This is a genomic window from Kribbella lupini (genome assembly GCF_039529595.1).
In the GTDB taxonomy this organism is placed as follows: Bacteria; Actinomycetota; Actinomycetes; order Propionibacteriales; family Kribbellaceae; genus Kribbella; species Kribbella lupini.
Map to the genome: position 1 here is coordinate 446,650 of NZ_BAAANC010000002.1, position 56,927 is coordinate 503,576.

The following is a 56,927-nucleotide window of genomic DNA, read 5'->3' on the forward strand; positions in this document are numbered from 1 at the left end:
CACGTGCGTCTCCAGCAGCTTCCACATCAGCAGATAGCTGCGCCACGCCTTCTGCTCGTCGTCCCCGAGCCACGGTTCTTTCGCCACGTCAACCATCCTACCTTGCCGGGTTGATCCATCAACCAAACGCGCTATCCTGACCTTGGTTGACACATCAACCCAGACTTTCAGGAGATGGAACGATGACGGAGCAGAAGCTGATCGCCGTAGTGGGCGCCACCGGAAAGCAGGGTGGCGGGCTGGTCAGGGCGATTCTCGGCGACCCCGACCGCGAGTTCGCCGTACGGGCGCTGACCCGCAACCCGGACTCGGCGGCCGCGCAGGAGCTGGCGGCGGCAGGCGCCGAGGTGGTCGCGGCGAACCTCGACGACGAGGCGAGCCTGCGGAAGGCGTTCGAGGGCGCGTACGGCGCGTACGTGGTCACTGATTACTGGGTCCAGCGCACTCCCGAGGAGGAGGCGACGCGGACGCGCGCCGAGATGGAGCTCGAGCAGGCGGAGAACGCCGTGCGGGCGGCCCGGGACGCGCAGGTGCGGCACGTGGTCTGGTCGACCCTCGAGGACACCCGGAAGCACTTCGGTGACGACGACCGCGTGCCGAGCCTGGACGACGGCCGCTACACGGTCCCGCACTTCGACGCGAAGGGCGAGGCCGACGAACTGTTCGAGAAGTACGGCGTACCGACGACGTTCCTGCGCACGACGTTCTTCTACGAGGCCTTCACCGTGGGCCTGTGGCCGCAGCGCAACCCCGACGGCCGGCTCGAACTGACCCTCCCGATGGCCGACCAGCCGCTGTCCGGCATCGCGGCGGAGGACATCGGCCGCACGACGCTGGGAATCTTCAAGCGCGGCGACGAGTTCGTCGGCCGCACTGTCGGCATCGCCGGCGACCACCTCACCGGCACCGAGTACGCGGCGGTCCTGTCGAAGGTCCTGGGCGAGCCGGTCACCTACCGGCCGCTGACGTGGGACGAGTTCCGCGCGCTGGGCTTCCCAGCGGCGGTGGAGTTCGCGAACATGTTCCAGTTCTACGCGGAGGACTCGGAGCGGTTCACCGGGGAGCGGGATCTGGAGCTGGTGCGTGAGCTGAACCCGCAGCTGCAGTCGTTCGAGACGTGGGCCGAGGAGAACAGGGACAAGATCTCGCAGTAGATCGGCTGTCATCAGCTCGACTGTTGGGATTTTCCCAACAGTCGAGCTAGCCTTGGTTCATGGCAGCCTCCACGATCGGTGATCGCGTCCGGGCGTCGATTCCGATGCACCTGAGCCAGCGGCGGCTCGCGCCGCAGATCGGGATGACGCACGACGCCCTGTCGCGCGCCATCAACGGTCAGCGGCATTTCTCCGCGCTCGAGATCGCCCAGCTCGCGGAGCGGCTCGACGTCGACACGCACTGGCTCATCACCGGGCAGACGGATCCGTTCAAGGTCCGGCTTGCGGCTCGGCACCCGTGGGGGCGGAGCTCGGCGGAGCAGGAGGAGAACGACAGCGAGATCATCGCCCGCGTGGTCGACGCCTACCGTTCGGCGTACGCCGCACTGGGCCGGGTCCCGACCTCGCCGACCCCGCTGCCACCCGATCCCAGCGAGTTGCGAGGACTGCTGCCACCGGCAGGCGTTCGCCATCTGGCCGCGCAGGTCGAAGGCGTGCTGGGCGTCGACGTCGTCAGGGATCCCGGGCTGCAGACCGACTACTCGTTCCGGATCGGCGACCACGCGGTGATGCTGCTCAAGAGCACCATCTACTGGTTCCGGGCGAACTGGTCGATCGCGCACGAGCTCGGCCACTTCGCACTGGGCCATCACGTGCACGAGCGCGCGACCGCCGTGCAGGAAGGGCCAGCCGACACCTTCGCCAGTGAGTTCCTGCTGCCCGAGGAGCAGATGCGCGCGACGAACTGGCGGAAGCTGACGGTTCCTGAGCTGGCGCTCTGGATCTGGAACGCGGGGGTCTCCACGACCGCCGTCGCCCGCCGTCTCAACGCCTTGGAGATCAAGCCCTCCGACGAGATCCGGGCCGCCCTCGAGGGCAGTACGCCGAAACTGCTGCGCGTGCACGTCGACCTCATCAGGTCGACGTCGCCGTCGTACGGCGATCCGATCTGGGAACGCGAGAACGCGACCACCGGTCGGCAGTTCCCCGAGCGGGTCGTTGCCGCGCTCACCGAACGCGTCGAGGCGGGCGACGCGGACCCCTACGTGCTTGCGTGGGTCCGCGAGGTCCCGGTCGACGAACTCACCTGGCCGGAACCGGATCTCGACGCTGCTTCGCCTGAGTACCAGGCGCTGGATGAGACGCGGGACTCCGACTGGTTCGACCTGTTCGACGCGCAGTGAGCGCCGGCCGCTGTCTGGACTGGCAGCCTGTCGAGGACAAGAAGACCGCAGCGGTCCGCTTCCAGCAGTTCCGGTGCACACAGCCGTGGCCGACCACTGCGGGCGGCCGTCGGCTTCCCAAGCATCCGCGCCCTTGGGAATGGGATGCGCAGCGCCACGTGAAGAACCTGTGCCAGCTGATGCGCGACGGAGATCGTGTGCTGGTTGGCGTCGACGGGTCCGGGCCCGAGCCGGTTGATGCTGCCGTTCTTCATCTGCGGTATCTGGTCGAGCGGCCGAGGTTCGTGGCGCAGCTCGAGGTAGGCGCTGTCGCGATGAGCCATCGGAGCCCGGAGCCGCCGTATCGCGGGGACGAGATCCTGCGGGTGGCGCTGGCCGAGGCTCGCTCGACGATGGCGGACCGCTTGTGCAGCAGCGGATTGCTGGCCGGATTCATCCATGTCGAGAACAAGGCGAGTATGCGGATGGCGAGGCGGAACGAGTGGGAGCCGCTCGGTGATCCGGGTGCGGGTGGGTATGTGCGGTGGGGGCGGGCGGTGGGGTGATTTGCGGGGGGGGTGGTGTTCGCGGTCGTGCTGCGGGTTTGCTTGTTTTCGAAGGAGCGGGCGACAGCACGCGCACTTGGCGGCGGTAGCCGCGCACGCTTGCAAAGGGGTGGGTGGGAGCACGCCACGGAGGGAGCGCCAGCGACCGGAGGGGCGCGCGTGGGGGCTCTTGCTCGGCGTACGGCTACTTGCTGAGGAACGTGAGGTGGACGGCCGAGCCGTGGATGGTCAGGGTGCCGCCGGCGGCTTCGGTGGCTCGGCGGGCTATGTCTAGGCCCAGGCCTGTGGAGCCTCGGTCGCTGTGGCCTCGGGTGCCGGCGCCGAGCGGGATGCCGGGGCCTTCGTCGGCGACGACGATGCGGATGCCGGGGGCTGCGGCTACGCGTTCGCGGGAGAGGGTGATGCGGGCGGCGGTGCCGTCGGGGGTGTGGGCTACGACGTTCTCGACGAGGGCGTCGAGGGCGGCGGCGAGGTCTTCGGCGGCCAGGCGGATCTCGGCGGGTGGCGTGGGGAGGTCGAGGGTGAGGCGGCGGCCCTGGTCCTCGAAGAGGGGGGCCCAGAAGGCGGCTCGGGTGCGGACGATCTCGACGGCGTCGCAGTGCGGGACGCGGCCTTCGCGTTGGGGGCGGCGGGCGGCGCGGATGACGGCGGTGAGGGTGCGTTCGAGGGAGGTGACCTGGGTGTTGAGCTCCTCGGCGCGTTCGCGGTCGGGCAGGGCTTCGACCTGGAGGCGGAGCGCGGTGAGCGGCGTGCGGAGGCGGTGGGACAGGTCGGCGACGGCTTCGCGTTCGACGGCGATGACCTCGTCGATGCGGTCGGCGAGGCCGTTGAGGGCGGCGCCGACCTGGGCGACCTCGGCGGGGCCGGTGGTCGGGGCGCGGGCGTCGGTGTCGCCGCGGGCCAGGCGTTCCGCCGTACGGGCGGTTTCCTCGAGCGGGCGGGCCAGGCGGCGGGAGACGAGTTCGGCGCCGGCGATGCTGAGCAGGAGGACGAGCAGGCTGCCGCCGATCAGGAACCCGATCTGCAGGGCGAGGCCGTCGTACAGCTCCTGCGTGGTGAGGAACAGGCAGACGCCCGCCGGGCCGTACGGCGTACCGACGTCGATCTCGGTCACCTTGCCGCCGTCGACGTCGCGGAAGGTCGCGGGCGACACCTTCGGCGGGCCCTTCTTGCCTGAGTCGTAGCCGCCGGGGACGGATTCGGGCTTGTCGATGCCGCCGGGCGGGCTGTCGCCGAGGACGGTGCCGTCGGCGAGCTGGACGGAGATCCGGCCGGGGCCGTCGTCGGTGAGGGCTTCGATGTACGCCGAGATGTCGTCGGTCGTGTGGTTCTTGTCGCCGACGTAGTACGCGACGTTCTGGGCGCGGATCTCGGCCTTCTCCAGCGCGTCCTCGACGGCGGCGGCACGCATCAGCAGGATCAGCGGTACGGCGAACGCGAGTACGACGAGCGTCGTCATCCCGACCGACAGCAGCATGATCCGGCGGCGCATCGTCAGCCGCCTGCCTCAGGGGCCGCGAGTTTGATGCCGACGCCGCGCACCGAGTGCAGGAACCTCGGCTGGGCGGCTGTTTCGCCGAGTTTGCGGCGGAGCCAGGAGAGGTGGACGTCGACGGTACGGTCGCCGCCGCCCCACGGGAGGCCCCAGACCTCGGCGAGCAGTTCGCGTTTGGTGACGACGGCGCCGGGGCGGCGGGACAGGGCGAGCAGTAGGTCGAACTCCTTGCGCGTCAGGTCTACCGGACTGCCGTCGACGGTGACCTCGCGGCTGCGCGGATCGATCGACAGGGCACCGAGCTGGAGGGCCTCGGATTGTTGCTCTGGGCCACGACGTCGGAGGACGGCGCGGATGCGGGCGTCGATCTGGGCCGAGCTGAACGGCTTGATCACGTAGTCGTCCGCGCCGGCGTCGAGCAGGGCGACCACGCTGGCGTCGTCGTCTCGTGCCGTGGCGACGATGACCGGTACGTCGCTGACGGAGCGGACCATGGCGAGTACGTCGCGGCCGTCGAGGTCGGGGAGGCCCAGGTCGAGGAGGAGGACGTCGGGCTTGTCGCGGGCCACTGCCGCGACGCCGTCTGCTCCGCCGGCCAAGGCGGTCACCACGTGGCCGGCTGCCGTCAGCGCTGTGCTGAGGGACGTGCGGATCGCGTCGTCGTCCTCAACCAGTAACACCCGAGCCATGCCCCGAGGGTAGACGGGCGGGCCAGGTCTGCTGGTTTGGTGGCTGCTCGTACGGCGTGCTGTGGCTGAGGTTTGCGGGGATGCGGCCGGGAAGGTCGGCTGTGGCTGAGGCGGCTGCGGCCGGAGGGAAGACGAGAAGTGTGTCGCAGCGGACGAGGCGGGGCGGTGGTGCCCGGGGGTGAACGCGAGCAGGTGGTGCCCGGGGGTGAACGCGAGCAGGTGGTGCCCGCGGGTGAACGCGAGCAGGTGATGCCCGTGGGGGTGAACGCGAGCAGGTGATGCCCGTGGGGGTGGACGCGAGCAGGTGATGCCCGTGGACGAGTGAACGTGAGCAGCAGGTACCCGGCGGAAGTGAACTCGGGCAAGCGCAGCCCGAGACGGGGTGAGCCCAGCAGATGCAGAGCGGGAGCGGTGCTGGCTACTCCGTGAGTTCTGGGTCCGTGGGGGGTGGTGGGGTGAGTTGCTTGGGGGCCCGGAGGCCGGTGGAGCGGAGTTCCAGGTCGGCCAGTTGGGCGATGACCGTGGTGTCTCGGTCTCGCCAGGCGGTGACGGGGTCGTTGCTGATCTTCGCGAGTTTGTGCATGGGCTGGTTGGCCATGGCGCGGAGGGCGAAGAGGTCGAGGTCGGCGGCGTTGTCGATGAACTTCTGGGCGGCGGTGGCGCGGCGGGAGAAGCGGATGCGGCGTGGCAGCCAGATCAGGAGGGCGAAGAGGACGGGGAGGGTGATGGTGACCGCGGCCAGGAGGTACGCGAGTTGTTCTACGGCGTGGGCCTGTTCGCGGCCGGCGTCGGCGAGGCGGACGGCGGCGCCGGCGGCGCCGTCGACCGGCGCACGGAGCTCGTCGCCGACGACGGGGACCCGGCCGACGGGGCCGGAGAGTTTGCGGAGGTCTTCGGCCAGGCCGTCGCCGGCGGACGCGGCCTTGCGGCCTGGGTAGCCGAGGGCGTTGGTGATGCGGAAGACGGCCAGGCCCAGCGCCGTACAGAAGGCGATCCAGCCGACGAGCATCAGGTCGCCGAGGACCTGCCAGAACCGCTGGGTTCGCACTGCGGAGTAGAGCTTCACGTGCCGCCTCCCGGGAGCCAGTTAAGGGCGTGACACTACTGGCTCAACGGGGGCCGGCGAAGCGGTACGAGGACTAGAGCGACGTCCGCAGGTGCCAGAGGTGCGGGTAGTAGCGCAGGTCGAGCCGGGAGCGCAGGTAGCCGGCTCCTGATGAGCCGCCCGTGCCGGGCTTGGTGCCGATCATCCGCTCGACCATCACCACGTGCCGGGCGCGCCAGGCGGCGGCCAGCTCGTCGTGCTGGAGGAGGGCCTCGGCCAGCTCCCAGATGGCGCCGTACTTGCCGCGGTCGCGGGCGACAGCCGACAGACCGATCCGCAGCTCGTCCTCGGTCGCCGTACCGAACCCAGCAGACTCCAGTACGACGAGGAACGCGTCCCACAGCGTCGGCTCCTCGAGCCGCTGCTCCAGCCGGGCCCGCTCGACGTCGCTCAGCCCGCGGAACCGCTTCACGAACGACGGGTCCTTGGCGCCGGACAGGAACTCGATTTCGCGGAACTGCACCGACTGGAACCCGCTGGCCGGCGACAGCCGGTGCCGGAACTCGCCGAAGTCCTGCGGTGTCATCGTCTCCAGGATGTCGACCTGCTGGGTCAGCGTCCGCTCGATCGTGTGGACCCGGCGCAGGAGGTGCTGCGCCAGCCAGAGCTCACCGGACAGCATGGCGTCGCGGGAGGCGGTCATCTCGTGCAGGACCTGCTTGAACCACAGCTCGTACACCTGGTGGATGGTGATGAACAGCAGCTCGTCGTGCGCGGGCGGGTCCGACTCCAGCCGCTGCTGGTCGAGCAGCTGGGGCAGCCGCAGGTAGCTGCCGTAGGTGAGGCGGCCACCCTCCTCACCGAAGTTCACGTCGACCCCGTCCCAGCGGCCGGTCACCGCGTCCGCGCTGGGACGTCCCTCGTCGTTCTTGTCGCTCTGGCTGCTCACGGCCTGAGGATAACCGCCGCTACCGCCGGTGACCGGGTCCGTACGTGATGGGCGGATGGTTTGTCGTGACCTGATCGTGCGGTGGGTGTGACGTGACGTGTGGTCGTTCGTTGGAAGTGGTGCAAGTCAACGGGGACTACGAGATGTAGGTGGGCGAGTGCACACGCTGGCGGAGCGGGTAGAGGTCGAGGTCGGTCCGGCCGAGGTCGAGGCGGCCCTGCTGGAGAACTACCCGGCGCTGGTGCGCCTCGCCTACCTGGTCCTTCCGTCGTCGCTGGGACGGCACCGACGCGTCCTCGCGGCGCACGGTGTCGTGCAGCGGGCGATGCCCGACCGGCGCAGGCTCGAGCGGCAGCTGATCGGCGAGACCAGCGCCTCGGCGTACATCCGTCGCAAGGTGCTGCGCGACGCCGTACGCCAAGCACACGCCCGTACGCCGCTGCGGATGCTCCCGGCGGTCTGGGGGTTCCGGCTGTTCCCGCGCTCCGGCGCGGCGGACGACCTCGTGCTCGACCAGGTGATGGCCGCCTGTACGCCGGAGGCCCGCGCCGCGTGGGCGCTGGTCCGGGTCGAGCACCTCGGCGTCACCGAGGCCGAGGGCGAGCTCCGCGCGGCGGGGATCGACTCCGCGGCCGCGGCGATCGAGGAGGCGGCCGAGCTTGACGAGAGCGCCGTCGCGGGCGTCCGCGGGCCGCTGGACGCGCAGGTGTTCGACCCCTGCGCCGTACGGCTGGCTCCGACCGACCTGATGCGCCGTAAGGCGCGCGGCCGGGCGGTGGCGATCGTCGTCACGATCATCCTCGCGCTGATCCTGCTCGCCTCGCTGGCGCTGACGGCCGGGCGCGGGCAGTCGACCGCGCAGGCGGCTCCCGTCGTGGCGCAGCGGGAGACCAAGCGGCTGAGCGTGGACGACCTACGGCGTACGTGGATGTTGTGGCAGGACACGGCCCGCGTGGACTTCACCGCGTGGCCCGCGCGGGGCAACCGGATCAACGACCGCGAGCTGCTGTCGAGGGCGCTCAACAGCTGGACCGACGGGACGAGCGTGACGGCCGTCGCCGGCGCGTCGACGACCGCGCCCGTCGAGGCACCGCAGCTCCTGTACGCCGGTGACGTCGACGGCGCGGGGACCGTGCTCTTCCACGACGGGCAACGCATCGCGCGGTACAGCGACCGCGACGGCGGGAAGCTGGTCGTCGCACGGGCCGACGACGCGGACGTGACCACCTCGGCGGCCGTCGCGATCAGCGAGAACGCCGACGGCGTGCGTTTCCTGACCGCGCCGTGGGTCGCGGAGACCGGGCTGCGCGACCTGAAGAAGCCCGACGCGCCGACCGGCAAGCTGCCCACGGCGGACGGGATCACGGCGCCAGTGAAGCCGCCGGCTGCCGACTGCTCCTCCTGGCCCGCGCTGCAGCTGCGGTCGTCCGAGGCCATCGCCGAGAAGCACGCGTTCCTGGTGACGTACCTGGGCGGGCTGTCGCCGGCGCACCTGACCTACATGCCGCCGCCGTCGCTGGGTCCGGCGCGGTTCCCGCGGGAGGCGACGAGCGGCGCGGCGCTGGTGAGCTGGTCGCGGACTGTCTGCGGGCTGCAATCCCTGCAGAACAAGGGCGTCAAGGCCGCGAACAACTGGACCTTCGCCGAGCAGCGACTGCCGGACGGGACGTACGGCGCCTGGGTCTGCACGCGGTCGGACAGCTGGACCGGCGGCGGCTGGGCGACTGTGAAGCTGTTCCCGGCCGGGCTGGCTGCCGGCCACGCGACGAACACGGCGATCTGCAGCCGGTTCGACCAGAACGTGCTGGCGACGACCGCCTGGCGTTCACCGACCGGTACGTCGTACCTGCTCGCGGCCGGGAGCCGCAACGTGGACCGGATGACGGTCGGCGCGCAGAGCATCCCGGGATCGGTGATCGCGCTTCCCGGTCAGATGAACTCGCCGGTGAGCGCGCACGTGACCACGGGCGACACGATCCGGCCGCTAATGAAGTAGGGACTCGGCAGCCGACAGCGGGCGGAGCGTCACGGCGTACGCGCGGGGTGTGGTGGGATCGATCCGGTACGGCGCGAGGACGCCGTTCGGGGTCTCCCCCATGCCGGTCTCGGCGGCGCCGACGTGCAGCGTCACCCAGCCGCGATTGCGGACGAGCGGGAGCTGGAAGTCGTACTCGGCGCGATCCAGCCGGTCGTACGGCGTGACGCTGACGTCGACCGAGGCGCCTGGCGCGGCGCTGACCATCAGGCCGTGCTGCTGGTCGGACAAGGTGGTCCAGCGTGTGTCGGTGTGGTTGCCGTAGGCCTGCGGGCGGGAGTAGGCGACGTACTGCTGGTCGACCGTGCTGCGGTAGACGCCGATGCGGGTGCCTTTCGCGCGGTCGTTGTACGACTCCTCGGGGCCGCGGCCGTAGTACGCGAAGTCGGCGAGGTGCTCGGGGACCTGGAGCTGAAAGCCCAGGCGCGGAAGGTACGGCAGCGTGGAGAGCTTGCTGCCGGTCGGAGTGACCTGGTGGGTGAGCGTGATCGTGCCTGCCGCGTCGATCGTGTAGGTCATCGTCTGCCGGAAGGCGAGCTCGGCGGCGTGGCCGGAGGCGGCGGCCGTGCTGGGTACGACGACCTGGATGCGGCCGTCGGCGAGGCGAATGGTTCGCACCGCTCGAGTGATGGTCTGCAGGCGGTCGAGGCCGAGCTTGGTCCAGATCAGGCGGTCGGCGGTGCCCCAGTCGTAGGTCTCGTTGGACGTCGGCGGACGCCAGACGTCGAGGGTCGGGCCGTTGCGCAGCAGCTCCTTGCCCCGGGCAACCATGGAGACGAGCCCACCGCCTGCGAAGGCGTAGCGGAAGCCAGCGCCAGAGACGACGGTGCGGCCGGGGGTTGTGGTCACCGCGGGTCGGCCAGGGCTGACCCGCGTGGGTGCGACGGTGCCACCCAAGGAGAACTGGTCGTGTTGCAGCGAGCCGGCATCCACGTTCAGGAAGCGTTCGATCGGGTGTGGGGACACCGGAATGGTCACCGTGCGGCTGGAACCAGGCGCGAGCGTCATCGGGAGCTTGCCCTGGCGGATGACCTTGTCTGCTTCGCGAATCGACCAGGAGAAGGTGAACGTGAGCGGGGCGAACTGCTGCTCGTTGTGGGCAGTGACGACGCCGGGCTTCGCCGACGTGAAGCGCAGTGGGGACTGCGCCCAGGCGAGTTCTGCTGTTTCGGGCTGGAGGGTTCGGTCGGTGCCGACCAGGCCGTCGGTGCCGGAGAGGCTGAGGCCCAGGCTGGGGAACGAGCCCTCGGTCTTCGTCGACTCGAAGTCGAGCGCCAGAACCGGCTCGGTGCTGGAGAGGATGCGGACGGAGTCGATGACGCCGTGGGCGAGGCGGGTGCGGGTGTGGTCCTGCTGGAGCTGGGCGTTGCGGCCGACGTTGACTTCCCAGACCGTGGGCTCGATGGTGCCGGTAGCCGGGACGCTGCTGCGCTGATCGTCGATCGCGAGCGTCAGCGAGGTGCCGTCGTACGAGCCGGTGACGTGGTGCCAGGTGTCCCGCCAGTTCGACGGGACCGGCATCGTGACGGCCTTCTCGACGCCGTTGAGCGTGGCGCGGAACTCGAGAGTCCGCGCGTTCGGCATCTGTACGGCGTACTGGTTGCCCTTGGTGACGATCGGGAACGAGCCCGACCAGGCGTCGGGTTTGACCCACGCCTCAACGGTCAACGGCCCCGTCACGTCCAGCGCGGGATCGCGGAAGACGTCGACGAAATCGTCGAGACCGGACAGTTCCACCCCTTGGCCGGAGTGGCCGGGGGCAACGGACGGCTTGCCGACGAAGAAGGTCTGCAGCCGGTGCCGCGAGGAGTCCGGGGTGGTGATCAGCGGCTGGTCGAGGTTCTGCTCGGCCCAGTCCCAGATGAACCCGCCCTGCACCGACGGGTACTTGCGGGCCAGCGCCCAGAACTGGTCGAAGTTGCCCAGACCGTTGCCCATGGCATGCGCGTACTCGCCCATCACGATCGGCTTGGTGAACGTCTTCGCCTTCTCCTCCAGCGCCACCGGCGTCGGGTAGCGCGGGCCGGCGACATCGGCGTACGGCGCATCGCCGTCCGGCGTGTTCGACTGGTGGTACAGCAGCCGGGTCGGATCGTGCTCGTCCGCCCACTGGGCCATGGCGAAGTGCGCCGCGCCGAGCCCGGCCTCGTTGCCGGTGTCCCAGAACACGACGCTCGGGTGGTTCTTGTCCCGCTCGACCATCGCGGTGAAGCGATCGGCGTACGCCGCCTGCCACTCGGGTTTGTCGGCCAGGCAGCGGCTCGGGCAGCTCTCGTGCGCGTGCGTCTCGATGTCGACCTCGTCGTCGATCAGCAGCCCGTACTTGTCGGCGAGCTCGTACCAGTACGGGTCGCTCTCGTAGTGCGACGTCCGGACGGCATTGATGTGCAACTGCTTCATCAGCCGGACGTCGCGCTCCATCGCCGCGCGGGTCACGTGGCGACCTGTGGCCGGATCCGTCTCGGCCCGGTTGACGCCGCGGAACAGGACGCGCTTGCCGTTCAGCAGGACCTGCCGGTCCCGCACCTCGATCTCGCGGAAGCCGACCTGCTGGCTGGTGCGATGGACGACGCGACCGTGCTCGTCGGTGAGCGTGAGCACGAGGCGGTAGAGGGTCGGCGTCTCGTCGGACCACTTCGCCGGCGCCCTGACCACGCCGCTGAGCTTCAACTCGTCGCCGTCGGCCTTGCCGCTGAGCGCGGTGACCTCACGACCGGTTGCATCACGCAACGACGCGGTCAGTTGGTAGCCGCGGGCCTCGACCAGTGAGGCGTCGACCTTCAGCGTCGCGTCCCGGTACGACGCGTCGAGGTCGGTGCTGATCGCAACGTCCTGGACGCGGGATCGCGGCACGGAGTACGAGTAGACGTCGCGGAAGATGCCGGCGTACCGCCACTGATCGTAGTCCTCGAGGTAGGAGCCGGCCGACCAGCGGTGCACCTGGACGGCGACCGTGTTCGCGCCCGGGCGGGCGGCGTTGGTGATGTCGAACTCGGCGGGGCTGTAGCCGCCCTGGTCGTAGCCGATGTACTTGCCGTTGACCCAGACGAAGTAGCCGCTGGTGACGCCCTCGAAGCGGAGGAGTTGCTGACGGCCCGTTTCGGTGCGAGGAAGGTCGAAGGTCTTGAGGTAGGCGCCGGTGGGGTTGACGTCGCGCGGGGTCTTGGGTGGGACGTCGGGCCAGAGTTCTTCGGGGATGTTGCGGAAGATTGGATGGTCGAGGAAGTCGCTCTGCCAGGTGTGCGGGACCTGCACGGTCGGCCAGGTGGCGCCGTCGGACTTCTGGAACCCGGCGGGGACTTGGGAAGGCTTGTCGAACAGACGGAACTTCCAGGCGCCGTCGAGCGAGCGCACGTACGGCGTACCAGATGCTGCCGTCGCGGCGGCGTCGTCGGCGTACGGCCAGAGCCGGGTGTGCGGAGCGACCTGGCCCTCGGCGACCCGGCCTGGGTCGTCGAGGTAGGTGTAGACGTCGTCGGGGCCGTCGGCGGCCAGTGCAGGGCCGACCACGCCCACGGTGCCGCCGAGCAGCACGAGGGCGAGCAGGTAGCCGATCGGTCCCCTCAGGCGGAACATCCGTCTCCTCATCGTTGTCTTCCTAGGACGATGCACGAACCCGGTCAAGAGTTCGATGTGTTGACGTCGTCACCCAGGGCGACGACACTTCGATGAAACCGCTCTCTTCCTACCGCCCCAGGGAGATCCCGTGTTGACTGGAATCGTTTCCGTCGTGACCGCCCTGTCCCTGCCGCTCGGCGCACCGCCGCCCCCGACTCCCGAGGTGACGATGGCCCTCCAGGCGACGATCTGCAACAAGTACTGTGACGCCCGCGACCCCGCGCTCTCCCCCGGCGACCGCTCGCCGGTGAGCACGACGCTCTTCGGCCGGACCGTCAGGCTGCACTTCGACGACGCGGACGCGATGGGCTGGGCCTCGATCGAAGGTGGCTCACCCGGCGACGAGGTCTGGCTGGATCGCTCGTTCGACGGCGGCCGGACCTGGGCGTCCGGCAGCCGGCTCGGCAACACCGCGATCCCGGCCGGCCAGACCGGGTGGCGCACGCAGATGTACAACGTCGACGACTGGAACAACCACGGCGTCGGCGCGCTGCGCGCGTGCGGCAAGGCCGGCGACCGCCCGGACGTCACCTGTACGCCGTGGGCTCGGACGACCTGGAACGCGGGCGACCGCCGTACGGCCGCCGCGACCGCGCAGATGCAGTACTACAACTACGCGACCGGCCTGTTCGACACGACCGGCTGGTGGAACTCGGCGAACGCCCTGAACGCGGTCATCGACAACATCCGGGTGACCGGGATGGGCAGCTACCGGTACGCGATCGGCCGGACGTACGACCTCAACCTGAACGCGCAGCAGGGACAGTTCCGCAATGACTACATCGACGACACCGGCTGGTGGGGACTCGCGTGGGTCGCGGCGTACGACCTGACCGGGGAGGCGCGGTACCTGCAGACCGCTCGGATCGACGCCGATCACATGGCCGCGCACTGGGACAGCACGTGCGGCGGCGGGGTGTGGTGGAGCCAGGCGAAGACGTACAAGAACGCGATCACCAACTCGCTCTACATCCAGCTGAGCGCGGCGATGCACAACCGGATCCCGGGCGACACGACGTACTCACAACGCGCGCAGGCCGGCTGGTCGTGGTTCCAGCAGAGCGGGATGATCAACGGGTCGAACCTGGTGAACGACGGACTCGACGCGAACTGCCGGAACAACGGCCAGACGGAGTGGTCCTACAACCAGGGCGTGCTGATCGGCGCGCTGACCGAGCTGTCGGTGGGGAACGGCGCCTACCTGACCCGCGCTCGGCAGTTGGCGGACGCGGCGACGACGGCGCTGGGCCTGCACACCTCCGACGGGATCTTGCGGGAGCCGTGCGAGTCGGGCGACTGCGGCGGGGACGGGCCGTCGTTCAAGGGCGCGTACGCGCGCGGGCTCGGCAAGCTCAACGCGGCGCTGCCGGACCACCCGTACACGGCGTACCTGCGACGGCAGGCCGACCGGGCGTTCGCGAGCGATCGGACGGCGATGGACCAGTACGGACTGCGCTGGTACGGACCCGTCGACAAGCTCGACGCGGCGCGGCAGCAGAGCGCGCTGGACCTGCTGAACGCGACGCCCTAGGCACCGGGCGGACTGCTTGGCCGCGTTGTCTAGGCTGGCCCGGTGGATCGCCGGGAGCTGCTGCTGGAAGTTCGACGGACCCGGAACGACTGCGTGTTCGGCCTGCGCCTGACGCTCGACGCCGGGCGCGCCGGACGGGGCATCGCGTTCGCCGAGAGCTACGACTACCTCCCGCTGGGCTCCGACCCGGGCCGCGAGTACATCTACTCCGTCTACACCGAGTACGCCGCCCTCGAGTCGCTCACCGAGTACTTCGAGAACCTGCTCGGCGAGACCTTCGAGGGCGAGCCGGCCGACCGGCTCGTCGCGTGTTTCCACGCCCTGGTCGCCGCCGGCGAGCTCGGCGACGGGCTCGCACTGCAGGAGAACCATCGCAGGGTCGCCGACTGGTGCGAGCAGGCCGGCGTCCCGGCCGAGACCGAGACCTGGACCTGGATCAACTCGGATTGACCCAGGGGCGCCGGGTGGACGATTCGTCAGGCCTTGCCGACCAGGATCCACAGGTAGTCGTGGTTCTTGACCGGGAAGGTGGCGGTCTTGTTGCTGACTTCCTTGGTCTTCTTGCAGTCCGTGGTGGTGTAGCGCCAGCGGACGACCTGGACGCGCCAGGACTGCTTCAGCTGGTGGAGGCGGCGGACCTTGTTCTTCGGGACCTCGGCGGTGTAGGACCAGCTGTCGGAGACCGAGTGGGACTTGCCGACGGTCTTCGCGTACTGGGACTTGATCTCGGCGATCACGACGCTCGCGGTGACGCCGAGGTCGCCGGTCCAGGACGAGTTGGACTCCGAGGTGGCCGTCTTCTGGTACGTGATCCGGCCGGGGCCTTCCATCCAGTCGCTGTACAGGTTGGTCCCGACGTACACCTCGTGGCCGCCGCGGACGTACCAGTTGATCTCCTTGGTGTTGCACTTCTTCGCCACCGCATCCACCGCGGCCGGCGCGGCTTCGGCGCCCAGGGCAACAAAGCCCGGCGCCAGCAGGCCGGCCAGCCCCACGGTGATCCCCAGCATCCTGCGAACCCGCATCACGAACTCCTACCTCGAGGTGAACTGCATTGGTAGGAAACTTACGGGCCTCCATCGTTGAATAGACATTATGTTTCAGTGACGGTCCGTCACAGGTGTGTTACTTGTCCAATGCTGAATCAGTCGCCAGCGCGATCACCTGCGCCTTGGTGATGCCGCCGGGCTGCGGCTGCTTGCTCGGGTTCTGGACCACGACCGAGGCGAGGTTGCCGTCGGGCTGCAGGTACGCGGCACCCAGCATGTAGCGCTGCTTGCCCCGGCCCTGAGGCGGGACTCCCTCGGCGTACATCACCTTCCGCCCGTCGGGCGTCGTCGTCTGGGTACAGGTCAGGCCGCCGAGTTGCTCACTGCACCGGCTGACGAACTGCGCGGAGTCGACCGCGATGATCACCGTCTGCTTGATCGCACCCGATCGCCAGGTCTCGATCACGCCGAACTGCTCGGGCACGGTGTCGTTGTAGTCGTGGGTGAGCGTGCCACCGGTCAGCACCCGTACGGCGGCCGCGTGCGCCTGATCGATCGTCGGCTTGAAGTTCTTCAGCTCGTCCTCGGCCTGCTGCTCCTCCGTCGACAACGGCGGCAGGTCGACCCGGAGATCGGTGACGAGCGCGAACAGCTTCGCGTCGGTGATGCCCATTCCGTGCACGGGCACGGTCGCGTTGTTCCCCCAGAACGGGTTGACCGTCGCCATCACGAACTCGCCGTCGGCCTTCGTGTACGTCAGCTCGACCGCCTCACCGCGCCGGCCCAGCTGTGCCGTCCGCCCGTTCGGCAACGTCACCGACCGGCAGGTCAGCGGCGGCGCGAAGGCCCCCGAGCCGCAGCGGTCGCTGACTGCGGACGCCGACGTGGCGACGGCGAGATCGATGTAGCCGACGCCCTCTTGCCCGGCGATCCGCCAGCCGATCCGGCCACCACCGCGCCGGATTCCCGTGGTGTGGTCGAACCCGAATCCACCCTTGCTGCTGTAGTCGAGGTGCTTGCCGCCTGGATCGAGATGCTGCTGCAGCGCCGCTCGCATCGCCCGGTCGAACGCTTTGTCCTGCGCCTCGTTCCCTGCTGGATCGGAGGGCTTCACCACCGGGGGCCTGACCGACACCGACGTACTGGTGGTGGCGGCCGGCAGCTCGCTCCGGACCGCATTCGGCGTCAGCCAGCTCGTCACACCGACAGCAACCGCGCCGACGGCCGCGACGGAGACGACTCCGCCCGCACCGGCCAGCATCCGCCTGCGACGCAGTCGTCGACGGCCGGCCTCGAGGTCTTCCGACACGGCCCGCGGCAGGAAGTCGTCCTGCCACGCGGCGGCCTTGGTGAGCTGCGCGCTCAACTCCTTCTCGTCGATCATCGGTCCTGCCCTCCTACCGTCCCGAACTGGGCGGTGAGCAATGCGGTCAGCCGGGCGAGCGCCCTGGCGTTCTGGCTCTTGACCGTGCCGGGACTGCAGTGCAGGTCCGCGGCGGTCTCGTCGATCGACATCCCGAGGAAGTGCCGGAGTACGACGACCCGCCGCTGCCCGATCGGCAGCGTCGCGAGCGCGTCCATCACGGCGCTGCTGTCCTCGACCGCCGGTGGCGGCGCCGACGGCTCCTCCAGCCCGTCGAGGCCCGGCGCCTCCCGGCGCCACGGCCGCCGGCTCTCGTCGATCCCGGAGTTCACCAGGATCCGCCGGGCGTACGCGTCCACGTTCCCGGCCCGCTGCACCCGCGGCCAGGCGACGTACAGCTTCAGCAGCGCGGTCTGGACCAGGTCCTCCGCCTTGTGCACGTCCCCGCACAGCAGGTACGCCACCCGGCGCAGCTGCGTGCGCCGTTGCGCGACGTACGCGCTGAACTCCTCGTCCCGCGAGCCCATTCGGTCGTCCCCTCACTCGGTCTGTCAACGATGAGTACGAGGCGGGCGCGACTCAGGTTGTCAGAACGGCGGGTGACCGATCGGTAATGTCATGATGTGCCGCATGGAGCTGAAGATGTCGGCGTCGTACGACGCCACCCCTGAGGAAGTCTTCGCGATCGTCACCGACGGCACCTTTCGCGAGCAGGCCTGCGAGAAGACCAAGGCGCTGTCGTACGACGTCAAGGTGAGCACGACCGGCGACGACACCGTGGTCCGGGTCGAGCGCAAGATGCCGTCGAACGACGTACCGGACATCGCGCGCAAGTTCGTCGGCGAGACGCTGACCGTGGTGCAGACCGAGACCTGGCACGCGGCCAAGCCGGACGGGTCGCGCGACGCCGACGTGCACGGGGAGATCGCCGGGACGCCGGTGACGCTGAAGGGCACCGCGACGATCCGGTCCGAGGGGGCGCAGACCGTGCAGGCGATCACGCTGGACGTGAAGGTCGCGGTCCCGCTGATCGGCAAGAAGATCGAGCCGTTCGTCGTCGAGGCGATCCGGTCCGGCCTGGCCAAGGAGCACGAGCTCGGCCGCGAGTGGCACGACGGCACCAACTGAGCCGTGTCGCTACCCGGCAGGCGCCGGCTCCGGTGGCAACCTGGAAACGGAATGTCACCGGAGGTGAGCCTGTCGTGCGAACGAAGCGAAGGACTACCGAACCGTCGGCCGGCGAGGACACGCAGTACTGCGTGTTCTGCGAGGCGACGGTCCTGTTCGAGCGGGTCGAGGCCGGGGACCACCCCGTCGACGACCCGGCCGGCGAGTGGATCTGTGTCAGCTGCGGCTCGGCCCTGCTGATCGGCCCACCGCTGCAGCATCTCGAACACACCGCCTGACCACTCGTACGCCGGTCTGTCGGCCAGGGCGGCGACGGACAGACCGGCCTCAGAGCTGGACGCGGATGCCGGCTCCCCTGCTGTCGGCATCCGCGCCCGCACCTCTCGACCTACAGCGGCGGGCCGAAACCACACAGGACCGGCCGGGCCCGCGCCGGGTCCAGCGCGTTGGCGACCAGTTGCGCCACGGTCGGGTCAAAGGCCAGCCCGACGTGCCCGACCGGATCCAGCGGGCAGGTGTCCTGCACGAACTGGTTCTTCACCCCGGACTCCCGGATGAACGACGTCTCGTGCGGCGTCACCAGCGCGTCCAGCCGCGAGGCGATCACGGTGTACTTGACGCCTGGCTGCGCGATCGGACCGGCGGTCAGCTTCGCGACCTCGGAGCCCCCGACGATGATCTCGTCGCAGGCCGGGCAGCCGAAGTCGCGCAGCACCTGGTCGACCAGCGGCCGCAGCCCGAGGTAGTCGCCGACGCTGACCAGCCCGGCGAACGTCGTACCGTGCGTCGGCGGCGCCAGCGCGACGACCTTGCCGACCTTCCCGGCGTACCCGCGGACCTTCGGCCCGTACAGGCTCTGGAAGCCACCCTCGGAGTGCCCGACGATGTCGAACTTCGCGGCGCCGGTCGCGGCCCGGACCTGGTCGACGAACGCCTCGATCTGCGCCGACGACCGGACGATCGAGACCGTGCCGCCGACCGGGATCGCGGGCGTCGCCTGACCGTAGGTGAGCGTGAAGGCGCAGTAGCCCCTGGACGCGAGGTACGGGCCGAGGAACGAGTAGTTGCCCGGGCCGTTGCCGCCGAGGCCGTGCAGCAGGACGAGCGGGTTCGGGTGGGCGGCGGACGGCTTGCAGGCCCAGTTGTCGAACCCTGAGGACGGCGCGGCGACCGCCGTCGTGGTGGTGCCGACGGCCAGCAGTACGGCGGCCAGGAGGCCGGCGCCGGCGCGTCGGAGGAGGTGGGGTTTCATCGCGGCTCCCGAGGGGCAGTGTCGTTCGGTGACGACGAGGTGACCGACAGTGGAGCACGTTCGCGGGTTCCTGACAAGCGCTCGTGTTCAGAACTGGCACGTCTGGTTACCAACCCGCCGCACAGGGTAACGTCCGGCGCATGGGGCGAGTGATCAGAGGTCTGGACGCCGAGCAACGCCGAGCCGAGCGGCGCGAGCAGCTGCTCGACGCCGCGCTCGATCTGTTCGCCGCGCAGGGGTACCTGAACACGTCGATCGAGCAGATCTGCACGAAGGCGTACGTCGGGACGAAGAGCTTCTACGAGGTCTTCGACAACCGCGAGTCCTGCTACGTCGCGCTGCTGAAGCGGACCTCGGAGCGCCTCGAGGACACCATGATCACGCTCGCGGCGAACCACGCGGGCGGCCGCGAGCGCGAGGTCGCGCCGGGCCTGCTGGCGGCGTTCGCCCACGCGCTCGTCGACGACCCCCGGGTCGCCCGGGTCACCTTCGGCCAGGCCGGCGGCATCTCCGAGACCGTCGAGCGGCAGCGCCGGACCAACCGCCGCTGGGCCGCGGGATTCCTCGAGCAGCTCTGGAACTCCTACGACGGCCCGCAGTCCGAGCTCGACCACCGGATGCGCCACGGCGTCGCGATCGGTCTGGTCGGCGGCCTGTTCGACCTGATCTCCGACTGGCTGCTCGACGCGGACCTGCACGACCAGCGCCAGCTCGAGGACCTGATCGACGACCTCACGACGTTCTACATCACCGTGCGGCGGGGACTTGTCACGGAGAACTGACCCGTCGCAGTGGTCGTACCGGCCGTTGATCTGGCTGGCCGTCGCCACGTTCTCGACCGGAATCGATGGCTACGTCCTGGCCGGGCTGCTGCCGGCGATCGCCGACGACCTGAACGTCGAGCCGGCCCTTGCCGGGCAACTGGTGTCGGTGTTCGCGCTGACCTCAGCACTCGCGGGACCGGTGCTCGGCACGGTGACGAGCCGCTGGGAGCGACGCGGCACGATCGGCTCGTCGCTGGCGGTCTTCGTGCTCGGCAACCTGGTCGTCGCACTCGCTCCGAACTACCCGATCGCCGTCGGCGGCCGTGTGGTGGCGGCGCTCGGCGGCTGCCTGCTCAACGCAGCGGTCACCGGCTACGTGATCGCGCTGACGCCGATCCGGCACCGCGGCAAGGCGCTGTCGTTCGTCCTCGGCGGCTGGATGACCGCGACCGCGCTCGGCGTACCGGTCGGCCTGGCGCTCGGGCAGTCCAGCTGGCGGTTCCCGCTGATCCTGGTGTCGGTCGTCGGGACCGTCGCGCTGGTCGGCATCCTGCTCCGGCTCCCCCACCTGCATCTGCCGGCGGGATCACTGGCCGATCGGCTGCGCCCGTTGCGGCAGCCGCGGTTGCTGGCCGGGCTGCTCGTCACGACCGGAATCCTCTGCAGCAGCTACACGTGCTTCACGTACGCGACGATCATCCTGAGCCCGGCGTACCCGGGCGGCTGGGTGATCATCGCGATCATGTTCGGGTACGGCGTCGCGAGCATGCTCGGCAACGCGGTGACCGGCCGGCTGGTCGACCGCTTCAGCGCGCCGCGCGTGCTCACCGTCGTCCTGAGCGGCCTGCTGCTGAACGCGCTCCTGGGCGTGTTCACGTTCGCGGTCGGCGCGGTGGCGGTCGCCGGGCTGGTGTGGTTCTTTGCCGCAGGCATCGGAAACGGCGGCGCGGCCGTTCCCCAGCAGGCGCGGCTCGCGGCGCTCGCGCCGGATTCCGCGGCGATCGTGATGGCGCTGAACGGCAGCGCGATCTCACTCGGCCTGGCGCTGGGTGGCGGGCTCGGCGGCGTGACGCTGGCCGCGGGCTCGCCGTCGTACGGGCTGCTGGGCGTCGCGGCCGTCGTGCTGGCGATCACCTTGGCGCTGCACGTGGTGGTGCAGCGCCAAGGTGCCGGGATCAGCCCTGGTGCGGGTACCGGTAGTCGGTCGGAGCGGCGAAGGTCTCCTTGATCGACCGCGGGCTGGCCCAGCGGATCAGGTTCCACATCGAGCCGGCCTTGTCGTTCGTGCCGCTCGCGCGGGCGCCACCGAACGGCTGCTGGCCGACGACCGCGCCGGTCGGCTTGTCGTTGACGTAGAAGTTGCCGGCCGCGAAGCGCAGGTACTCGCTCGCCGTGGCGACCGCGTGCCGGTCCTGCGCGATGACCGCGCCGGTCAGGCCGAACGGCGCCGCGCTCTCCATCTGCTTGAGCACGGTCTCGTAGTCGCCGTCCTCGTAGACGTGCACGCCGAGGATCGGGCCGAAGTACTCGGTGGTGAAGATCTCGTCGGTCGGGTCGTCGGAGACCAGCAGCGTCGGGCGGACGAAGTAGCCCTGGCTGTCGTCGTACGTCCCGCCGGCCAGCACCTCGATCGCGTCGCTGGCCTGGGCCCGGTCGAGCGCCGCCTTGTGCTTGGCGAACGCGCGCTCGTCGATCACGGCGCCGATGAAGTTCGACAGGTCGGTCACGTCGCCCATCGTCAGCGAGTCGGTCTCGGCCGCGATGTCGTCACGGATCTGGTTCCAGACCGAGCGGGCGACGTACGAACGGGAAGCGGCCGAGCACTTCTGGCCCTGGTACTCGAAGGCGCCGCGGACCATCGCGGTCTTCAGGACGGCCGGGTCGGCCGACGGGTGCGCGAGGATGAAGTCCTTGCCGCCGGTCTCGCCGACCAGCCGCGGGTAGGTCTTGTACGACGCGATGTTGGCGCCGACCGTGCCCCACAGCCGCTGGAAGGTCGGGGTGGAACCGGTGAAGTGGATGCCGGCCAGGTCCGGGTGGGTCAGCGCCGCGTTGCTGACCTCGATGCCGTCGCCGGTGACCAGGTTGATCACGCCGGCCGGGAGCCCGGCGGCCTCGAACAGCCGCATCGTCCAGTGCGCCGCGAACTGCTGGGTCGGCGACGGCTTCCAGACCACGGTGTTGCCCATCAGCGCGGGCGCGGTCGGCAGGTTGCCGGCGATCGCGGTGAAGTTGAACGGGGTGATCGCGTAGACGAAGCCCTCGAGCGGGCGGTAGTCGGTGCGGTTCCAGACGCCGGGCGACGAGATCGGCTGGTCGCTGATGATCTGCCGGGCGAAGGCGACGTTGAAGCGCAGGAAGTCGATCAGCTCGCAGGCGGCGTCGATCTCGGCCTGCTGCACGGTCTTGGACTGACCGAGCATGGTGGCCGCGTTCAGGGTGTCGCGCCACGGGCCGGCCAGCAGGTCGGCGGCCTTCAGGAAGATCGCGGCGCGGTCGTCGAAGGACAGCGAGCGCCACGACGGCGCCGCCGCGAGCGCCGCGTCGACGGCCGCCTGGCCGTCGGCCTGCGTCGCGTTGCCGAGGGTGCCGAGCACGTGGGAGTGCTTGTGCGGCTGGACGACGTCGATCCGCGCGCCGCCGCCGAGCCGCTGCTCCCCGCCGATCGTGCAGGTCAGGTCGATCGCACCGGCGGCGTTGAACTCCTTGAGCTTCGCCTCCAGGCTGCCCCGCTCGGGCGAACCCGGCGCGTAGCCCCGGACCGTTTCGTTGGCGGGGGTGGGGACGGCGGTGACGGCATCCATGCTGCGCTGCTCCTCGATCGACTGGGGTGGGTACGCCGGTACGCGGCTGCGGGCGCGCGGGCCGGCCCGATCGGGGCCCAACCGCGACACGTTCGCGCCTTCATGCTGCCACGTCGAAGGCTGGGACCACGAACCCGACTGGTCTCCCACTGTTGTAGCAGATCATCCAATCCAGCTGGATCTGGAGTGTGTATTACGAGACGATCCGGACCGTCCCGGTGATCGCGTGCGTGGCGCCCGTCCACCAGCGCAACGTGCCGTCGCCGTCACGGCCGGCCAGCGTCCAGGAGTACGCCCCGGGCGGCAGCAGCCGGCCCGCCGAGTCGCGCCCGTCCCAGTCGGCGCGCGCCGATCCGGTGGTGGTCGCGCAGCTGAGCGTACGGCGTACGGTCGTGCCGGACTTGATCGTGAGCGTGCAGGTCGGCAGCGCCTTGCTGATCCCGAACTCGGTGTTCCACAGCCGCAGCGCGGGGTTGAACGAAGGCGGCGCCGAGCCGTTCCCGAGGTACTTCGGGTAGGCGACGAACGCGGAGTTCGAACCGATCTTGGCGAGGTCGTCCGGAGCGATCCAGGCCAGCGTCTCGTCGTGCACATCGAAGGAGCCGTACCAGCGCAGGGCGCCGACGACGCCGGTGGCCGAGGTGCCGAGCCGTCCGACCTTGAGCGTTGCCGTGGTGGCGTCACGGTTCGCGTAGGTGTCGTACACCACGTGCCCGCCCGACATCTTCAGGCGACGGGTGTGCCCGGAGGAGACCAGGATCGCCGCCGTCTTCGTCTGCATGTTGCGATGGCCGACGACCGACTGGGCGCAGTCGTCCTGAGCGTTGCTCGCGCAGGTAGCCCAGGCGATGAAATCGTCGTGCACGGCGACCTCTCGGACCACCGCGGCTCCGGCTGCCTTGACCTGCAGGAGGGCACCGCTGGCCAGGTCCCGGCGCCAGACGACGTTCTTGTCGTCGGCCCAGGTGAGGTAGTTGCCCCACAGATCGACCGCCTGAGACCAGTTCGCGGTGATCGCCGGCCGCGTGCTGACGCCGGTCCGCAGGTCGTAGATCATCGGCACCTCGTCGCCGTACCACGGGTAGCAGCCCGGGCCTGGCGGATCGCAACGGTCGCCGGTGTAGACGGCCTTCCACCACAGCAGGCGCGAACCGGAGATCCGCAGTTCCTGCCCACCGACGATCGCTTCCCGCAGCACCGGAGCGAAGACCCTGGTCCGGACGCCGTCGTCGGCGATCAGCCACAGCCTGCCCAGGTTGTCCGTGAAGGCAGTGCGGCGCCCTTCGCGAGACATCATGGGCGTGCCGACCTGCGACTGACCGATCCTGACCTGCGGCGTCAACGCGACCGCTCCGGTCGGGCGGGTGTAGAACCTGCGGCCGACCGAGAGGCCGGGCGGCTGGCTGTCGATGTACGCCGCACCGCCCGCGCCGAGCGACACCGAGTTCGCGATCGGTGGCAGCAGTTCGACGGCAGCGAGCCGGGTGCGGGCGGCGGTACCGCCGACGGCGGCCGCGGCGTCGACGCCCGGAGTCGGTTGCCTGGTGTCGAAGACGAAGCGGGAACCGTCGCCGGCCACCGTGCGGGTGTCGGCGGTCTGCGTCCGGGTGCCGTTCGCCGCGATCGAGCCCGAGGCGCAGTCGAGAGTCTGCTGACAAGTTGTCCACGCGGTCGCGCCACCGGCGATCGCCGTCGCGACGATCCAGCCCGGCAGCCTGGTCGCCACCGGCGGGGCTGATCCGTCCGTGGAGGACCGGACGACGTACGAACTGGTCGGCGGGTTCTCGGTGAGGTCCTGGTGCGCCCACGCCACCGAGTCCCCCGACAGGGAGACCGCGCCCTTGAAGCCGGTGTGCCCGCCGTCGGCGATCTGGCGCGGGTGCGTCGGATCGGCGTACGAGCGGTAGAACAGTTCCTGGTTGCCGTCGGCTCCGGACGAGTCGAGCGTGACCCAGCCGGTGTCGTCCATCGCGACCAGGCTGTAGCTGCCCGGCGCCGGGTAGTGGTTCGTCATCCGGCAGCCGGTCGGGCTGACCTCTACGCGGTCGCCCTCGTTGCTGATCCAGCCCCACGTGGCGAACAGACCGACGCCGTCCGAACGTCCGGCGGGATCGGCGGGCGGCGGGACGTCGGTGCAGCGCTTGGTCACCGGCGTACCGATGTACTGGTAGCTGCTGCCCGTCCCGAAGATCTTGTCGCCGGCGAGGCGCTTGAAGCCCAGGTCGACCTGGTACGCCGCGGCACCGGTCGGTTTCACCCAGGCCGACAGTTCGCTCAGGGCGTTGCTGTCGTTCCGCGAGACCCTGTACAGCACGCCGGCCGGCGAGGCACCCAGGACCTCGACGTACGGGCGGTCGAACAGGATCCGGTCCAGATCCTGCACTCCCGCCGCTCCCGCCGAAGCCGGTACCGCCCCCAGTACCACGAGCGCCCCGACCAGCCGGCGTGCTGTCATCTCGACCCCTCCCCTTGCCCACTCGATGCAGCGGGGGCCCGAGAAGTTGCGTCGCCAGGCGAGAAGCAGGATCACTTCCGCCAGGGCATGTGCTGCAAGGTCCACGTGTTGCCGTCGGGGTCGGCGAAGGCGGCGTAGAAGACTCCGCCCAGATCCCGCACCGGCTCGACGTCGACGCCGCGGTCGATCAGGTCCGCGCGGGCGGCCTCGATGTCGGCGACCACCAGGTGCAGCCCGCGCAGGCTGCCGACCGGCATCTCCACGTCGGACAGCCCGGTGGACAGCAGGATCGAGCAGAACGACCCCGGCGGCGTCAGCTGCACGATCCGTACGCCGTCAGCCGGTGTCACGTCGACATCGGCGTGGAAACCGGCGCGCGTGTAGAACTCCTTGGCCCGATCCACGTCCGTCACGGGCATCGGGATCAGCTCGAGCAGGTAGGCCCCCGGTTTGACCTCCACCGCTGTGGGGTCAGGCAGAACCTCGTCAACGCTCGCCGGCACCTCGGTGTGCGTCGGCCGGTCGTCCGGCAGTTGCTCGCTCATTTCGCTCCCCCCGGTCCGCGGGCGGCAGGCCCGCGGACCATCCGTCGGCTAGGCCGACTTCTTCGTCGCCTTCTTGGCGGCTGTCTTCTTCGCCGGGGCCTTCTTGGCCGCGGCCTTCTTCGCCGGGGCCGCCTTCTTCGCGGCGGCCTTCTTCGCGGGCGCCGACTTCTTGGCCGGCTCCTCCGACGACGATCCGCCACCGGCCCGCCGGGCCTTCGCGGCCTCGACCGACGCGCGCAGCGCGGCGACCAGGTCGACCACCTCGGCGCCCTCGGGCTCCTCCTCCTCGGACTCCGGCAGCGGCACGCCGGCCGCCTTCGCCTCGACGACCTGCTCCAGCGCCTGCCGGTACTCGTCGTGGTACTGGTCCGGGTCGAACTCGCCACGCAGGGTGTCGATGTACGACTCGGCCATCGCCTTCTCCTGCTTGCGGATCTCGATGTCCTCGTCCGGCGCCGCGAAGGAGGCGTCGCGCACCTCGTCCGGCCACAGCATCACCTGCAGGACCAGCACGTTCTCGTGCGTGCGCAGCAGCGCGAGGCTCTCGCGCGACCGCAGCGCGACCTTCACCAGCGCGTACAGGTCGGAGCCCTCGAGCGCGTCCCGGAGCAGCACGTACGGCTTGCCGCCGGGCCCGCCGTCGGCGGCCAGGTAGTACGACTTGCCCAGGTAGAGCGGGTCGACCTGGTCGGCCGGCACGAACTCCAGCACGTCGATGACCTTCTTGCTGGACAGCGGCAGGTCGGCGAAGTCGTCCGGCTCCAGCACGATCATCCGGCCGTCGGCCATCTCGTAGCCCTTGCCGATGTCGGAGTACGGGACCTCCTCGCCGTCGATCGAGCAGATCCGCTTGTACCGGATCCGGCCGCCGTCGGCGACGTGGACCTGGCGGAAGGAGATGTCCTTCTCCTCGGTCGCGGAGTACACCTTGATCGGGATCGTCACCATCCCGAACGAGATGGCCCCCTTCCAGATCGCCTGCGCCATCGCTATCAGCTCCCTGTCAGCTCAACCGTCAAGCCTTGCCCCGCCGGCCTTCCGCCGCGAGGAGATCCGGGATCTCCTGCGTGGCGTACCACAGCAGGTCTTCACCTTCGCACGAGTCGAGGGCGAAGACAGCGTCTTCGTGGTCCGGACTCGCGGTGTCACCGTGGGCCACGTCCCACAGCAGCGCCGCCTTGCCGACCACGTCCGCGGCGCTGTCCGCGTCCAGGTGCACCGCCGCCACCGCGGACCACGGGATCACCACGTGCAGCTCCAGCCGCGCGTCGCCCAGGTGGACGCTGCCGTCGGCGGGCGGGACGGCCGAGACCTCGCAGGCGATCACCACCCGCTTGCGCGGCGCGGCCGGGTCGGCGGCCAGCAGCCCGACCGAGGCCTTCGCGGCCTGCGCCATCGCGGCGTACTCGAGCTCCTCGTCGTCGCCCTGGCTGTACCACTCGCGCAGCGCCGGGGTCACGGCGTACACCGTCATCGGCGCCGGGCCGATCTCGGCGGCGTGGCAGGCCGCGTCGAGCAGCGGCAGGGTGGACGGTACGTAGACCCTCATTGGTCCGCCTTCTTGGTGGTCCGGGGCTTCTTCCGGCCACGGGTGGCCCGGTTCCGGCTGCCCTTGGTGGTGTCCAGCAACTCGTCCAGCGCGTCGGTGACGCACTGGGCGAACACGGCCAGGTCCGGCATCGCCGTGCGGTCCGCGTTCAGCCCGAACGAGACCTTGCCGTCGTACGACGTGACGCCGACCGACAGCCCCTGGCCGGGCATCAGCGGGACCACCGGGTACGACGCGAGCATCGGCGCGCCCTGGGCGTAGAGCGGGAACTGCGGCCCCGGCACGTTGGTGATCACGACGTCGTCGATCGGCCGGACCGTGGCGGTGGCGACCCGGGCGGCGAGCGCGTGCAGCGTGGTCGGGGCGAAGCCGGCGATGCCGACCAGCGACCGGGCGCTGACCGCGCGCCCGGTGTCCTTGTGAACCTTGGTCTGGTACGAGATCTGGTGCAGCCGCATGACGGGCGAGTTCTCCCCGACCGGCAGCGTCACGGTCGAGGCGATCACCGACGACCCGAGCGACGTCGGCTCCTCGTCCTCGTCGTCACGGATGCTCACCGGTACGACGGCGCGCACGCTCCTGGTCGGGCCGACGCCCTCGCCGCGCGTCATCATCCATGCCCGGAAGGCGCCGGCGACGACGGCCAGGACCACGTCGTTGATCGTGCCGCCGTGCATCGCGCGAACGGTCCGGTAGTCCTCGAGGTCGGTCTGCACGGTGGTGAACCGGCGCTGCCCGGAGGTCTTCACGTGCAGCGAGCTCTCGTGCCCGTGCCGCTGGGCGACCAGCGAACCGACCACGTCACCGATCACCTCGCGCACCGACGTCGAACCGGTCAGGCTGGCCATCTCGGCCCGGGCCAGCTCCAGGACCGCGGTCGGGTGCCGGGTCGCGTCGGCGAAGACGCCGGCCAGCAGCTCCAGCGCGGACGGCGGGTGGTCGGGCTGCCAGGTGTCGGTCGGCGTGTCCCGCGGGTGCGCCGTCGAGTCGAGCACGACCTGGCCGATGTCGACCGTGCTGTTGCCGTCGACAAGCGCCTGGTGGGACTTGGAGATGATCGCGAACCGGTCGCCCTGCAGGCCTTCGACCAGGTACATCTCCCACAGCGGGCGGGCCCGGTCGAGCCGCCGGGACATGATCCGGGCGACCAGCTCGAGCAGCTGCGCGTGCGTGCCCGGGCGCGGCAGGGCGGAACGCCGTACGTGGAAGGTGATGTCGAACTCTTCGTCGTCGACCCAGACCGGCCCGGCGAAGCGGCCGGGGACCTGCTGGACCCGCTGCCGGTAGCGCGGCACGAAGGCGATCCGGTCGCGGATCAGCGCGACCAGGCTCTCGTAGTCGAACTCGTCGTCGGAGTGCACCGGCGGCTCGAAGATGTCGACCGTGCCGACGTGCATCGGCGTGGCCGGGGACTCGGCCTTGAGGAAGGTCAGGTCGAGCGACGACAAGCGGTCCGGCATCGGCGTGGCCTTCCTTTCCTCGATCTGGTCAGCTCACCCTAGCCGCCTGCGCCGACAGTGAGCTGCGACACTACTGAAGGCGATCGTGACACGACTGATGGTCGGTGACGGGAACCCGGCGTGGCCGGTGTTCGTAGCACCCAGTGGGCGTGTTCGGCGCCCTTCGTGATCTGACCACGCTGAAAGGCCCCTCGCATCATGCGTTCGACGTTCTCCCGCGGTACCGCTCTCGCGCTCCTGCCCGCTCTCGGCATGCTGGTCCTGGCCGGCTGCGGCGACGACTCCGGCAGCGGCAGTACGCCGTCCCCGAGTGCCCCGGTGACGACGCCGAGCGACACGCCGTCGTCGACTGCTTCGGCGACACCGTCGGACGACCCGAAGAACACGCCGTCGAACACCGCGGACCCGTCCGGCGAGCAGGCCGACGTGACGATCAACGTCACCGTTGCCAACGGCAAGGTGAACCCGAGCGGCGACAGCATCAAGGTGAAGGCCGGTCAGACCGTCCTGGTCACCGCGGTCAGCAACGCGGCCGACGAGCTGCACATCCACGGGTACGACAAGGAGCTCGAGCTGGCGCCGGGCAAGCCGACCTCGATCAAGTTCACCGCGAACATGAAGGGCACCTTCGAGGTGGAGACGCACGAGAGCGGCAAGCTGGTCGCCAAGCTCGTCGTGTCCTGACCCGATGACGTCTCTTCTGCTGCCGCTCCACGGGATCGGCGGCCGGCAGGACCTGCCCGTCCCGTTCGGGCTGGCCGTCGGCGGTGCCGCGGTCGCGATCGCGCTGTCGTTCGTCGTACTGGGTGTTGCCTGGCGTACGCCGAAGTACCGCGGCAACGCGTCCGGCCGGCCGCTGCCGGACGGTGTCACGCGGACGATCGACGCCGGATGGTTCCGCTGGATCGTCCGGCTCGTCGGGCTGGCCGTCTTCCTCTACGCGATGGTGGCGCTGCTGTTCGGCGTCGACCGGCTGACCAACCCGATCTTCGGGTTCGTCTACATCCTCGTGTGGGTCGGTCTGGTCCCCATCTCGCTGCTGCTCGGCCCGGTCTGGCGCACGCTGAATCCACTGCGCACGATCCACCTGCTGATCTCGAAGCTGCTGCGCCAGCCCGCGTCGCAGGGGCTGCTCGAGCTGCCGAAGTGGGTCGGGCTCTGGCCCGCGGCGCTCGGGATCGTCGCGTTCACCTGGCTCGAGCTGGTCGCGCCCGACCGCGCGACACTGCCGGTGCTGCAGGCCTGGCTGGCCTTGTACGTCGTGATCACGCTGTTCGGAGCGATCCTGTTCGGTGACCGCTGGTTCGCCGCCGGCGACCCGTTCGAGGCGTACGCGACGCTGATGTCCCGGCTGTCCCCGTGGGGCCGGCGCGACGACGGCAAGCTCGTGTTCCGCCGCCCGCTGGAGAACCTGGACGGCCTGAAGGTGCAGCCCGGCCTGGTCGGACTGGTCTCCGCTCTGCTCGGCAGTACGGCGTACGACGGCTTCTCGAACTCGTCGGCCTGGATCGGCTGGGCGCAGAACTCCGGCTACTCGATGACCCTGCTCGGCACGCTGATGCTGATCGCGTTCATCCTGTTCGTCCTCGTCACGTACTCCGGCGCGACGCTGCTGGCCGGGCGGCTCTCGGACAGCTCGCGCGCCTCGCTGCCGGGGCTGTTCGCGCACTCGGTCGTGCCGATCGCCTTCGGGTACGTCGTCGCGCACTACCTGACCCTGTTGATCCTCGAGGGCCAGCGGACGCTCATCTACCTGAGCGACCCGCTGAGCAACGGCGCCAACGTGTTCGGCACCGGGCTGCTCGCCGTCAACACCGGGATCACCAACCACAGCACGGCGATCTCGGTCATCCAGGTCCTGGCCGTCGTCTGCGGCCACCTGCTCGGCGTCGTCTCCGCACACGACCGGGCCGTCGCGCTGTTCCCCCGCCACAAGGCCCTGGCTGGCCAGGTCCCGCTGCTCGTCGTCATGGTCGGCTACACCGCCGGCGGGCTCCTGCTGCTGTTCTCTTCGTAGATGTTCACCCCGTCGGAACGCTCGGCCCTCCGCGACCAGCTGATCGCGGAGGCTCGGGCGGATGCGCGAATCACAGGTCTGGCGCTGACCGGTTCGGGTGCTTCCGGGTCCGAGGACGAGTGGTCGGACATCGACCTGTACCTGGGGGTCGGCACCGAGCTGCCGGTCGTGCTCGAGGAGTGGACCGCGAGGATGTACGCCGAGCACGGGTGCGTGGCGCACCTGGATCTGCGGGTGCGGCGTACGACGTACCGGGTGTTCTTCCTGGCGAGCACCTTGCAGGTGGATGTCGCCTTCGCGCCTGCTTCCGAGTTCGGTGCTCTGGGACCGGCGTTCCGGACCGTGTTCGGGGAGGCTGTCGAGCAAGCGCCGTTCGATCGGCCTCTTCCTGCCGACCTGATCGGGATGGGGTGGTTGTACGCCCTGCACGCGAGGTCGAGCATCATGCGGGGCAAGGGCTGGCAGGCCGAGCACATGATCAGCGGCCTGCGCGATCAGGTGCTGATGCTCGCGTGCCTTCGGCACGACCTTCCGGCCGGCGACGGGCGGGGCTACCACCTGTTGCCGCCGGCGCTGCTGCGGCCGCTGGAGGGATGCCTCGTCCGTGCGATCGACCCCGCCGAGCTGGATCGGGCGCTGGGCGCGACGATCCAGGTGTTCCTCGGCGAGGTCGCGGCGGTCGACCCTTCGCTGGCTAGCCGGCTGAGCGCTCCGCTGCGGGAGCTTTCGCTCGCGACGTGATCGCCAGGACGACGAAGGCGATCATCCCGAGGATCAGGTGGGAGTTGCCCGGGATGGACTGCCAGAAGGACCAGCTGAGCTCGCGGTCGTCGCGGTAGGGGACCCACCAGATCGAGCGGAGCACGAACAGCCCGTACCAGAGGACCGCGGTCACGATCGCGGGACGGCGACCCCACCGGCCGTCGACCGCGCGGATCAGGCTGACACCGAGCGGGATGATCCAGACCCAGTGGTGGCTCCACGAGACCGGCGACGCGTACAGGACGGCGAGCGCCATCACGGAGATCGCGGTGACGCGCTCGTCGGCCAGCCAGTAGCGGCGCGCCAGCCAGAGCACGAGCAGGCCGAAGACCGCCGACAGCACGAACCAGACCGGCTGGATCCAGCCGGCGTCGTCGCCGAGGCGGCTGAGGAAGCCCATGAACGACTGGTTCGCGGTGTAGGCCAGGCCGCCGACGCGGTTGGCGTTGCGGATGACGACGGTCCAGTACTCCCACGACTGGTTCGGGACGACGGCGAAGCCGATCGCCATCGTCGCCAGCAGCCCGAGCACCGCGTTGCGGAACGCGCGCCACTGCTTGGTGATCAGCAGGAACGCGAGGAACGGCAGCGGGGTCAGCTTGACGCCGATCGTCACGCCGACCCAGAACCCCCGCCAGCGGGCGTTCTGCGGCCTGATCAGGTCGAGCAGGATCATTGCCGTCAGCAACAGGTTGATCTGGCCGAACTGGATCGTCTGCCAGACCGGTTCGAGCAGCAGCGAGGCGAGCGTCAGGGCTGCCAGTACGGCGATGCGCTTGTGGCTCAGATGTTGGGGCAGCAGGTTCCAGGCGGACTCCGGGAGCGCCGCGCGCCAGATCGCCCCGATGCAGAGGACGGAGATCGTCGTCCAGACCACCAGCGCGACACCCCACGGCACCGCGGCCAGCGGGACCATCGCGATCGCCGCGAACGGCGGGTACGTGAACGGCAGTCCCGAACCGGGCAGCTGCGCGTCGTACAAGGACGCCCGGTCGAGCAGCACCGAGCCGCCCATCCGGTACACGCGCAGGTCGATCATGCCGTCGAACAGCCCGTACGCCCAGGCGCCGAGGGCAACGAACACGGCGCAGCCGAGAATCGCTGCGACGATCCAGCGGCGGTCGGTCCGGTGGACGTCGGTGGAGGTCGTGGTCACGTGAGGTCGACTCCGAACAGTGCTTCCAGTTCGCGCTTGGTGTCCTCGTACGCGAGGTGGTGGATCGCGGTCATCCCGAGCGCGCGAGCAGCCTCGACGTTGAGCTCGAGGTCGTCGACGAACACGCACTCGGCCGGCGGCAGCCCGATCCGCTCGGCGGCCAGCAGGTAGATCTCGGGCTCGGGCTTGCGCAGCCCGACCTCGCCGGAGATGACGAGGTCGTCGAACATGCCTTCCCAGGTGTCTCGCGGGTAGGTGTTCCCCCACGAATTGGACAGCAGGGCGGTCTTGATCCCGTGGCCCTTCGCCCGGCGTACCAGGGCGGTCATCCGCGGCTCGTGCTCGAAGTGCGCGAACATCCGCTCGATCAACCCTTCGGCCTGCAGCGGCGTCCCGTCCCGCGTCACCAGCAACGCCGCCAGCTTCCGCTCGAAGTCCGGTACGGCGATCTGCCCCCGCTCCAGCGCGTGAATCGGATTGATCTCGGCCTCCGCCGGATCGGCCCCCAGCCACTCGACCACAGCCTTGAAGTACGCCTCGAAGTCAAGGTTGTCCAACTCGGCCCACCGCCCGAGCGCCACGTCGAGCCCCGACGTCAGCACCCCACCCCAATCGATCAGCAGCCCCCGCAACACCTTGTCGTCAGACATGCGCGCAAGACTACTCACGCTCGACCTCGAGCTCGGGATCGGTCTTCTTCTGCGGCAGGAACATCGTGATCGTGGAGCCCGCCCTTGAGCACCCACCGCGGATGTCCCCAGGCCCCACACCACGTGCCCGTCACCCGGGCCCGAGGACCCGACCCCGCTCTCCTCAAGCTTTTCGGCGCCGCAGACCACCCCACCCCACGCCCACGTCCCCGGCGCCACACCACAACCCCCGCCCACCATCGGGCCGGAGGACCCTGGCGCCCCCTCGGCCTCGGCTCACTCAGGTCCTCTTCAGCGCCGCAGACCACCCCAGCCCACGCCCACGTCCCCGGCGCCACACCACAACCCCAGCCCACCACCGGGACCGAGGCCAGCGCAGCCTGCTCCACCAGCTCATGCGCCCGACAGGCGCCCCTCTCCAACCCGCTCACTTCTTTCAGCGCCGCAGACCACCCCAACCCAAGCCCACGGCCCCGGCGCCACACCACAACCCCCGCCCACCATCGGGCCCGAGGCCCCAGGCGCCCCCTCGACCTCGCTCACTCAGGTCCTCTTCAGCGCCGCAGACCACCCCAACCCACGCCAACGTGCCCGGCGCCACACCACAACCTCAGCCCGCACCCAACCGAAAATCAGTTGGCGTACTCCACTGTCACATCGCCCGACGAGGTCTTCGCCGTGATCGTCCGCGTCGCCGCCGGATCCGTCCGGAGCTCCGTGCGCTCGTCCCCCGACGACGTGTCCGCGTCGACCTTGTACGTCTCGACCCCCTCCGGCACCAGCACCGTCACATCACCCGACGTCCCCTGCGCCTGCACCTCGTCAGGCGCCGCGGCGAACGTCAGCTCGACCTTCCCCGACGTCGTCTTGCTGTGCACCTTCTTCGCCGTCAGCGCACCTCCCTCGATGTCCCCCGAGGTCGCGTCCAGCGTGATCTCACCGCCGCCGACACCGTGCACCTCGATGTCCCCCGACGTTGTCTTCAGCTTCCCGACCTCGGCAACGTCCGACACCTTCACCGTCCCGCTCGTGTTGTCGACCGACACCTTCAGATCCTTCGGCACCGTGATCAGGTAGTCGGTCGAACACCCGAGCGACATGAACGTGCACCCGCTCGACTTCACCTCGAGCTTGCCGTCGCGGTAGCTCTCCTTCGGGTTGCTCCCGAACACGGTCTTCTTGAACTTCCGCTCGACCTTGATCTCCCGCACGTCCCCGGCCACCACCTCGACGTCCGAAGACTTGCTCACCACCGTCAACGAGGTCCCCTGCACCGGGTAGCTCCCCTGCGTGGCCTTCGCCTCCTCGGTCAGGTTCGTCAGCGCCCAGTAAGCACCCCCGAGAATCAGCGCCACCGAGATCGCAATCCCGAACCGCCGCTCAGGAGTCATCGCCCCGCTCGACCGACCCTGTACCTCGGACATCGCACTCCCCTAGCTACTCCCCTGCGGACCCCCTCACCCTGACACACCGTCGTTCCTCTGTCGGTGGGGTTTTCCCCCCGAAAACACCTCAGTCACCCCTGAGTCCCCCGCTCCGATCCCCGGATGACTCCCCCTGCTTTCGCCCCGGAACGAATCCACCCACCCGCCGCAATCGCACCTCGCACATTCCCCGCCGGCAACCGTGCTCCCTGCACCTTCCCGGGTACGCCGCCCCAGGCGGCCATCTCCGCACGAAGCACCCGCCCCGATCCCGCCCCCACCCTGCCGATCCCGCACTGCCACGGCCATCACCGGCCACCCGGATCCACCCAACTCTCAGCACGCACCAAGGCCCCACCCAGCAGCCGCTGATCTACAGCGGCCACCTCGATCGCGGCCAGCATGCAAGCGGCCACCGACGCCCACCACTGATCAACCCTCGCCACCAGCGCCCCCGACGGCGTGTCCCCAGCGTGTCGCCCCGCAACCGCAGGTTGATCAGTGGTGCACGTCGGCCTTCCACGGCCGATCGCGAGGGCGTCCTCCCCGCATGCCCCGGACAACCGGCAGGTACGCCGTCACTGGCCCCGGGCTAGCGGCCTCGTCATCGTCGGATCGCGCAGGTCCAGCAGCCCACCCGCCCACCGGCAACCACCCGGGCTACCGGCTCACCGGGCGGCGCGCAGAACCGCTGGGTCCGCCCGGTCTGGCCGCGTCGGCTGCCGGCTCGCCGGGCTGCCGGGCCGTAGCCTCAGGCCTCCAGGCGACCGACCCCCGCATCGTCACCGCCCGCTACGGATCCTCCCTGCGCCTCCTTGCCACCGATGTGGCCAACACCCGGGCTAGCTCAGGTGGTCCTTCTCCACCCCCGCGGCCAGTTGCTGGAACGCCTTCCGGAGCTTGCTGGACTTCGCCGTCTCCATCAGGCTTCTGCCGTGGGTCAGCGCGGCATCCGTCGCCGCCACGTCGAACGGGAGCAGCGCGGCCGGCTCCACCCCGGCGTACTGGTGGAGCGCCTCGGCCGCCGCATCCGCCGGGGAACTGCCGAGCGAGCCCGAACGCACCCGGTTCACCACCACGCGGGTAGTTGCCGACGGCACCATCGCGCGGAGTTCGTGCAGGGCACGGATCAGGCGGGTCAATCCGATCGGGTCTGCCGTACCGACGACGATCACCTCGTCGGCCTCTTCCAGCGTCGCCAGGGTCGCGCCGTTCCGCCGCGGTGCAAGCGTGTCGAACGAGATCTCCTCGTCGCTCTCGATGCAGAAGCTCACATCGACCACCGTGCACGGCGCCAACTGCCGGGCCGTCGACCACACCGACTCCAGCGCCGTCGGACGCAACTCGGTCCACCGGTCGGCGCGACTCAACCCCGTCAGCACCAGCAAGTAGTCCGCAACACCACGCGCATGCCGAGCCAGCAGCTCGATGTCGAGCGAACCGCTCCCGGCCGACCGCGCGGCCGCAGCCAGCCCGGAGGTCTCGTCGAGAATCCCCAGCATCTGCGCCACCGACCCGCCGTACACATCGGCATCGGCAAGCAGCGTAGGAATCTGCCGCGCCGACAGCTCGCTCGCCAGCCCGACGGCGACCGTGCTCCGCCCCGGCGCACCGGTCGGCCCCCAGACCGCGAGCAGCCTCCCCTTCCCCGACGGGTCGTAGTGCCGCTCGGGCGGAGTCGTCCCCGGCACCGGTACGAACCCACCGGCGAAGTGCGACACCGTCGTGGGCGGCCCCGAGTCGACCGCGTCGGTGATCGCCCGCCCGAGATCCTCACCGCTCACATCGGCCGGCAGGATCCGCTCGATCCCCATCCGCGCCAGGCGATCCTCGGCACCACTCGGCGAACCGTTGTCGGACGGATCAACCAGCGCCAGTACGACGATCCGCCGCGCGTGCAGCGCGGCCACCGCGTCCGACGTCAGCCGCGGCAGGTCCTCCGCAAGCAACACAGCCCGAGCCTGCCCACTCGCCGCCGCGGCCATCACGTCAGCAATGTCCACGCACCGCCGCGCGATCCGAATCCCCGGCGCATGCTCAGCCCGCCGTACGACGTCCGCTTCCCACGGCGCACCCGTCACCGCCAACAGCACAGGAACAGCCATCAGCACCCCCACCCAACAAGCCCCGCCGCCGACCCGGCCCCGCTCCACGCCGAGCCAATCGCCGGCCTCGCCGCACTCCGCGCCAAGCCGATCGCCGGCCTCGCCCCACTCCGCGCCAAGCCGATCGCCGGGCTCGAACCGCTCCTCGCTGAGCAACTCGTCACGTCGACGCCCGCGGATGCGTCAGCGGCCGCGGGTTCCTGCGCCGCCGCTCGCCGGATGCTCACCCCACCCATCAGCGCCCCCGTCGTACGAGGACCGGTTCGCCCGCACTCATCGCAGTGAGCGCGGCTGGAAGCTTCGGGAGGTCAGCCGGATCCAACCCGATCAGCACCTGCCTGCGTGCCGAGCCGCCGGCGACGCCCTTCACCGCGTCGATCTGGCTGACGCGGACGGTCTCCCACAGCTTCCGCGCCGGTTGCGTTGTGTCCTTCGGGATCACCCAGACATCCACCTGATCACCGGCCGCCGTGTCGGCGGGCAGACGACCAGTTGCGATCGCGAGCGGCAACTCGGTGCGGTCGTTGTCCGTCTGACTCACCGCAGCCTGCCGCGGGACGAACTCGCCCGCCTTCACCGCACGAACCATCACCAGCCCCTGCAGGTTCGCGTCGGCCGCGACGTACTGACCGGCGGCGTCGCTGCTCGTGAAGCGGACCCGGACCGTGGTCAGGTCCTCCGAGGTCAGCTTGGTGCCGGCCGGGAGGTCGCGGTCGGCCGCCCAGATCGCCGTGGTGTCGTCGGCGGACGACAGCAGCTTGGCGCCGGCCAGCGCGGTGATCGCGACCAGCAGCACGCCGAGCACGAGCCGGCCGTCCTTCCACCGGGCTCGGCGGTTGCGCTGCGGCGGGGCCGACGGCACGGCGAACCCGCTGCGAACTGGACTCTGCACCACGTCTGACTCTTTCCTGTCACCTGTCGGTCGCGCTCCGGAGCCGCCCATTCTGCCAACTCCATCGCATCGCGTGCTTTCGGTTGTCCACAGCGTCACGACGTCGGGGTGGCCTGGGGACAAACTCAATCGTCCAGTGGCCAACCGTGGCAAACTAAAGAAACATGAACTGCAGGAAGTTGCAGTTCCCACTCCCTACGTCGACCAGCGAAAGGGCGTCAGGACGTATGCCTGCACCGCGCTTCCTCCAGCTCTCCGACGTCGCCGAGGTCCTGAACATCTCGGCCAACCAGGTCTACGCACTGGTCCGCCGCGGCGACATCCCCGCCGTGAAGATCGGCGGCCGGGGTCAGTGGCGGGTCGAAGCCACCGAGCTGGAGAAGTACATCGAGCGGCTCTACACCGAGACCCGCCAGTTCATCACCAGCCACCCGTTCGGCGAGGAAGCCGAGCAGTCCGAGGACATCCACCAGTAGCCGGGCCACGCTGGGAGGGATCCGGCGCGCGCCATGGCCGCCGCCGGACAAGGCGGTCGGAAGTCGCCGGGCAGGCGGAAGGCGCAGGTGTAGGCGGAGGCCGGCGTCGCGGGGGCGGGGCGGAAGTCGCAGGCGCCGACGGGCGTCGCGAGCGGGCGAATGTCGCAGACGCAACCGGACGTCGCAGGCGTAGGCGGAGGTCGCGGCGCAGACACGCCCACGTCGTACGACGTCGGGAACGGCGCCTGGATCAGAGGTCGCGGGAGCAGGCAGCCCGGTCAGCGGCGGCGGAGAGCCGAGAGCGACTGCGTGGGGACCAGCCGGGTGTTGTAGACCTCGGTACGACGGCGCGGCGCGTCGAGCGGATGCTCGGCCATCTCGATGAAATCGGCGCCCACGCGGTCGATGGTCCCGGTGATCGGGTGCGCGTGAGGACCCGCGCAGAACAGCGTGACCGGGGAGCGATCGCGAGCGATCCCGCGGAGCAGGTGCGCTAGGCCGAGCTTGGCCGCGATGGCGCCTTCGGCCGGTTCGGCCCAGGGTCCGAGACCGTGGATCGATGTGAGGGCCTCGACGGGGATCAGCCATTCCTCGAAGCGCTCGGCCTCCAGGAGCAGGCAGTCCTTGCCGACTCTGACCAGTTCGCCCCGAACCGGCTCGGCGTGCGTCAGTTCGACCCGAACGATCGTGCCGACCGCTCCGCGGAGCCGGTCGAGCAGCGTGATCTTGCCGACCTCGGCGCGGATCCGTTCGGCGACCTCGCCGTACAGATCGCCGTCCTGCAGCGCCGCGAACTGCGACTCGAGGTCCTCGAACAGAGCATCCAGACGCATGCGCCCGAACCTACCTTCCCAGGCGCTCACCAGCACTCTCCGTGCTCGCTCTCCACTCTGCGTCGCCAATTCACTGGGCTTGGACTTGCCAAACCCCGTTCAGAGCGGTCTATATTGGTCAAGCCGACGCAAACTAACGCAAACGCATAGATCGAGGGCGAAACCAGATGAACGCGATGATCCGGGGACTCAAAGCGCTGATCGCGCTGGGTGCGCTCGCCGCCGCGGGCCTGGCTCTGCGCTGGGTGACCGCCGGCGCCATGGACGAGGCGTCGACGCGGGACCTGATCTCGATGGCGTTCGTCGCGGTCGCCGCGGTCGCTTGGACGGCGTACGCGTGGTTGCTGCTCGCCGTCCTCGCCACGGTGCTCGAGCAGGCGCCCGGCGTACTGGGTCGTGCCGGGGCTGCCCTCGCAGGGCGGATCACCTCGCAGACGTCGCGAACCTTGCTCCGTTCAGCGCTTGGCGTTGCGGCCGTCACCCCCCTGACCATCGGCGTTGCGCACGCGTCGCCGGCCAATCCGCCGCAGCACACGACGACCTCCGGTGCCGCCTGGCGCGCGACCGAGCCGGCGTCGACCGTCCGCCTCGACCAGCCGATCTCGCCGAACGACTGGCGCCTCACGGAGAAGCCGTCGACCGTTCGTCTGGCTGATGCGCCGGTTCAGGGCCGTCCGCAGCACGAGCCGAGCTCAACGGTCCAGATCGGGCGACCGACCGGGACCGGTACGACGGAACAGCCCGGCGGTCCGGCGACATCTGATGCGAACGATTCGTCGCGCAGCCGTACGACGACCGCGCGGCCTGGTGAGCAGGCAACCGCCGGACCTGGCGACCAGGCGGAGTCCCGGCCGGGTGGGCAGGCGACGTCCCGACCAGGTGGGCAGGCCGAGGCTCGGCCTGGCGACCAGACGAGTGGCAGCCGGAGTGAATCCGGTACGACGCGGAGTGCCGAGCCTGGATCGACTCGGCCCGGAGACTCGGCCTCGGGCCGGTCCGGAGACCAGCTCGCGGCCAAACCGGCCGACGGGCTCAGCCGGAGCGACGATCTCGCGACCACATCGGGCGGTCCCGCCCAAACAGGAGATCCGGCGGCGACTCGGTCCGACGGTCCCGCTCGGATCGGGCAGCCCGGAGGGACTCAGCTCGACGGTCCTGCTCGGACCGGGGAGCCGCGAGCCGCACGCCCCGGTGGTCCGGCCCGGACTGGAGATCCGGTGGGGCCTCGCACTGGGGAGCCCGGGATTCGGGTGCCGGATCGGCCTACTGACGGGGCTCCAGTTCGGTACACGAATCTGGCGAGCGGCCGGCACGTGGTGCTGCGCGGCGAATCGCTCTGGTCGATCGCCGCGGCCGAACTCGGAGCAGGCGCTTCGGACTCGGCGATCGCCGCCCGCTGGCCGCACTGGTACGCCGCGAACCGCGCAGTGATCGGCCCCGACCCCGACGTGCTCCTCCCCGGCCAAGTACTCCAGTCGCCGGCCTCCCTCGACCGTCCCGTGCCGCAGACCCCTCAGGAGAAGTGACATGACCACCCGACGAAACCTCACGTCCGTCCCCCACACCTCCACCTCCCCGGCCGAGACGTTTAGCGCGACCGGCGTCGACCAGAGCGTCGACAACGCGGCGGCATCATCAGGCCTGACTTCAGTTCGAGGCGACGCCATCGGCTGGTCGACCGATCGACCTGCGCGCGGCGAAGGCCTGCAGGGGGTCGGAGGTCGCGGCGAGCTGCACGCCGGCGTCGACGAGCCGGCGCAGCAGGCCACGACCGCCGTCGCGACCACGACCACCGTCGCGACCACGACCACCGTCGCGACCATGACCGCCGTTGCGGACACGACCAACCGCGCCGTTGCCGTCGCGGGCCCCGTTCACCAGGGCGTGCTCGGTCAACGTTCGCCGGATGCCGAGAACCCAACGGCAGATGCGCCTCGGACCTACCCGACGGGAGCGACTGCGCTCCGGAAGCGCCCCGAGATTGCACCCACGCAAGGTGCCTTGGCCCTGCAGTACGAGGCCGATGAGGAGGTCCCGCCGCGGCCGACGCTGCGGCTGGTGCCGGCGAGCCCCACGCTGCCCGAGGTTCGCGACTGGGCGACTCGCTTGGTGCAGGCGATCGCCGAGACCATCGGCGGCGATCGGCCGGTGAGCCAGCTGACGCGGTGGACGGACACCGCCGTGTACGTCGACGTGCACCGCCGCGTGCGCCTGCTCGGTCTGACCACCACCGCGGGCAAGCGCGCGACCAAGGAGCGGAGTTCGATTCGCTCGGTCCACATCTGCCACCCCGAAGCCGGCGTCGCCGAGGTCGCCGCCCACCTCCGAACCAGCGGCCGCTCCCGCGCCATGGCCCTCCGCCTGGAAATCCGCCGAGGCCGCTGGGTCTGCACCGCTTTGGAACTCGGCTGACCGAGCCCGGCGTTGTTGCTCGGCCGCAACTGGCTGATTCGACCCGGCTGGACCAGCTCGGGGTGGTCCACTTCGGCGCACGTGGGCTGCTTGTCGCAGCTCGATCCGTATGGCCAGGCGAGCGGAGATGCCCGGCGGACACGGCCTGCTGGACCAGCTCGGGGTGGTCTAGTTCGGCCTACGCGGCCCGGCTCGGACGGCGGTGGTGGCGTACGGGGCGCGGTTCGTGCGGTGCGGTGGGCGGCAATGCGCGGCGTAAACGACCCAGCTGGGTCGGCCCGAGGTAGTCGGTGCAGTTCGTGCGGCGGCGGTGGTCTTGGGCGTACCGCGCTCGGTTCATGCGGCCCGGCGGCCGACGATGCGCGGCGTACACGACCCAGCTCGTCCAGCCTGGGTGGGCCGGTGGAGCGACCGCTCCCGGGCGCTCCACCGGCAGTTCTATTGGAACTCGTTGTTGGTGGGTGGCGCATCGGTGTGGACTGCCTATATCTCGGTGCGGACTACCCACATCTGGGTGGTCATCAGCTTGGATCGGTCATTGGGGAACATTTGGCCCAGCGGTCGGTGGCGTGGACAACAGGTCGTGACCTCGTACAGGGCATGTCATGTCCGAGGGCTCCGTTTGGTGTTCAAGGTCCCGTGCGGCGTCCCCAGGGCCGGGGCGGCGGCCGGGGCGGGACTCTGCCGGGTGGGTCGATGGGTGCCAGGCGGCGGCGGGTGCAGGGAATTGGGCTGCCTGGGGCCGGGTTGGTGCAGGCGCAGAGCAGGGTTGGGCTGGTGCGGCGGCGAGAGCGCGACTGCGGTGGAGTTGGTGCGCGCGACGGGGTTGGGCGGGGATGCGAGGCAGGACCGGGCTGGCGCGCGGACGCGGCGCAAGATGCTGTGGAGCTGGTGCGCACGGTTGGTCCGTGTTGGTGCACCGGGCGGGCCGATCGGCAGGCAGACGGTGTGGGGGCTGGTGGGCCGGGCTGGAGCGGACTGTCGGCGGGTTGAGAGGGTGGGCGGGGAGAGAGCCGGCGCACCGGGTGCGGGTCCGGCTACGCCCGGGGGGCTCGCGCTCGGGAGGAAATACCCGCAGTCCTGGTTGGATGAGTTGGGTGAGTGAGCGACCAGCTAGCCGTACGGCGTTGCGGCACAATCCGTTGAACGCGGTGACTGCGTCGGTCGAGCGGGTGGCGGACGCGGCCGGGCGATCGGTGATCCGCAAGGAGCTGCGGGCGCCGAGCCTGAAGGGCGGAGAGGGAGGGCCGGGCACGGCCGCAGGCGGTGGATCGAGCGCGGTCCACGCCGGCGGGCTGAGCGACGCCGACGGGGGTGGGCGCGGCGGTGATGCGGGTAGTCCGGCCGACCGGCAAGAGGCGGTGGTGGCTTCCTGGGCTGGGTCCTTGGATCCTCGGCACTGGAACTACTGGCGGCGGGAGGTTGAGGTCTATCGGGACGGCGTGCTGCGGGATCGCCTTGCACAAGCTGGGCTTCACCTGCCGGCGGCCGAGGTTGAGGAGTACGACGGTGGCGCCGTCTTGTTGCTGGAGGACATCGCCGGTACGCCGGGGACCGCGTTCTCGCTCGAGGATCACGCGGCGCTCGCGAAGGGGTGTGGGCGGTGGCAGGCGCGGCCTAGCGAAGCGGTGGGGTGGACTTCGGTGGGGTTCTTGCGGGACTACTCGACCAGTCGGGTGGTGCCGTGGGAGTTGCTGGATGACGACGAGGCGTGGCGGCAGCCGTTGGTGGCTGAGGAGTGGCCGGGTGGGTTGCGGGAGAAGTGGCTGCAGGTGGTTGCCTGGCGCAACGAGCTTCTCGCGACAGTGGAGGGGTTGCCGCGGCGGCGGTGTCATTTGGATCTCTGGGTGAGCAACGTGATTCGGCGGCCGGGTGGGGAGATGGCCTTGCTGGACTGGGCGTTCACCGGTGACGGCGCGCTTGGCGAGGATGTTGGGAATTACGTTCCGGACGCCGTGTTCGACCTGTTCTGGCCCGCGGAGCGGATGGCGGAGCTGGCTGAGACCTGTGTCGACGGGTATCTCGACGGGCTTCGTGAAGGTGGATGGCGTGGTGCGGCCGATCAGGTGCGGCTGGCGGTGATGGCTTCGGGGGTGAAGTACGCGTGGTTGCTGCCGGCGCTGCTGGGGCAGGCGGGAGACGAGTCTCATCGCGCGTACCACCAGCAGGCCGACAGTCGGCAGCTGTTCCAGCAAAGGGGTTTGGCGTTGGAGTTCGTTGCTGACTGGTGCTTGGAGGCTCTCAGTTCAGTACGACGGTGAAGCCGCCGGGGAGGACCTCGGCTCGGCCGTTCGCGGGGCGGCGGGAGTGGAGCTGGCCGGTCGAGGTGTAGGCGTAGGCGGTCCCGCGGCCGACGACTGGGACCGAGCGCGGGTGGCGGTCGACGCTGACCAGGAGCTGGTTGGCGCCTAGTTGAAGTTTGCTGATCAGTGGGAGCAGGAGCAGCGCGTCGACTCGGACGTTCACGCCGGTCGACACAGCGGTGAGGGTTGTGGCGGCTGCGGGAAGCACACCGACCGAGACGGGGAGCAGGGCACCGGGGGCGGCAGAGACTCCTTGAGCACCGCCGGAGCCGTGGTGGATGACGCCGCCGGTGGACCAGGTCGTCGTACCGGCCGAGCGGTCGGGGACGAGATCGACGATCGGCAGGACGAGGCGTGGTTCGCCCGAGGCCGACGTCGGGAGAGTCCAGTCCGCTCGGGAGCCGGCGGGGAGATCGACGTAGGAGCCGTTGCTCCACTGGGATTCGCCGGTCCAGGCCGACGGTGGGGTGACGACTGTGGCGCCGGAGGAGAGCTGAGCGGACTCCGCTTCGACCACCTGCAGGCTGGCAACTACCGGCGGACCGGCAAGTGCTCGGGCTTGGCGGGCCACCGCCGGGTTGGCGTCGAGGGCGAGCATCGAGAGCAGCCCGTGGATGGTCGACTCGGCGCCGGAGTTGCGGTTGACGACGCCGTCGCCGGAGATGCCGTCGTACGTGCGACCGGTGCTCGGGTCGTACGTCGGTTCGCCGGCGCGGTTGGCGCCGAAGTACCAGGCGGCGACGAAGGCGGCGACCTGGCGCAGGCCGGGGCGATCGGCGGCTGAGGCGACGCCGAGCAGGGCTTGCAGGCGGGCGTCGACGCCGTACGCGATCTGCGTGCGGTCGATCGGCGCGGGCAGCCAGCCGTTGTCCGGGCCCCCGGCCGTCATGAGCAGCGGGGTGAAGCCAGCGGTGTCACCAAGAGCCGGGGCGATCAGGCGCGGGTTTCGCAAGACTTCAAACGCCGCGGCCAGTGCCGACGGCATCTGGGCGCCCCAGGCGTGCCAGTCGGAGATCGACTCGCCCCACGGGAGCAGCGCGCGGAACGGCCACTCGCGGGTGCTGCCGGCGCTCATGGCGGCGATCGCCTCGGCGAAGCGGGCCAGAGCCTTCCGAGCTCGGAAGGAACCCCCGGCCCGAACATAAGCACTCAGCCCCAGCACCGCCTCGGACGTCGCATCAGCCCCAGCGACAATCAGCCAAGCCGGAACCCGCCGGCCGTCGACGACGTTCCACGTGCCATACCGAACCAGCACCTGGCGATCCAAGGCATCGAGAGCCAACTCGAGACGCGCCCGCAGGAACCGCGCAAACCCAGGATCAACAGTACGAAAGACCTCGTACCCCTCCCCCAGCGCCCACACCGTCCGCGCCAGCCAGTACGACGGCCCGCTGTCCGACGGATCCGGCAGCTCGACCGGCTCGGCGCTCGGGTTGAGCGTGCCGTCCGGCTGCATCCACAGCACGACGTTGCCCGCGTTGGCGCCGCTCGTCGTCTGCAGGTACGTCAACCCCCGCAACAACCCGTACGCCGCCGCCCGGCTGTGCGCATCGCGATGGGCACGGTAATGCCGCAGGTAGACGACGGCCGCGCGAGCGAGATCGTCGGCGTTGAAGGCGCCTTGCCCGTAGGTGTCGGTGGCAGCGTCGTACGGACCGCCGCCGATCCGAGCGTAGGTGCCGTCGGCGCGGCGATCGGCGTACGTCCACAGCACGCCGAGAGGACCAGAGCCGTACGTCGAGTGCCCGGCAACAGCAGGAGGCGAGACCGAGTCACCCAGGAAGTCCAGGTGACTGAGGTTGGCCAGCTGGGACCTGGAAGCCGCAGCAGGCAAGGAGAACGAGGCAGTCAGCGCGAGCGATCCTCCAAGGACCGCTCGCCGCGACACCCTCATGACAACCGGTCCAACCGAGCAACGCCGATGGCAGCGTCCGCCATCCCGTAGAAGACGTAGTGCACCCCGTCGACCTCTTCGATCGCGGTCGGGAAGACGACGTTGCCGACCGTCCCGATCCGCTCCTCCTCGGTCTCCGGCACCAGGATCGGCTCCACGGTCCGGTCCAGGACCTTCGTCACGTCGTCGAACGACAGCAGCAGCGCACCCGCCGCGTAGCTGACCTTCTGCGTCGTCGGGTCGAAGCCCTTCGGCTGCTCCCCCGTCACGCCGTGGTGGATGACGAGCCACCCCTCGGGCACGCGCAGCGGCGCCGGGCCGGCGCCGATCTTCAAGGCTTCGAAGGGGTGCTCGGACATCGCGACGAGCCGGTGGTGCCGCAGGTGGACCAGGTTCTCCAGCCCGCGTTCGACCTCAGCAACCGGTACGAACGACACCCAGATCCCCGGCCGCTCATCGGTCACCCCGGCCGGCAGGTGCACACCCTCGCCCTCGCGGAACCAGCCCAGGTCCCACATCGGCCGGTGCAGCATCGCGTACGACGGCTCGCCGTCCGGCCCCGGCACAGGCTCGGGGAAGAACACCGTGTCCTTGTTCGGGAACAGATTCAGATCCGTGTCGAGCGAGGGCTGGTACTCGAAGTGCAACGGCCCCAGCCGCGTCCAGGACCGCAGGTCCTCCGACACCGCCAGCGCCGGCTTCGGGCCGAGTGGCCCGTACGCGACGTACGTCATCACGTGCAGACCCAGCAGCGGGATCCACGTCACCCGCGGGTCCTCCACCCCGGCGTTGTTCAGCCCGCGTTCCCAGCCCTCGTCGGGCGCCAGCACGACACCCTCCCGCGAGACCCCGACAGGAACCCCGTCGTCCAGGTCGACCCGGGCCAGCCCGACCCGGGAGACATTGCCCGGAGCAACCAGTCGCGGCAGCAGGTACAAAGAACCATCCGGAGTGTGCCCGGAGGCCGGGTTCAGCACCCCTTCGGACTCCAGCTCGTTGCCCGGCTCGGGCGTCATCACGACACCGACGCGCGTCAGTGTGTACGGAACAGTCACAGTCGAAACCCTTTCAAGAAGCTCAGCCCTTGACCCCGGACTCGAGGCTGGAGGAGATGAAGCGGCGCTGGAAGATCACGAACAGCGCGACGGCCGGTGCGGCCAGGACGCAGGCCCCGGCGAGCACGGCGCCGAACGGGTTCGCGGCCCGCGCCGACACGGTGGTGAGGTAGTTGGACAGCGAGACGGCCAGCGGCTGGAGGTCCTGCTGCTTGGTGATCAGGAACGGCCAGAGGAACTCGTTCCACGGCCCGATGAAGGTCAGCAGTACGCCGGTCAGCAGCGCCGGCTTGACCAACGGGATCGCCACCCGCCAGAGGATCCCGAGCTCGCCGGCGCCGTCGATCCGCGCGGCGTCGAACAGCTCCTGCGGCAGTTGCAGGAAGTACTGCCGGAACACGAACACCGCGGTCGAGTTGATCGCGAACGGCAGGATCATCCCGAGGTAGTTGTCGGCCAGCCCGTAGCTGCGCACGATCATCACGTACAGCGGGATCGTCAGCAGCTGGAACGGAACGACCTGCACCAGCAGCATCAGCCCGAACACGGCGCCGCGCCCGCGGAACTGCAAACGGGCCAGCGCGTACCCGGCCAGTACGCCGAACACCAGCGTGCCGAAGATGACCCCACCGGTGAAGATCCCCGAGTTCAGCAGCGACCGGCCGAGGTCGATCGCCTTGTCGATCTCGGCGTAGTTGTGCCCGGTCAGGTTGCCCGGCTCCGGAAAGGCACCCCGGACGGTCGGGTCCGGCTCGGCCTGCAGACTGCCGACGAGCATGTAGTAGAAGGGGAACAGGAAGACGAACGCCCCGAGCAGCAGAGCGACGAACCGTACCGGGCTCCTCATCAGTCCTCCCTCGAGACGAAGCGGCGTTCGATCAGCGCCAGGATCAGGACGCCGATCACCAGCAGGACCCCGATCGCGGAGCCGATGTCGGGATTGCCCTGCTCGATCCCGCGCTGGTACATCACCAGCACCGGCGACGCGGACGCGCCGTCCGGACCGCCGCCGCCGGTCAGCAGGTACGGCTCGGTGAACAGGTTCGCCCCGGTCACCGTCGCCAGCAGTACGACGAGCGTCGTGGCCGGCCGCACCCCCGGCACGGTCACGTTCCAGAACGACTTGATCCGCCCGGCGCCGTCCATCGCCGCCGCCTCGTACAGGTCCTTGGACACGTTCTGCAGCGCGGCCAGGTAGAGCAGGATGAAGAACCCGAGCTGTTTCCAGGTCACGTAGATCGCGACCGTCGGCATCGCCAGCTTCGAGTTCACCAGCCACGACGGATCAGGCGCGAGCGGCCCGAGCACGGAGTTGACCAGGCCGTTGGAGTTGAACAGGAACAGCCAGACCCCGACCACGGCAACGCTCGCGGACACGTACGGCACGTAGTAACTGACCCGGAAGAACCCCCGCCACCGGATCGCGCCGTTGAGCGCGTACGCCAGCAACAACGACAGCACCACGGTCAGCGGCACGTTGATCAGCAGGAAGATGCCGACGTTGCCGAACGCCCGCCGGACCGCCGGGTCCGACAGCACGGTCACGTAGTTGTCGAACCCGACGAACGGCCGGTCCACGACCGCGCCGGGCGCGGTGAAGAAGTAGTCGTGGAAGGACATGTACACGGCGAACCCGAGCGGGTACGCGAACACCGCCGCGATGAAGACCACGTACGGGGTGACGAACGCCGACCCGATCGGCTGCTTGCCGAGGATCCTGCCCAGCACCCCCGTACGCGTGCTCATGACTGCTTGGCGAGCTGATCGACCTTCTGGACGGCGCCGTCGAGGGCCGCGCCCGGGTCTTCCTGACCGAAGATCACGGACTTGGAGTACGCGTCGCGGAAGGTCTGCCAGATCGTGATCGAGTTCGGGACGTTCGGCACCTCGACCGTGCGGGCCGCCTGGTCGGCGAACTGCTGGTAGTCGGGATTCTTCTGGAAGTACTCCGGGTACGCCGTGGCGACCTGGTCACGCAGCGGCATCTGACCAGTGGCCTCCAGCAACTTGCCGTCCTGCTCCTTGCTGGTCGCGAACTTCAGCACGTCCCACGCCGTCCCGCGGTTCTTGCAGGCCGAGTACATCGCGACGTTCTTCGCGTCACTGAAGGTGTAGACCTCTCCTGCCGGCTTGCCGGCCGACGTCGGCACCGGAACGGCACCCCACTCGACCTTGCCCTTGTACGTCGCGACCGCCCACGGCCCGACGATCGCCATCGCGGCGGTCCCGTCGACGAACGAGTCGCCGGTGTACTTCTCCTGCGAGGCCAGCTTGTCGGCGTACATCGTCCGCCAGAACGCCGCGACCTTCTTGCCCTCGTCCGAGGCGAACTGCGCCTTGCCGTCGGCCACCAGCTGCTTGCCACCGGACTCGGCCGCGAACAACGGGTAGAAGTCGAACCAGGACTGGTAGAACTCGTTGCTCGGCGCCGGGTAGATCGCGAACTTCGCGGCCTTGGCCGCGACCAGCTTGCGCGACGTGGCCAGGAACTCGTCGTACGTGGCCAGCGGCGGCTTGGCGGTGTCGATCCCCGCCTTGGCGAAGGCCTTCTTGTTGTAGAAGATCATCACCGGGTTGTCCTTCCACGGCAGCTGGTAGTACTTGCCGTCGGTCGACTTGTACTGCTCCGCGACCTTGCCGCTGCGGCTCTCGACGTACTCCTTGCCGCCGTCGAAGCCGTCGAGCGCCACCAGGCCACCCTGCTTCTGGAACTGCGACACCGAGGCCGGCGAGGTGTTGAAGATCAGGCACGGCGCGTTGCCGGCCGTGATCGCCGCACCGATCACCTCCTCCGAACTCTTCCCCGTCGGGATCTCCTGCGCAGTCACCTTCTGGTCCGCGTGCGCCGCGTTCCAAGCAGCCACCATCTGCTTGCCCCAGGCCACTTCCTCGGCGTTGTTCGACAGCCAGACGGTGATCTCGCCGCGCGCCTGCGCGGCCGCGTCGGCATCACCTCCGCCGTCGCTGCCACCGCAGGCTGCGGCGACCCCGGTCAGCCCCAGCGCCAGCAGCGCTGCGGTCACCTTGCGTCGTTTCATGACTCCTCCAGACGTGCGGTCGAACGGCGTACGACGAGACGGGCCGGTGGGAGCTCCACGTCGGCCACTTCACCGGTCCCGTCGATGAGTTGGTTGAGCGTGTTGGCGGCGGCCTCCCCGAAGGCGTAGGGGTCGGCACGCACGGTGGTCAGGCCGGGATGGACGAACTCGGCCAGCTCGCTGTCGTCGAAGCCGGCGATGCTCAGGTCGTCGGGCACGGTCAGCCCGGCCCGCTGAGCGGCGCCGAGCCCGGCGATCGCCATCCGGTCGTTGGCGTAGACGATCGCGGTCGGCCGCTGCGGCAACGCGAGCAGCCGCCGGGTCGCCTCGATCCCGCCGGCCGCGGTGAAGTCGCTGACCTCGAGCCCGACCGGCTCCAGCCCCGCGTCGGCCAGGGTCGCGACGAGCGCGTCCGACCGGGCGGTGGCGTGGACGAAGGTCGGCGGACCGGCGACGTGCGCGATCCGCCGGTGGCCGAGCGCGAGCAGGTGCTCGACGACCTCGACCATGCCCGGACGGTCGTCCAGGCAGACAGCCGGGAACGGCGACGAGCCCTCCGGCCGGTTCAGCGTCACCGCAGGCAGTCCGAGCTCGCGGAGCAGGCCGATCCGCGGGTCTTCGTGGCGAAGGTCGGACAGGAAGACCCCGTCCACCCGGCCGTCCTGCGCGAGCCGCCGGTACCCGGCGGCCTCGTCGTCGCCCGCGCTGACGACCTGCAGGACGAGTGCCTGCCCGCCGCGCGAGAGCACGCTCTCGACGCCCGCGATGAACGCCGGGAAGAACGGGTCCGACGACAGGACCGCGGGGTCCCGGGTGATCACCAGGCCGAGCGCGAACGCCTTCGAGACCGACAGCGAGCGGGCCCGGTTGCTGGGCCGCCAGCCGAGCTCGTCGGCGGCCGCGAGGATCCGGTCGACGGTGGCCTGGGCCAGGCCCGGCCGGCCGTTGAGTGCGAACGAGACCGAGCCCTTGGACACGCCGGCCCGGGCCGCCACATCGGCGATCGTCGGTCGGTCCTTGACCACAGAGCACTCCTGTCTGAGCTTTTAAACCGGTTTAAACAGCCACTAAACCGGTCAAAACCCGCGCCGTCAAGAGCTCGGGTCACGTGTTCGGGAACGCGCTCCAGGGCGACTTACGCGCACTTTTCTGCAGTTGGTCCTTGACGCTGCGGACCCCCGTTGCTCTACTGACTGACCAAGCACCGGTTGCCGGTGTGACAGTGACGCACCCAGCCGGTAGCAGTCTCGGAGTCCGGTGGTCAGGCGCCAGGGCTCGAGCCCGAGGCGGGGAAAGCGTCCGCGGGACCCGATGGAGAAATCGTGTCCGACCCCCGCACCGCAGCACCGTCCCGCCGCGACGTCCTCCGGGCGGCCGCCGTACTGGCCGTCGCGGCCGGTCTCGGCGGCTGCGGCAAGTCCGATCCGGAAACCACCGGCGGCCAGGTCACCGTCGACCTGTGGCACGGCCAGACCGACACCGCCAAGAAAGCGCTCGACGCGCTGATCGCGGAGTTCAACCGGACTCATCCCGACATCGCCGTGATCGGCGGTGGTGGCGGCGTGACTGCCGACAGCATGCTGCAGAAGGTGACCGCGGGCCTGGCGGCCGGGTCCTACCCGGACGTCGCGTACATCTTCGGCTCGGACCTGGCCAGCATCACCCGCAGTCCGAAGGTCGCCGACCTCAGCGGCCAGCTCCAGCTCGATGCCGTGTGGCCGGCCGCCAAGGCGGCGATCACGGTCAAGGACAAGGTGCGCGCCGCGCCCGCCCTGCTCGACTCGCTCTGCGTCGTCTACAACAAGAAGCTCTTCGCCGCCGCCGGACTCCCGGCGCCGAAGGCCGGCTGGACCTGGGACGACTTCGTCGCGACCGCGGCGAAGCTGACCAACCCGGCCAAGGGTGTCTTCGGCACCGGCTGGCCGGGCGTCGGTGACGAGGACACGGTCTGGCGGCTCTGGCCGATGATCTGGGACCTCGGCGGCGACGTCGTCTCCGAGGACGGCAAGAAGGTCGGCTTCGAGCAGGCCGGTGAGCAGGCGCTGGCCACCCTCGACAAGCTGCGCACCGACAAGTCCCTGTACGTCGACCCGAAGCCCGGCGGCGAGCAGCTCTACCAGGTGTTCCTCGGCGGCCGGATGGGAATGGTTGCCACCGGCCCCTGGCAGTTGCCGGACATCCTGGACCGCAAGCTGGACTACGGCGTCGTGCCGCTGCCGTCGTACTCGGGCAAGGCGGTGACGATCTCGGGGCCGGACACCTGGACCGTGTTCGACAACGGCTCGGCGCGGGTGAAGGCGGCGACCGAGTTCGTCCGCTGGATGCTCGACGCGCAGCAGGACGTGCGCTGGGACCTGCAGGGCGGCAGCCTTCCGCTCAGTACGACGACCGCCGCGCTGCCGCAGTGGAAGAAGCACGCCGCCGAGACGAGCGGGCTGCAGGTCTTCGTCGACGCGCTGGAGACCGCGCGGGTCCGGCCGACGATCACGGCGTACCCGCAGATCTCCGAGCATCTCGGCACCGCGATCGTGTCGGTGCTGCTGGGCAAGAAGTCCCCGGCCGATGCGCTGAAGGAGTGCGTCGAACAGTCGAACGCCGTCCTGGCGGTACCGAGCTGATGGCCAGCGTGGTCGGCACGTTCACCGTCGATCCACGAGCCCGGGCCGCAGCGGCCAAGCGCCGTACCCGCGGTGAAGGCCGTACAGCGTGGGCTTTCGTCAGCCCGTCGGTCCTGATCATCCTCGGGCTCAGCGTCGTCCCGGTGCTCTGGTCGTTGCTGCTGTCGTTCCAGGCCAGCGACCTGGTCTCGCCGAGCCGCTGGGTCGGGCTCGCCAACTACCGCACGCTCGCGGCCGACCCGTTGTTCCGCGAGGCCGTCGGGCACACCGTCGTCTACACCGCGCTCTACGTCCCGCTGAGCGTCGCCGGCGGGCTGGCGATCGCGCTGCTGCTGGATCGCAAGATCCGGCTGATCGGGCTCTACCGGACGCTGGTCTTCGTCCCGTTCGTCGTCTCGGCGGCCGCGCAGGGCGTGCTGTTCTCGTTCGTGCTCGACCCCGAGTTCGGCGCGGCCAACTCGTTGCTGCACCAGTTCGGCCTGCCCGCGCAGGGGTTCTTCAGCGATCCGTCGCAGGCGCTCTACCTGCTGGTCGCGATCTCCTTGTGGAGCGGGACCGGCTTCTGCGTGATCGTCTACCTCGCCGGGCTGCAGAGCGTCGAGCCCGAACAGGTCGAGGCCGCGCGGATCGACGGCGCCGGACGGACCGGCGTACTGCGGTACGTCGTCCTGCCGTCGCTGACGCCGGTCACGATCTTCCTGGTGCTGTTCCAGGCGATCAACGCGTTGCAGGTGTTCGACCTGGTCTTCGTCACCACCAAGGGCGGACCGCTCGGGTCGACCACGGTGATCGTGTACTTCATCTGGGAGAAGGCCTTCAAGAGCTTCACCGCCGGTTACAGCGCGGCGGCGGCGTACGCGCTGGCCGTTGCCCTGCTGGTGATCGGCGTCCTGCTGCAGGTCTACCAACGGCGGGTGAAGCGATGAAGCGGCTCCCGTTCAGTCCCTGGCACTTCGTCCTCGCGCCGCTGGCCCTGCTGTTCGCGCTGCCGCTGCTGTGGCTGCTGGTCAGCTCGGTGATGAGCAACTCCGAGATCAACCGGTTCCCGCCCGCGCTCTGGCCGAGCCGGATCGATCTCGACGGCTACCGGTTCGTGCTCGGCAACGCGCTGTTCCCGCGCTGGTTCGGCAACTCGTTGCTGGTGTCAACGGTCGCGGTGACCGCGAACCTGGTGCTCGGCTCGCTCGGCGGCTACGCCTTCGCGCGGATGCGGTTCGCCGGGTCGAAACCGCTGCTCGGGCTGATGCTGGCCACGATGGTGATCCCGTTCCAGCTGACGATGATCCCGACCTTCCTGGTGATGAAGCAGCTCGGCCTGATCGACACCCTCGGCGCGCTGATCGTGCCCTCGCTGGTGACGCCGTTCTCGGTCTTCCTCTTCCGCCAGTTCTTCGTCTCGCTGCCCCGCGAGCTGGAGGAGGCGGCCTGGATCGACGGCTGCGGACGGCTGCGGATCCTGGTCTCGATCGTGCTGCCGCTGGCCCGGCCGGCGCTCAGCACGGTCGCCGTACTGACGTTCCTGAGCACGTGGAACGACCTGACCTGGCCGCTGATCGCGATCAACCACGACACCAACTACACGCTCCAGCTCGGACTGACCACCTTCCAGGGCCAGCACCACACCCAGTGGGCCGCCGTGATGGCCGGCAACGTCATCACCGTGCTGCCGGTGCTGCTCGGCTTCCTCCTCGCCCAGAAGGCGTTCATCCGCTCGCTGGCTTCCTCTGGACTCAAGGGCTGACCCATGTTTGATCTTCTGGTACTAGGCGACGCGAATCCCGACGTCGTCGTCGGACCCGTGAACCAGCCGCTGGTGTTCGGCCAGCGGGAGCGGCTCGTGCCGTCCGGATCGCTGTGCCTGGGCGGATCGGCGGCGATCATGGCCTCCGGCGCCGCCCGGCTCGGCCTCAAGGTCGCGTTCGCGGGCCGGGTCGGCGACGACCCGGCGGGGAGCTTCGTCCGCTCCGCGCTCGAGGAGCGCGGCGTCGACACGTCGGCGCTCGTGGTCGATCCCGACCTGCCCACTCCCCTGACCACCGTGCTCACCTCGGGCCCGGACCGCGCGATCCTCACGGCGTCGGGCTGTCTGGCCTCGACCAGCTCCAACGACGTACCGCGGGCGCTGCTGCGATCCGTGCGGCACGTGCACGCGGCGTCGTTCTACCTGATGCCCGGCCTCGCCGCGGGGCTGGCCGAGCTGTTCAAGGAGGCGCGGAACGCGAAGGCGACCACGTCGCTGGACACCAACGACGACCCGGCCGACCGGTGGGAGCGGGTGGTCCTCGATCCGGTGCTGCGGGTCACCGACTACCTGCTGCCGAACGCGGCCGAGGCCCATGCCTTGACCGGGCATCCAGTACTGGCCGAGGCCGCCGGGATCCTGGCGCGCCGCGGTCCGCTGGTCGTGGTCAAGAACGGCGCCGACGGTGCGCTCGCCCATGACGGGGCGAACCTGACGACCGCGCCGGCGCTCGCGGTCGATCCGGTGGACACCGTCGGCGCCGGGGACAGCTTCGACGCCGGCTTCGTGGCCGCCGTACTGCGGCGTACCGGACGGGCCCGGGCACTGGCGATCGCGGCCGCGTGCGGCTCGTTGTCGACCAGAGCAGCCGGCGGTACGGCGGCGCAGGCCGACTGGGACCTGGCCGTGGAGAGTGCGGGATGACGCGGATCGCCTTCATCGGCGCGGGAAGCGTCGTGTTCACCCAGGGCCTGCTGGCCGACCTGTTCGGCTTCGACGACCTCGGTGAGCTGCACATCGCGTTGCACGACATCGATCCCGAGCGCTTGCGCACGGCGGCGTCGGCGGCCGCGTCGATCGCGACCGAGCTCGGCGCGCGGCCGACGATCAGCGCGCACCTGGACCGCCGGGCCGCGCTGGAGGGCAGCGACTTCGTCGTCAACATCATCCAGGTCGGCATGAACGACGCCACCCGGATCGACTTCGAGCTGCCGGCCCGGTACGGCGTACGCCAGACGATCGGCGACACCCTCGGGGTGGGTGGCGTGTTCCGGGCGCTGCGCACGTTCCCGGTGCTGCGCGGGCTGGCCGCCGACATCGCCGCGGTCTGCCCGGATGCCTGGTTGCTCAACTACACGAACCCGATGGCGATGAACGTCTGGTACCTGTCGGCGCTCGGGGTGCGGAACGTGGTCGGGCTGTGCCACTCGGTCCACTGGACGATGTACGACCTGTCCGAGCTGGTCGGCGTACCGTTCGAGGAGGTGCGGTACCTGGCCGGCGGGGTGAACCACCAGTCGTGGGTGCTGCGCTTCGAGCACGGCGGCGAGTCGCTGTACCCGGCGCTGGACGAGGTGATCCGGCGTGATCCGGAGATGCTGCGGCGGGTGCGCGTCGACATGTACCGGCGGCTCGGGTACTACCCGACCGAGACCAGCGAGCACTCCTCGGAGTACGTGCCGTGGTACCTGCCGCACGACTCCGAGATCGAGCGGTTGCGGCTGCCGGTCGGCGAGTACCTGCGGATCGTGGAGCAGAACGTCGCGTCGTACGAGAAGACGCGGGACGCGGTGAAGGCGGGCGAGCCGGTGCCGGTCGAGGCGACGATGGAGTACGCGCCGCAGATCGTGCACAGCATCGTCACCGGGGTGCCGCGGACCGTGTACGGGAACGTGGTCAACGACGGGCTGATCAGCAACCTGCCGACCGGGTCGGTCGTCGAAGTCCCTTGCCTGGTTGACGCTCTGGGAGTGCAGCCGACGGCGATCGGGGCGCTGCCGGCGGCCTGCGCGGCCGTCAACGCGGCGTACGTGAACGTGAACGCGCTGACGGTGAAGGCGGCCGTGGACCAGGACCCGCGGGCGATCCGGCAGGCCCTGATGGCCGACCCGGCGACCGCGGCGACCCTGACGGTCGAGCAGATCTGGTCGCTGTGCAACGACCTGGTCGTAGCCCACAGCAACCTTCTGGCCCCGGAGCTGCGGGCCGTGCTCTGACACGACGAAGGCCGCCCCCACTCGGTGGGAGCGGCCTTCGACCAGTGCTTACTTGTAGACGTCCGCCGCGGGGTCGCCGTGGCAGCGCTTGTACTTCTTGCCCGAACCGCACGGGCAGGCGACGTTGCGCGGGGTGCCCGGGTACATCAGGCCGCTCGCGTCGCCGCCGTCCTCGGTGCGGACCGCGACCTCCTCGTCGCCGTCGATGGTCGGCGCGGAGTACGACAGCCGCTGCGGCGGGCGGTTCTCCTTGCCGAGGCCCTTGGCGAGCAGCTTCGGCCGGTCGGTCAGGCGCGGGCCGTCCTGCGGACGGTCGGCGTCGCGGCCGGGGAACTCCGCCACTGGGGCGCCCGGGGTGAGGATGTCCTCGGCCTCCTCGACGACCTCGGCCGCCGCGGCCTGCTGGGCGCGCATCGCCTCGACGTCGACCTCGACGTTGAAGATGAACGCGACCGACTCCTCCTTGATGGACTCCATCATGGCGGCGAACATGTCGTAGCCCTCGCGCTGGTACTCCACCAGCGGGTCGCGCTGCGCCATCGCGCGCAGGCCGATGCCCTCGCGCAGGTAGTCCATCTCGTACAGGTGCTCACGCCACTTGCGGTCCAGCACGTTCAGCACGACGCCGCGCTCGAGCTCGCGCATCGCGTCCGTGCCGAGCAGCTCCTCGCGCCGCGCGTAGGCCTCGCGCGCGTCGGCGACGAACTTCTCCACCATGAAGTCCTGGGTCAGGCCGGAGCGCTCGCCGCCGGCCTCCTCGATCAGGTCCTCCTCGGTGACC

The 56,927-nt window shown here is 69.9% G+C and carries 51 protein-coding genes (2 of these 51 only partly in view); 22 read left to right on the plus strand and 29 right to left on the minus strand.

The features are described 5' to 3' along the window. A protein-coding gene (locus ABD235_RS15340) for a MarR family winged helix-turn-helix transcriptional regulator (RefSeq protein WP_344174689.1) crosses the window boundary here: on the minus strand, positions 1 to 96 show its beginning. Its footprint begins 405 nt before the window's first position; the window shows 96 of its 501 coding nt (coding positions 1-96); it begins with the start codon at positions 94 to 96; the stop codon falls past the left edge of the window. 86 nt (positions 97 to 182) lie between these two features. On the opposite strand from ABD235_RS15340, the gene ABD235_RS15345 reads away from it, so the two are divergent. Genes ABD235_RS15345 through ABD235_RS15355 form a run of 3 tightly spaced genes read left to right on the plus strand, consistent with a single transcriptional unit; the run spans position 183 to position 2,883 of the window. Next, positions 183 to 1,154: an NmrA/HSCARG family protein gene (locus tag ABD235_RS15345; protein ID WP_344174691.1), complete on the plus strand. Its 972-nt coding sequence runs from the start codon at positions 183 to 185 to the stop codon at positions 1,152 to 1,154. A 59-nt stretch (positions 1,155 to 1,213) separates the two neighbouring features. After that, complete coding sequence (locus ABD235_RS15350) at positions 1,214 to 2,338, plus strand: ImmA/IrrE family metallo-endopeptidase (protein WP_344174693.1); 1,125 nt, start codon at positions 1,214 to 1,216, stop codon at positions 2,336 to 2,338. Continuing rightward, positions 2,335 to 2,883, plus strand: coding sequence for a hypothetical protein (locus ABD235_RS15355; RefSeq protein ID WP_344174696.1), 549 nt, complete (start codon positions 2,335 to 2,337; stop codon positions 2,881 to 2,883). Before ABD235_RS15350 ends, ABD235_RS15355 begins: the two co-directional genes overlap by 4 nt. A gap of 184 nt (positions 2,884 to 3,067) precedes the next feature. On the opposite strand, the gene ABD235_RS15360 is transcribed toward ABD235_RS15355, so the two are convergent. From ABD235_RS15360 to ABD235_RS15375, 4 genes are all read right to left on the minus strand, one after another. Continuing rightward, positions 3,068 to 4,375 (minus strand): sensor histidine kinase, encoded by a 1,308-nt coding sequence (locus ABD235_RS15360; RefSeq protein ID WP_344174698.1) that lies wholly within the window; start codon positions 4,373 to 4,375, stop codon positions 3,068 to 3,070. Positions 4,376 to 4,377: 2 nt separating this feature from the next. Next, entirely contained in the window at positions 4,378 to 5,067 is a 690-nt protein-coding gene (locus ABD235_RS15365; protein ID WP_344174700.1) for a response regulator transcription factor, read from the minus strand. A gap of 418 nt (positions 5,068 to 5,485) precedes the next feature. Then, the gene (locus ABD235_RS15370) at positions 5,486 to 6,133 is read right to left on the minus strand and encodes a hypothetical protein (RefSeq protein ID WP_344174702.1); all 648 of its coding nucleotides are present in this window, start codon (positions 6,131 to 6,133) and stop codon (positions 5,486 to 5,488) included. A gap of 73 nt (positions 6,134 to 6,206) precedes the next feature. Next, entirely contained in the window at positions 6,207 to 7,061 is an 855-nt protein-coding gene (locus tag ABD235_RS15375) for a tryptophan 2,3-dioxygenase (protein ID WP_344174704.1), read from the minus strand. Positions 7,062 to 7,218: 157 nt separating this feature from the next. On the opposite strand from ABD235_RS15375, the gene ABD235_RS15380 reads away from it, so the two are divergent. After that, positions 7,219 to 9,057: a hypothetical protein gene (locus ABD235_RS15380; protein WP_344174706.1), complete on the plus strand. Its 1,839-nt coding sequence runs from the start codon at positions 7,219 to 7,221 to the stop codon at positions 9,055 to 9,057. Here ABD235_RS15380 and ABD235_RS15385 read toward each other — a convergent pair. Further along, positions 9,046 to 12,684, minus strand: a complete 3,639-nt coding sequence (locus ABD235_RS15385; protein WP_344174708.1) for a glycoside hydrolase family 2 TIM barrel-domain containing protein — start codon at positions 12,682 to 12,684, stop codon at positions 9,046 to 9,048. The genes ABD235_RS15380 and ABD235_RS15385 overlap by 12 nt on opposite strands. A gap of 118 nt (positions 12,685 to 12,802) precedes the next feature. Between ABD235_RS15385 and ABD235_RS15390 the strand changes: the two genes are divergently transcribed. Next, positions 12,803 to 14,245 (plus strand): glycoside hydrolase family 76 protein, encoded by a 1,443-nt coding sequence (locus ABD235_RS15390; protein ID WP_344174710.1) that lies wholly within the window; start codon positions 12,803 to 12,805, stop codon positions 14,243 to 14,245. A 42-nt stretch (positions 14,246 to 14,287) separates the two neighbouring features. Beyond that, positions 14,288 to 14,695: a hypothetical protein gene (locus tag ABD235_RS15395; RefSeq protein WP_344174712.1), complete on the plus strand. Its 408-nt coding sequence runs from the start codon at positions 14,288 to 14,290 to the stop codon at positions 14,693 to 14,695. Positions 14,696 to 14,721: 26 nt separating this feature from the next. On the opposite strand, the gene ABD235_RS15400 is transcribed toward ABD235_RS15395, so the two are convergent. From ABD235_RS15400 to ABD235_RS15410, 3 genes are all read right to left on the minus strand, one after another. Then, a complete protein-coding gene (locus ABD235_RS15400) occupies positions 14,722 to 15,270 on the minus strand; it encodes a hypothetical protein (RefSeq protein ID WP_344174714.1) in 549 nt (182 codons plus the stop codon). A 100-nt stretch (positions 15,271 to 15,370) separates the two neighbouring features. Further along, positions 15,371 to 16,618, minus strand: a complete 1,248-nt coding sequence (locus ABD235_RS15405; protein WP_344174716.1) for a hypothetical protein — start codon at positions 16,616 to 16,618, stop codon at positions 15,371 to 15,373. Continuing rightward, entirely contained in the window at positions 16,615 to 17,124 is a 510-nt protein-coding gene (locus ABD235_RS15410; protein WP_344174718.1) for a SigE family RNA polymerase sigma factor, read from the minus strand. Before ABD235_RS15410 ends, ABD235_RS15405 begins: the two co-directional genes overlap by 4 nt. Positions 17,125 to 17,227: 103 nt before the next feature. Here ABD235_RS15410 and ABD235_RS15415 point away from each other — a divergent pair, with 103 nt between their 5' ends. Both ABD235_RS15415 and ABD235_RS15420 read left to right on the plus strand, forming a co-directional pair. Beyond that, on the plus strand, positions 17,228 to 17,725 hold the full coding sequence (locus ABD235_RS15415; protein WP_344174720.1) for a DUF2505 domain-containing protein: 498 nt from the start codon (positions 17,228 to 17,230) through the stop codon (positions 17,723 to 17,725). 74 nt (positions 17,726 to 17,799) lie between these two features. Beyond that, positions 17,800 to 18,003 carry a hypothetical protein gene (locus ABD235_RS15420; RefSeq protein ID WP_344174722.1) on the plus strand — a complete coding sequence of 68 codons (204 nt, stop codon included), beginning with the start codon at positions 17,800 to 17,802 and terminating at the stop codon, positions 18,001 to 18,003. A gap of 110 nt (positions 18,004 to 18,113) precedes the next feature. On the opposite strand, the gene ABD235_RS15425 is transcribed toward ABD235_RS15420, so the two are convergent. Further along, a complete protein-coding gene (locus ABD235_RS15425) occupies positions 18,114 to 18,977 on the minus strand; it encodes an alpha/beta fold hydrolase (protein WP_344174724.1) in 864 nt (287 codons plus the stop codon). Positions 18,978 to 19,117: 140 nt separating this feature from the next. On the opposite strand from ABD235_RS15425, the gene ABD235_RS15430 reads away from it, so the two are divergent. Then, positions 19,118 to 19,759 (plus strand): TetR/AcrR family transcriptional regulator, encoded by a 642-nt coding sequence (locus ABD235_RS15430; protein ID WP_344174726.1) that lies wholly within the window; start codon positions 19,118 to 19,120, stop codon positions 19,757 to 19,759. Further along, entirely contained in the window at positions 19,743 to 20,969 is a 1,227-nt protein-coding gene (locus ABD235_RS15435) for an MFS transporter (RefSeq protein ID WP_344174728.1), read from the plus strand. Before ABD235_RS15430 ends, ABD235_RS15435 begins: the two co-directional genes overlap by 17 nt. Here the strand turns inward: ABD235_RS15435 and pruA are convergent. The 6 genes from pruA to ABD235_RS15465 form a co-directional block, all read right to left on the minus strand. Next, positions 20,917 to 22,635, minus strand: a complete 1,719-nt coding sequence (pruA, locus tag ABD235_RS15440) for an L-glutamate gamma-semialdehyde dehydrogenase (RefSeq protein ID WP_425553120.1) — start codon at positions 22,633 to 22,635, stop codon at positions 20,917 to 20,919. The genes ABD235_RS15435 and pruA overlap by 53 nt on opposite strands. A gap of 103 nt (positions 22,636 to 22,738) precedes the next feature. After that, entirely contained in the window at positions 22,739 to 25,000 is a 2,262-nt protein-coding gene (locus ABD235_RS15445) for a hypothetical protein (protein WP_344174730.1), read from the minus strand. A gap of 71 nt (positions 25,001 to 25,071) precedes the next feature. Then, positions 25,072 to 25,545 (minus strand): VOC family protein, encoded by a 474-nt coding sequence (locus tag ABD235_RS15450; protein ID WP_344174733.1) that lies wholly within the window; start codon positions 25,543 to 25,545, stop codon positions 25,072 to 25,074. Positions 25,546 to 25,593: 48 nt separating this feature from the next. Then, complete coding sequence (gene ku / locus ABD235_RS15455; protein ID WP_344174736.1) at positions 25,594 to 26,532, minus strand: non-homologous end joining protein Ku; 939 nt, start codon at positions 26,530 to 26,532, stop codon at positions 25,594 to 25,596. Between the two features lie 28 nt (positions 26,533 to 26,560). Beyond that, on the minus strand, positions 26,561 to 27,094 hold the full coding sequence (locus ABD235_RS15460) for a DUF6912 family protein (protein WP_344174738.1): 534 nt from the start codon (positions 27,092 to 27,094) through the stop codon (positions 26,561 to 26,563). Next, a complete protein-coding gene (locus tag ABD235_RS15465; protein WP_344174740.1) occupies positions 27,091 to 28,554 on the minus strand; it encodes a WS/DGAT/MGAT family O-acyltransferase in 1,464 nt (487 codons plus the stop codon). Before ABD235_RS15465 ends, ABD235_RS15460 begins: the two co-directional genes overlap by 4 nt. A gap of 198 nt (positions 28,555 to 28,752) precedes the next feature. On the opposite strand from ABD235_RS15465, the gene ABD235_RS15470 reads away from it, so the two are divergent. Genes ABD235_RS15470 through ABD235_RS15480 form a run of 3 tightly spaced genes read left to right on the plus strand, consistent with a single transcriptional unit; the run spans position 28,753 to position 31,312 of the window. Next, complete coding sequence (locus ABD235_RS15470; RefSeq protein WP_344174743.1) at positions 28,753 to 29,238, plus strand: cupredoxin domain-containing protein; 486 nt, start codon at positions 28,753 to 28,755, stop codon at positions 29,236 to 29,238. Positions 29,239 to 29,242: 4 nt separating this feature from the next. Continuing rightward, positions 29,243 to 30,571 (plus strand): hypothetical protein, encoded by a 1,329-nt coding sequence (locus ABD235_RS15475; RefSeq protein WP_344174745.1) that lies wholly within the window; start codon positions 29,243 to 29,245, stop codon positions 30,569 to 30,571. Next, positions 30,572 to 31,312, plus strand: a complete 741-nt coding sequence (locus ABD235_RS15480) for a nucleotidyltransferase domain-containing protein (RefSeq protein WP_344174747.1) — start codon at positions 30,572 to 30,574, stop codon at positions 31,310 to 31,312. Here the strand turns inward: ABD235_RS15480 and ABD235_RS15485 are convergent. From ABD235_RS15485 to ABD235_RS15505, 5 genes are all read right to left on the minus strand, one after another. Next, positions 31,266 to 32,489, minus strand: coding sequence for a glycosyltransferase 87 family protein (locus ABD235_RS15485; protein ID WP_344174749.1), 1,224 nt, complete (start codon positions 32,487 to 32,489; stop codon positions 31,266 to 31,268). The two genes, ABD235_RS15480 and ABD235_RS15485, sit on opposite strands and share 47 nt — an antisense overlap. After that, positions 32,486 to 33,139, minus strand: a complete 654-nt coding sequence (locus tag ABD235_RS15490) for an HAD family hydrolase (RefSeq protein WP_344174751.1) — start codon at positions 33,137 to 33,139, stop codon at positions 32,486 to 32,488. Before ABD235_RS15490 ends, ABD235_RS15485 begins: the two co-directional genes overlap by 4 nt. A 632-nt stretch (positions 33,140 to 33,771) precedes the next feature. Further along, entirely contained in the window at positions 33,772 to 34,563 is a 792-nt protein-coding gene (locus tag ABD235_RS15495) for a DUF4097 family beta strand repeat-containing protein (RefSeq protein WP_344174753.1), read from the minus strand. Positions 34,564 to 35,405: 842 nt separating this feature from the next. Beyond that, positions 35,406 to 36,668 carry a CpaE/TadZ family protein gene (locus ABD235_RS15500; RefSeq protein ID WP_344174755.1) on the minus strand — a complete coding sequence of 421 codons (1,263 nt, stop codon included), beginning with the start codon at positions 36,666 to 36,668 and terminating at the stop codon, positions 35,406 to 35,408. Positions 36,669 to 36,903: 235 nt separating this feature from the next. Further along, positions 36,904 to 37,560, minus strand: a complete 657-nt coding sequence (locus ABD235_RS15505; protein WP_344174757.1) for an SAF domain-containing protein — start codon at positions 37,558 to 37,560, stop codon at positions 36,904 to 36,906. Positions 37,561 to 37,787: 227 nt separating this feature from the next. Between ABD235_RS15505 and ABD235_RS15510 the strand changes: the two genes are divergently transcribed. After that, a complete protein-coding gene (locus tag ABD235_RS15510) occupies positions 37,788 to 38,036 on the plus strand; it encodes a helix-turn-helix domain-containing protein (RefSeq protein WP_344174760.1) in 249 nt (82 codons plus the stop codon). A 278-nt stretch (positions 38,037 to 38,314) separates the two neighbouring features. Here the strand turns inward: ABD235_RS15510 and ABD235_RS15515 are convergent, their stop codons facing one another. After that, entirely contained in the window at positions 38,315 to 38,869 is a 555-nt protein-coding gene (locus ABD235_RS15515) for a hypothetical protein (RefSeq protein WP_344174762.1), read from the minus strand. 167 nt (positions 38,870 to 39,036) lie between these two features. On the opposite strand from ABD235_RS15515, the gene ABD235_RS15520 reads away from it, so the two are divergent. The 3 genes from ABD235_RS15520 (at position 39,037) to ABD235_RS15530 (ending at position 43,542) form a co-directional block, all read left to right on the plus strand. Continuing rightward, positions 39,037 to 40,395, plus strand: coding sequence for a LysM peptidoglycan-binding domain-containing protein (locus ABD235_RS15520; RefSeq protein ID WP_344174764.1), 1,359 nt, complete (start codon positions 39,037 to 39,039; stop codon positions 40,393 to 40,395). A 1-nt stretch (position 40,396) separates the two neighbouring features. Continuing rightward, positions 40,397 to 41,281, plus strand: coding sequence for an Rv3235 family protein (locus tag ABD235_RS15525; protein WP_344174766.1), 885 nt, complete (start codon positions 40,397 to 40,399; stop codon positions 41,279 to 41,281). A 1,097-nt stretch (positions 41,282 to 42,378) separates the two neighbouring features. After that, positions 42,379 to 43,542, plus strand: a complete 1,164-nt coding sequence (locus tag ABD235_RS15530; RefSeq protein WP_344174768.1) for an aminoglycoside phosphotransferase family protein — start codon at positions 42,379 to 42,381, stop codon at positions 43,540 to 43,542. Here the strand turns inward: ABD235_RS15530 and ABD235_RS15535 are convergent. From ABD235_RS15535 to ABD235_RS15560, 6 genes are read right to left on the minus strand one after another with little or no spacing between them, the layout of a single operon-like run. Further along, complete coding sequence (locus ABD235_RS15535; RefSeq protein WP_344174770.1) at positions 43,523 to 45,478, minus strand: hypothetical protein; 1,956 nt, start codon at positions 45,476 to 45,478, stop codon at positions 43,523 to 43,525. The two genes, ABD235_RS15530 and ABD235_RS15535, sit on opposite strands and share 20 nt — an antisense overlap. Next, the gene (locus tag ABD235_RS15540) at positions 45,475 to 46,533 is read right to left on the minus strand and encodes a glycoside hydrolase family 130 protein (RefSeq protein ID WP_344174772.1); all 1,059 of its coding nucleotides are present in this window, start codon (positions 46,531 to 46,533) and stop codon (positions 45,475 to 45,477) included. Before ABD235_RS15540 ends, ABD235_RS15535 begins: the two co-directional genes overlap by 4 nt. Positions 46,534 to 46,555: 22 nt before the next feature. Further along, positions 46,556 to 47,380, minus strand: coding sequence for a carbohydrate ABC transporter permease (locus ABD235_RS15545; RefSeq protein ID WP_344174774.1), 825 nt, complete (start codon positions 47,378 to 47,380; stop codon positions 46,556 to 46,558). After that, positions 47,380 to 48,279, minus strand: a complete 900-nt coding sequence (locus ABD235_RS15550) for a carbohydrate ABC transporter permease (protein ID WP_344174776.1) — start codon at positions 48,277 to 48,279, stop codon at positions 47,380 to 47,382. Before ABD235_RS15550 ends, ABD235_RS15545 begins: the two co-directional genes overlap by 1 nt. Further along, on the minus strand, positions 48,276 to 49,571 hold the full coding sequence (locus tag ABD235_RS15555) for an extracellular solute-binding protein (protein ID WP_344174778.1): 1,296 nt from the start codon (positions 49,569 to 49,571) through the stop codon (positions 48,276 to 48,278). Before ABD235_RS15555 ends, ABD235_RS15550 begins: the two co-directional genes overlap by 4 nt. Further along, positions 49,568 to 50,596, minus strand: a complete 1,029-nt coding sequence (locus ABD235_RS15560; protein WP_344174780.1) for a LacI family DNA-binding transcriptional regulator — start codon at positions 50,594 to 50,596, stop codon at positions 49,568 to 49,570. Before ABD235_RS15560 ends, ABD235_RS15555 begins: the two co-directional genes overlap by 4 nt. A 297-nt stretch (positions 50,597 to 50,893) precedes the next feature. Here ABD235_RS15560 and ABD235_RS15565 point away from each other — a divergent pair, with 297 nt between their 5' ends. Genes ABD235_RS15565 through melA form a run of 5 tightly spaced genes read left to right on the plus strand, consistent with a single transcriptional unit; the run spans position 50,894 to position 56,146 of the window. Beyond that, a complete protein-coding gene (locus tag ABD235_RS15565; RefSeq protein ID WP_344174782.1) occupies positions 50,894 to 52,189 on the plus strand; it encodes an ABC transporter substrate-binding protein in 1,296 nt (431 codons plus the stop codon). Beyond that, on the plus strand, positions 52,147 to 53,115 hold the full coding sequence (locus ABD235_RS15570; RefSeq protein ID WP_344174784.1) for a carbohydrate ABC transporter permease: 969 nt from the start codon (positions 52,147 to 52,149) through the stop codon (positions 53,113 to 53,115). The genes ABD235_RS15565 and ABD235_RS15570 overlap by 43 nt, the downstream gene beginning before the upstream one ends. Beyond that, positions 53,112 to 53,930, plus strand: coding sequence for a carbohydrate ABC transporter permease (locus tag ABD235_RS15575; protein WP_344174786.1), 819 nt, complete (start codon positions 53,112 to 53,114; stop codon positions 53,928 to 53,930). The genes ABD235_RS15570 and ABD235_RS15575 overlap by 4 nt, the downstream gene beginning before the upstream one ends. A 3-nt stretch (positions 53,931 to 53,933) precedes the next feature. After that, positions 53,934 to 54,854 carry a carbohydrate kinase family protein gene (locus ABD235_RS15580; RefSeq protein WP_344174788.1) on the plus strand — a complete coding sequence of 307 codons (921 nt, stop codon included), beginning with the start codon at positions 53,934 to 53,936 and terminating at the stop codon, positions 54,852 to 54,854. After that, the gene (melA, locus tag ABD235_RS15585; RefSeq protein ID WP_344174790.1) at positions 54,851 to 56,146 is read left to right on the plus strand and encodes an alpha-glucosidase/alpha-galactosidase; all 1,296 of its coding nucleotides are present in this window, start codon (positions 54,851 to 54,853) and stop codon (positions 56,144 to 56,146) included. Before ABD235_RS15580 ends, melA begins: the two co-directional genes overlap by 4 nt. Before the next feature lie 48 nt (positions 56,147 to 56,194). On the opposite strand, the gene secA is transcribed toward melA, so the two are convergent. Next, positions 56,195 to 56,927: the final stretch of a preprotein translocase subunit SecA gene (gene secA / locus ABD235_RS15590; RefSeq protein WP_344174792.1), read on the minus strand. It continues 2,210 nt past the right edge of the window; the window shows 733 of its 2,943 coding nt (coding positions 2,211-2,943); its start codon lies off the right edge, out of view; the stop codon is at positions 56,195 to 56,197.

What these genes read in the sequence shown, in the direction of transcription:
- ABD235_RS15510 (WP_344174760.1), top strand. Translation starts at nt 37,788, where the DNA reads ATGCCTGCACCGCGCTTCCTCCAGCTCTCCGACGTCGCCGAGGTCCTG.
- ABD235_RS15415 (WP_344174720.1), top strand. Translation starts at nt 17,228, where the DNA reads ATGGAGCTGAAGATGTCGGCGTCGTACGACGCCACCCCTGAGGAAGTC.
- ABD235_RS15405 (WP_344174716.1), bottom strand. Translation starts at nt 16,618, where the DNA reads ATGATCGACGAGAAGGAGTTGAGCGCGCAGCTCACCAAGGCCGCCGCG.
- ABD235_RS15465 (WP_344174740.1), bottom strand. Translation starts at nt 28,554, where the DNA reads ATGCCGGACCGCTTGTCGTCGCTCGACCTGACCTTCCTCAAGGCCGAG.
- melA (WP_344174790.1), top strand. Translation starts at nt 54,851, where the DNA reads ATGACGCGGATCGCCTTCATCGGCGCGGGAAGCGTCGTGTTCACCCAG.
- ABD235_RS15475 (WP_344174745.1), top strand. Translation starts at nt 29,243, where the DNA reads ATGACGTCTCTTCTGCTGCCGCTCCACGGGATCGGCGGCCGGCAGGAC.
- ABD235_RS15345 (WP_344174691.1), top strand. Translation starts at nt 183, where the DNA reads ATGACGGAGCAGAAGCTGATCGCCGTAGTGGGCGCCACCGGAAAGCAG.
- ABD235_RS15520 (WP_344174764.1), top strand. Translation starts at nt 39,037, where the DNA reads ATGAACGCGATGATCCGGGGACTCAAAGCGCTGATCGCGCTGGGTGCG.
- ABD235_RS15495 (WP_344174753.1), bottom strand. Translation starts at nt 34,563, where the DNA reads ATGTCCGAGGTACAGGGTCGGTCGAGCGGGGCGATGACTCCTGAGCGG.
- ABD235_RS15575 (WP_344174786.1), top strand. Translation starts at nt 53,112, where the DNA reads ATGAAGCGGCTCCCGTTCAGTCCCTGGCACTTCGTCCTCGCGCCGCTG.
- ABD235_RS15365 (WP_344174700.1), bottom strand. Translation starts at nt 5,067, where the DNA reads ATGGCTCGGGTGTTACTGGTTGAGGACGACGACGCGATCCGCACGTCC.
- ABD235_RS15425 (WP_344174724.1), bottom strand. Translation starts at nt 18,977, where the DNA reads ATGAAACCCCACCTCCTCCGACGCGCCGGCGCCGGCCTCCTGGCCGCC.
- ABD235_RS15490 (WP_344174751.1), bottom strand. Translation starts at nt 33,139, where the DNA reads ATGTCTGACGACAAGGTGTTGCGGGGGCTGCTGATCGATTGGGGTGGG.
- ABD235_RS15555 (WP_344174778.1), bottom strand. Translation starts at nt 49,571, where the DNA reads ATGAAACGACGCAAGGTGACCGCAGCGCTGCTGGCGCTGGGGCTGACC.
- ABD235_RS15350 (WP_344174693.1), top strand. Translation starts at nt 1,214, where the DNA reads ATGGCAGCCTCCACGATCGGTGATCGCGTCCGGGCGTCGATTCCGATG.
- ABD235_RS15460 (WP_344174738.1), bottom strand. Translation starts at nt 27,094, where the DNA reads ATGAGGGTCTACGTACCGTCCACCCTGCCGCTGCTCGACGCGGCCTGC.
- ABD235_RS15400 (WP_344174714.1), bottom strand. Translation starts at nt 15,270, where the DNA reads ATGCGGGTTCGCAGGATGCTGGGGATCACCGTGGGGCTGGCCGGCCTG.
- ABD235_RS15545 (WP_344174774.1), bottom strand. Translation starts at nt 47,380, where the DNA reads ATGAGGAGCCCGGTACGGTTCGTCGCTCTGCTGCTCGGGGCGTTCGTC.
- ABD235_RS15500 (WP_344174755.1), bottom strand. Translation starts at nt 36,668, where the DNA reads ATGGCTGTTCCTGTGCTGTTGGCGGTGACGGGTGCGCCGTGGGAAGCG.
- ABD235_RS15525 (WP_344174766.1), top strand. Translation starts at nt 40,397, where the DNA reads ATGACCACCCGACGAAACCTCACGTCCGTCCCCCACACCTCCACCTCC.
- ABD235_RS15535 (WP_344174770.1), bottom strand. Translation starts at nt 45,478, where the DNA reads ATGAGGGTGTCGCGGCGAGCGGTCCTTGGAGGATCGCTCGCGCTGACT.
- ku (WP_344174736.1), bottom strand. Translation starts at nt 26,532, where the DNA reads ATGGCGCAGGCGATCTGGAAGGGGGCCATCTCGTTCGGGATGGTGACG.
- ABD235_RS15480 (WP_344174747.1), top strand. Translation starts at nt 30,572, where the DNA reads ATGTTCACCCCGTCGGAACGCTCGGCCCTCCGCGACCAGCTGATCGCG.
- ABD235_RS15580 (WP_344174788.1), top strand. Translation starts at nt 53,934, where the DNA reads ATGTTTGATCTTCTGGTACTAGGCGACGCGAATCCCGACGTCGTCGTC.
- ABD235_RS15470 (WP_344174743.1), top strand. Translation starts at nt 28,753, where the DNA reads ATGCGTTCGACGTTCTCCCGCGGTACCGCTCTCGCGCTCCTGCCCGCT.
- ABD235_RS15430 (WP_344174726.1), top strand. Translation starts at nt 19,118, where the DNA reads ATGGGGCGAGTGATCAGAGGTCTGGACGCCGAGCAACGCCGAGCCGAG.
- ABD235_RS15410 (WP_344174718.1), bottom strand. Translation starts at nt 17,124, where the DNA reads ATGGGCTCGCGGGACGAGGAGTTCAGCGCGTACGTCGCGCAACGGCGC.
- ABD235_RS15550 (WP_344174776.1), bottom strand. Translation starts at nt 48,279, where the DNA reads ATGAGCACGCGTACGGGGGTGCTGGGCAGGATCCTCGGCAAGCAGCCG.
- ABD235_RS15450 (WP_344174733.1), bottom strand. Translation starts at nt 25,545, where the DNA reads ATGAGCGAGCAACTGCCGGACGACCGGCCGACGCACACCGAGGTGCCG.
- ABD235_RS15445 (WP_344174730.1), bottom strand. Translation starts at nt 25,000, where the DNA reads ATGACAGCACGCCGGCTGGTCGGGGCGCTCGTGGTACTGGGGGCGGTA.
- ABD235_RS15360 (WP_344174698.1), bottom strand. Translation starts at nt 4,375, where the DNA reads ATGCGCCGCCGGATCATGCTGCTGTCGGTCGGGATGACGACGCTCGTC.
- ABD235_RS15515 (WP_344174762.1), bottom strand. Translation starts at nt 38,869, where the DNA reads ATGCGTCTGGATGCTCTGTTCGAGGACCTCGAGTCGCAGTTCGCGGCG.
- ABD235_RS15385 (WP_344174708.1), bottom strand. Translation starts at nt 12,684, where the DNA reads ATGAGGAGACGGATGTTCCGCCTGAGGGGACCGATCGGCTACCTGCTC.